This is a genomic window from Accumulibacter sp., assembly GCF_029255285.1.
Classification (GTDB): Bacteria; Pseudomonadota; Gammaproteobacteria; order Burkholderiales; family Rhodocyclaceae; genus Accumulibacter.
This window is the reverse complement of record NZ_JAPUVI010000067.1, coordinates 1-44,677: the sequence shown is the minus strand read 5'-3', so window position 1 is coordinate 44,677 and position 44,677 is coordinate 1. Positions and strand designations below refer to the sequence as shown.

The 44,677-nt window shown below is 61.8% G+C and carries 44 protein-coding genes and 1 pseudogene; 27 read left to right on the top strand and 18 right to left on the bottom strand.

Translation table 11 applies throughout. The features are described 5' to 3' along the window. Window positions 1–196: pseudogene (locus tag Q1M07_RS08535) on the top strand (hypothetical protein); the annotation flags it as partial. Between the two features lie 165 nt (window positions 197–361). Here Q1M07_RS08535 and Q1M07_RS08530 read toward each other — a convergent pair. Together Q1M07_RS08530 and Q1M07_RS08525 are read right to left on the bottom strand one after the other, a co-directional pair. Beyond that, the gene (locus tag Q1M07_RS08530; RefSeq protein WP_300452983.1) at window positions 362–1,237 is read right to left on the bottom strand and encodes a cupin domain-containing protein; all 876 of its coding nucleotides are present in this window, start codon (window positions 1,235–1,237) and stop codon (window positions 362–364) included. Continuing rightward, window positions 1,234–1,788, bottom strand: coding sequence for a sigma-70 family RNA polymerase sigma factor (locus Q1M07_RS08525; RefSeq protein WP_300452981.1), 555 nt, complete (start codon window positions 1,786–1,788; stop codon window positions 1,234–1,236). The genes Q1M07_RS08530 and Q1M07_RS08525 overlap by 4 nt, the downstream gene beginning before the upstream one ends. A 1,007-nt stretch (window positions 1,789–2,795) precedes the next feature. On the opposite strand from Q1M07_RS08525, the gene Q1M07_RS08520 reads away from it, so the two are divergent. Further along, window positions 2,796–3,215: an OsmC family protein gene (locus Q1M07_RS08520; protein ID WP_300452979.1), complete on the top strand. Its 420-nt coding sequence runs from the start codon at window positions 2,796–2,798 to the stop codon at window positions 3,213–3,215. Window positions 3,216–3,309: 94 nt separating this feature from the next. On the opposite strand, the gene coq7 is transcribed toward Q1M07_RS08520, so the two are convergent. The 3 genes from coq7 to Q1M07_RS08505 all read right to left on the bottom strand — a co-directional run bounded on the left by coq7 (window position 3,310) and on the right by Q1M07_RS08505 (window position 5,196). Next, window positions 3,310–3,930, bottom strand: coding sequence for a 2-polyprenyl-3-methyl-6-methoxy-1,4-benzoquinone monooxygenase (gene coq7 / locus Q1M07_RS08515; RefSeq protein WP_300452989.1), 621 nt, complete (start codon window positions 3,928–3,930; stop codon window positions 3,310–3,312). Window positions 3,931–4,081: 151 nt separating this feature from the next. Continuing rightward, the gene (locus tag Q1M07_RS08510) at window positions 4,082–4,657 is read right to left on the bottom strand and encodes a CNP1-like family protein (RefSeq protein ID WP_300452977.1); all 576 of its coding nucleotides are present in this window, start codon (window positions 4,655–4,657) and stop codon (window positions 4,082–4,084) included. Next, entirely contained in the window at window positions 4,654–5,196 is a 543-nt protein-coding gene (locus Q1M07_RS08505; protein WP_300452975.1) for an RNA pyrophosphohydrolase, read from the bottom strand. The genes Q1M07_RS08510 and Q1M07_RS08505 overlap by 4 nt, the downstream gene beginning before the upstream one ends. 214 nt (window positions 5,197–5,410) lie before the next feature. On the opposite strand from Q1M07_RS08505, the gene Q1M07_RS08500 reads away from it, so the two are divergent. Then, a complete protein-coding gene (locus tag Q1M07_RS08500; protein WP_300452973.1) occupies window positions 5,411–7,135 on the top strand; it encodes a proline--tRNA ligase in 1,725 nt (574 codons plus the stop codon). Further along, window positions 7,123–7,725 (top strand): lytic transglycosylase domain-containing protein, encoded by a 603-nt coding sequence (locus Q1M07_RS08495; RefSeq protein WP_300452971.1) that lies wholly within the window; start codon window positions 7,123–7,125, stop codon window positions 7,723–7,725. The genes Q1M07_RS08500 and Q1M07_RS08495 overlap by 13 nt, the downstream gene beginning before the upstream one ends. An 83-nt stretch (window positions 7,726–7,808) precedes the next feature. Here Q1M07_RS08495 and ffh read toward each other — a convergent pair whose 3' ends face one another. Further along, window positions 7,809–9,164: a signal recognition particle protein gene (ffh, locus tag Q1M07_RS08490; RefSeq protein WP_300452969.1), complete on the bottom strand. Its 1,356-nt coding sequence runs from the start codon at window positions 9,162–9,164 to the stop codon at window positions 7,809–7,811. A gap of 30 nt (window positions 9,165–9,194) precedes the next feature. Here ffh and ccsA point away from each other — a divergent pair, with 30 nt between their 5' ends. The 3 genes from ccsA (at window position 9,195) to Q1M07_RS08475 (ending at window position 12,142) form a co-directional block, all read left to right on the top strand. Next, window positions 9,195–10,034 carry a cytochrome c biogenesis protein CcsA gene (gene ccsA / locus Q1M07_RS08485; protein WP_300452987.1) on the top strand — a complete coding sequence of 280 codons (840 nt, stop codon included), beginning with the start codon at window positions 9,195–9,197 and terminating at the stop codon, window positions 10,032–10,034. A gap of 346 nt (window positions 10,035–10,380) precedes the next feature. Then, on the top strand, window positions 10,381–10,764 hold the full coding sequence (locus Q1M07_RS08480) for a VOC family protein (RefSeq protein ID WP_300452967.1): 384 nt from the start codon (window positions 10,381–10,383) through the stop codon (window positions 10,762–10,764). A gap of 214 nt (window positions 10,765–10,978) precedes the next feature. Beyond that, window positions 10,979–12,142: a hypothetical protein gene (locus Q1M07_RS08475; protein ID WP_300452965.1), complete on the top strand. Its 1,164-nt coding sequence runs from the start codon at window positions 10,979–10,981 to the stop codon at window positions 12,140–12,142. A 205-nt stretch (window positions 12,143–12,347) separates the two neighbouring features. On the opposite strand, the gene glpK is transcribed toward Q1M07_RS08475, so the two are convergent. Together glpK and Q1M07_RS08465 are read right to left on the bottom strand one after the other, a co-directional pair. Beyond that, window positions 12,348–13,856 (bottom strand): glycerol kinase GlpK, encoded by a 1,509-nt coding sequence (gene glpK / locus Q1M07_RS08470; protein ID WP_300452963.1) that lies wholly within the window; start codon window positions 13,854–13,856, stop codon window positions 12,348–12,350. Between the two features lie 59 nt (window positions 13,857–13,915). Further along, a complete protein-coding gene (locus Q1M07_RS08465) occupies window positions 13,916–14,497 on the bottom strand; it encodes a TetR/AcrR family transcriptional regulator (protein WP_300452961.1) in 582 nt (193 codons plus the stop codon). Between the two features lie 217 nt (window positions 14,498–14,714). Here Q1M07_RS08465 and Q1M07_RS08460 point away from each other — a divergent pair, with 217 nt between their 5' ends. From Q1M07_RS08460 to Q1M07_RS08430, 7 genes are all read left to right on the top strand, one after another. Then, window positions 14,715–15,464, top strand: a complete 750-nt coding sequence (locus Q1M07_RS08460) for an electron transfer flavoprotein subunit beta/FixA family protein (RefSeq protein ID WP_300452959.1) — start codon at window positions 14,715–14,717, stop codon at window positions 15,462–15,464. Between the two features lie 2 nt (window positions 15,465–15,466). After that, the gene (locus Q1M07_RS08455; RefSeq protein WP_300452957.1) at window positions 15,467–16,399 is read left to right on the top strand and encodes an electron transfer flavoprotein subunit alpha/FixB family protein; all 933 of its coding nucleotides are present in this window, start codon (window positions 15,467–15,469) and stop codon (window positions 16,397–16,399) included. Between the two features lie 18 nt (window positions 16,400–16,417). After that, a complete protein-coding gene (locus tag Q1M07_RS08450) occupies window positions 16,418–17,083 on the top strand; it encodes an energy-coupling factor ABC transporter permease (RefSeq protein WP_300452955.1) in 666 nt (221 codons plus the stop codon). Then, a complete protein-coding gene (locus tag Q1M07_RS08445) occupies window positions 17,058–18,431 on the top strand; it encodes a hypothetical protein (protein WP_300452953.1) in 1,374 nt (457 codons plus the stop codon). The genes Q1M07_RS08450 and Q1M07_RS08445 overlap by 26 nt, the downstream gene beginning before the upstream one ends. An 18-nt stretch (window positions 18,432–18,449) precedes the next feature. Beyond that, window positions 18,450–20,243, top strand: a complete 1,794-nt coding sequence (locus Q1M07_RS08440) for an acyl-CoA dehydrogenase C-terminal domain-containing protein (protein WP_300452952.1) — start codon at window positions 18,450–18,452, stop codon at window positions 20,241–20,243. Window positions 20,244–20,341: 98 nt separating this feature from the next. Next, window positions 20,342–20,746: a thioesterase family protein gene (locus Q1M07_RS08435; RefSeq protein WP_300452950.1), complete on the top strand. Its 405-nt coding sequence runs from the start codon at window positions 20,342–20,344 to the stop codon at window positions 20,744–20,746. Between the two features lie 26 nt (window positions 20,747–20,772). After that, on the top strand, window positions 20,773–22,743 hold the full coding sequence (locus tag Q1M07_RS08430) for an acetoacetate--CoA ligase (protein WP_300452948.1): 1,971 nt from the start codon (window positions 20,773–20,775) through the stop codon (window positions 22,741–22,743). Between the two features lie 4 nt (window positions 22,744–22,747). On the opposite strand, the gene ettA is transcribed toward Q1M07_RS08430, so the two are convergent. Both ettA and Q1M07_RS08420 read right to left on the bottom strand, forming a co-directional pair. Then, complete coding sequence (ettA, locus tag Q1M07_RS08425; protein ID WP_300452946.1) at window positions 22,748–24,412, bottom strand: energy-dependent translational throttle protein EttA; 1,665 nt, start codon at window positions 24,410–24,412, stop codon at window positions 22,748–22,750. Between the two features lie 103 nt (window positions 24,413–24,515). Next, a complete protein-coding gene (locus Q1M07_RS08420) occupies window positions 24,516–25,292 on the bottom strand; it encodes a ferredoxin--NADP reductase (RefSeq protein ID WP_300452944.1) in 777 nt (258 codons plus the stop codon). Between the two features lie 99 nt (window positions 25,293–25,391). Between Q1M07_RS08420 and Q1M07_RS08415 the strand changes: the two genes are divergently transcribed. From Q1M07_RS08415 to Q1M07_RS08405, 3 genes are all read left to right on the top strand, one after another. Continuing rightward, window positions 25,392–26,318, top strand: coding sequence for a LysR family transcriptional regulator (locus Q1M07_RS08415; protein ID WP_300452942.1), 927 nt, complete (start codon window positions 25,392–25,394; stop codon window positions 26,316–26,318). Then, a complete protein-coding gene (locus Q1M07_RS08410) occupies window positions 26,255–27,439 on the top strand; it encodes an HD domain-containing phosphohydrolase (RefSeq protein ID WP_366984027.1) in 1,185 nt (394 codons plus the stop codon). Before Q1M07_RS08415 ends, Q1M07_RS08410 begins: the two co-directional genes overlap by 64 nt. 141 nt (window positions 27,440–27,580) lie before the next feature. Then, window positions 27,581–27,973 (top strand): CZB domain-containing protein, encoded by a 393-nt coding sequence (locus Q1M07_RS08405; protein WP_300452941.1) that lies wholly within the window; start codon window positions 27,581–27,583, stop codon window positions 27,971–27,973. Between the two features lie 48 nt (window positions 27,974–28,021). Here Q1M07_RS08405 and Q1M07_RS08400 read toward each other — a convergent pair whose 3' ends face one another. After that, the gene (locus Q1M07_RS08400) at window positions 28,022–28,474 is read right to left on the bottom strand and encodes a cyclic nucleotide-binding domain-containing protein (RefSeq protein ID WP_300452940.1); all 453 of its coding nucleotides are present in this window, start codon (window positions 28,472–28,474) and stop codon (window positions 28,022–28,024) included. Between the two features lie 108 nt (window positions 28,475–28,582). On the opposite strand from Q1M07_RS08400, the gene tadA reads away from it, so the two are divergent. Together tadA and Q1M07_RS08390 are read left to right on the top strand one after the other, a co-directional pair. Beyond that, window positions 28,583–29,044: a tRNA adenosine(34) deaminase TadA gene (gene tadA, locus Q1M07_RS08395; RefSeq protein ID WP_300452938.1), complete on the top strand. Its 462-nt coding sequence runs from the start codon at window positions 28,583–28,585 to the stop codon at window positions 29,042–29,044. Further along, window positions 29,041–29,529, top strand: a complete 489-nt coding sequence (locus tag Q1M07_RS08390; protein ID WP_300452936.1) for a L,D-transpeptidase — start codon at window positions 29,041–29,043, stop codon at window positions 29,527–29,529. Before tadA ends, Q1M07_RS08390 begins: the two co-directional genes overlap by 4 nt. Here Q1M07_RS08390 and Q1M07_RS08385 read toward each other — a convergent pair. Both Q1M07_RS08385 and Q1M07_RS08380 read right to left on the bottom strand, forming a co-directional pair. Further along, on the bottom strand, window positions 29,499–30,281 hold the full coding sequence (locus Q1M07_RS08385; RefSeq protein WP_300452934.1) for an NRDE family protein: 783 nt from the start codon (window positions 30,279–30,281) through the stop codon (window positions 29,499–29,501). The two genes, Q1M07_RS08390 and Q1M07_RS08385, sit on opposite strands and share 31 nt — an antisense overlap. A gap of 26 nt (window positions 30,282–30,307) precedes the next feature. After that, window positions 30,308–31,324, bottom strand: coding sequence for a folate-binding protein (locus Q1M07_RS08380; RefSeq protein WP_300452932.1), 1,017 nt, complete (start codon window positions 31,322–31,324; stop codon window positions 30,308–30,310). A 178-nt stretch (window positions 31,325–31,502) separates the two neighbouring features. On the opposite strand from Q1M07_RS08380, the gene mltG reads away from it, so the two are divergent. From mltG to Q1M07_RS08350, 6 genes are read left to right on the top strand one after another with little or no spacing between them, the layout of a single operon-like run. Next, window positions 31,503–32,504: an endolytic transglycosylase MltG gene (mltG, locus tag Q1M07_RS08375; RefSeq protein ID WP_300452930.1), complete on the top strand. Its 1,002-nt coding sequence runs from the start codon at window positions 31,503–31,505 to the stop codon at window positions 32,502–32,504. Next, window positions 32,504–33,136, top strand: coding sequence for a dTMP kinase (gene tmk, locus Q1M07_RS08370; protein ID WP_300452928.1), 633 nt, complete (start codon window positions 32,504–32,506; stop codon window positions 33,134–33,136). Before mltG ends, tmk begins: the two co-directional genes overlap by 1 nt. Further along, window positions 33,133–34,176 carry a DNA polymerase III subunit delta' gene (holB, locus tag Q1M07_RS08365; RefSeq protein WP_300452926.1) on the top strand — a complete coding sequence of 348 codons (1,044 nt, stop codon included), beginning with the start codon at window positions 33,133–33,135 and terminating at the stop codon, window positions 34,174–34,176. The genes tmk and holB overlap by 4 nt, the downstream gene beginning before the upstream one ends. 6 nt (window positions 34,177–34,182) lie before the next feature. Continuing rightward, window positions 34,183–34,557: a PilZ domain-containing protein gene (locus tag Q1M07_RS08360; RefSeq protein WP_300452924.1), complete on the top strand. Its 375-nt coding sequence runs from the start codon at window positions 34,183–34,185 to the stop codon at window positions 34,555–34,557. A 10-nt stretch (window positions 34,558–34,567) separates the two neighbouring features. Continuing rightward, window positions 34,568–35,350 (top strand): TatD family hydrolase, encoded by a 783-nt coding sequence (locus Q1M07_RS08355; protein WP_300452922.1) that lies wholly within the window; start codon window positions 34,568–34,570, stop codon window positions 35,348–35,350. Beyond that, on the top strand, window positions 35,347–36,012 hold the full coding sequence (locus Q1M07_RS08350) for an ankyrin repeat domain-containing protein (protein WP_300452921.1): 666 nt from the start codon (window positions 35,347–35,349) through the stop codon (window positions 36,010–36,012). Before Q1M07_RS08355 ends, Q1M07_RS08350 begins: the two co-directional genes overlap by 4 nt. Here the strand turns inward: Q1M07_RS08350 and Q1M07_RS08345 are convergent. From Q1M07_RS08345 to paaX, 5 genes are all read right to left on the bottom strand, one after another. Beyond that, window positions 36,004–37,431 carry a 3'-5' exonuclease family protein gene (locus Q1M07_RS08345; RefSeq protein ID WP_300452920.1) on the bottom strand — a complete coding sequence of 476 codons (1,428 nt, stop codon included), beginning with the start codon at window positions 37,429–37,431 and terminating at the stop codon, window positions 36,004–36,006. The two genes, Q1M07_RS08350 and Q1M07_RS08345, sit on opposite strands and share 9 nt — an antisense overlap. Window positions 37,432–37,476: 45 nt before the next feature. Then, on the bottom strand, window positions 37,477–38,361 hold the full coding sequence (locus tag Q1M07_RS08340; protein ID WP_300452918.1) for an alpha/beta hydrolase: 885 nt from the start codon (window positions 38,359–38,361) through the stop codon (window positions 37,477–37,479). A 166-nt stretch (window positions 38,362–38,527) separates the two neighbouring features. Then, on the bottom strand, window positions 38,528–40,639 hold the full coding sequence (locus Q1M07_RS08335; RefSeq protein WP_300452916.1) for a carboxy terminal-processing peptidase: 2,112 nt from the start codon (window positions 40,637–40,639) through the stop codon (window positions 38,528–38,530). A gap of 130 nt (window positions 40,640–40,769) precedes the next feature. Next, a complete protein-coding gene (gene paaY, locus Q1M07_RS08330) occupies window positions 40,770–41,384 on the bottom strand; it encodes a phenylacetic acid degradation protein PaaY (protein WP_300452913.1) in 615 nt (204 codons plus the stop codon). Window positions 41,385–41,529: 145 nt separating this feature from the next. Further along, a complete protein-coding gene (gene paaX / locus Q1M07_RS08325) occupies window positions 41,530–42,483 on the bottom strand; it encodes a phenylacetic acid degradation operon negative regulatory protein PaaX (RefSeq protein ID WP_300452911.1) in 954 nt (317 codons plus the stop codon). Between the two features lie 696 nt (window positions 42,484–43,179). Here paaX and paaI point away from each other — a divergent pair. Together paaI and Q1M07_RS08315 are read left to right on the top strand one after the other, a co-directional pair. Next, entirely contained in the window at window positions 43,180–43,707 is a 528-nt protein-coding gene (paaI, locus tag Q1M07_RS08320) for a hydroxyphenylacetyl-CoA thioesterase PaaI (RefSeq protein WP_300452908.1), read from the top strand. A 532-nt stretch (window positions 43,708–44,239) separates the two neighbouring features. Further along, window positions 44,240–44,677, top strand: a 438-nt coding sequence (locus Q1M07_RS08315; RefSeq protein ID WP_300452906.1) for a transporter substrate-binding protein, incomplete at its 3' end; no start/stop codon positions are given.

Sequence of the window (44,677 nt, the reverse complement as noted above, 5' to 3'; positions counted from 1 at the left end):
GCAACGCCACTCCGGTCACGACATCGCCATCCTGGCGGCTCGCGATCAACTCTACCGGGCCGCTCGCCAAGCCAACCCAGCGCGTTGGAGCCGCCACACCCGTCACTGGACGCCCGCACCCGCGGCCACCCTTAACCCCGAGCGCAAACCAGAGACCCTCCCGAAAGGCACCCGAAGTATGCCATTGGCAGCATGAGTTCACGCGACAACTAGCTTGACATTCACCGGACCCAGTAGGGCGCCACCGGGAATCAATACCCCGGGATGCAGCAGGAAAATGGCGCTTTCGTTGTCGCATCATGAAAAACTTGGCTTCGGTCAGAAAAGTCGCCTCGTTTATCGAGGCTTATTCAGAGATTCCCTAACGTGGGGGCAGGGGTCGTGCTGCGCGGCCACGCACGAACAGCAGAGCGCCGTGGTCGCTGCTTACTTCGCCGTGCACGCTACCGGCCGGCGCCAGGTGAAACTCGCCGGCCTGCACCAGCAGATCGCCAAAGTACGCGTCGCCTTTCAGCATCATGCATTCCTCATCGCCATCGTGGGTGTGTCCGATGACGCGGCTCCCAGGTTCCAGACGAATGAAGCGTGAAGTCGCGTCGCCGTCTTGCCAGAGGAGTTTCTCTTGAGCCCCTACGGCGATGCTCTCCCACTTTCCCTGCATGGCGAGGACGGTGTGCACGCGTGGCCCTTGGTGCGGTAGCAGGCCACCCAGGAGTTCGCCGACGACGGCCCGGTGATGGCCACCACCAAGAGATGTGCCTCGCAGGAAGGCGAGGGCGCCGCTGGGCGACGATATGCGGCCATGCCGGCTGCCGGCAGGCGAGACGTGATAGTCGCCCGGACCTAGCTCCAGAGCTCCCAGTTGCAGGCTACCACGCAGCACGATTCCTTCCTCGAGATGGCGATGGCGATGCACCGGCAAGCTCGCTCCGGGCGCAAACTCGATCAGTACCGAAGCACCTTGCGGGCCTCGCCAGAGAATTCGGGCCCGCACCCCGGTCTTGACGCTGCGCCAAGGACTGTCGCCAGGGCGAACGGTGAGCAGGCCGGCGTGCCGGCGAACGCTCGCCTCGACACGTTGTAAGAGTGCCGTGCGTAGGTCGGCCAAGCGAGCCGCTGGGAGAGGCACGTCCGCCAGCCCTTGGCAAATGAGTTCGTTGAGTTCGCCATGGCCGCCGCCGTCTTCAGCGGCACGGAGTGTCATCCCGGGGTCGCTGTTCATGGGGTCGCTGTTCATGGGGTCACCATTCCGGAATGCGGGGCACCGGCCCCGAGAGACTCACGAAGGCGCAGTAGCGCGCGTCGAATGTGAGACTTTACGGTACCAAGCGGGAGGCTCATCTGGCTGGCGATTTCGTCATGCGACAGGCCCCGGAAGAAGGCCAGTGCGACCAGCTGTCGAGGTAAGGGATCGAGGCCTCGCAGTGCCGCGTGCAACCGGTGTTCACGCTGTATGGCCACCAGCAGATCGTGCGGATCGCCTCCCGCCGGGAGTTCCGCCAGTTCTTCCTCTTCGAGCGGCTCAGCGCAATCGCTGCGGCGTAGAGCATCGAGCGCGCGGCTACGCGCTATGGTCAAGATCCAGGCCACCGCCCGGCCACGCGTCGCATCGAAGCGTGGCGCCTGTCGCCAGACCTGCCAGAAAGCATCTTCGACGACTTCCTCGGCGGTCTGCACGTGGCGGGTAATGCGCAGTGCCAGTCCATAGACGCGCCCAGCCATCGCCTCGTAAAGTTCGCCTAAAGCCTGTTGGTCCTGGCGTACGATGCGCGCGACCAAGTCTTCCAAGTATCTGTCGTTGGCTGGCGAAGACGGCAGGGTGCTCGCGCCGCCTGCCGTGTTTGCTTGCCCAGCTTGTTGCCATTCTTCCATGGAAGCATTTTGCCTGACAGTTGGCTGATGGCCAAATTCTCTTGCCACGTGGATGCCTCCGCAAAGCCGGAGCCTCAGGTTGACGACGTAGCTGGCCCGCTCCAGGAGAGTAGGCAGGCTTCGAGTTAGGGACGGCCGCTCGCCGGAATGGGGTAATGGCATACAGGTCAGATTTCGAAAGGGCGAAGCCGGTGAGTGTTGCCATCGCAATAGCCGGCCTGGCCTCTTCGGTCAAGGCCAAGGGGACCGCTGCTGCGGCGCATGGGGCCTCATCATCTCCGTCTACGCGGCGTGGAGGACCTGGGATGCGGATCGACTGCGGCGAGCGTGCCGTGGCGCTGGTCTGCAGCGAAATCCATGAAGTTGCGTCGCGCATCGGGAGAGTTAGTGAACGCAGCGCAGCGGCGGCGGAATCTCTTGCGGCAAAAAAAAGCGCGACTCGGTGGAATCGCGCTAAATCCACACCAAAGGAGGAGGGTGGAGGAGACAAACGGAGATGACCAATTACGACAACCAATCACCAAACTGCCTAACCTGGGATCATTATGGTTCACCCAAGAGGAAAGGTCAAGTATTTTTTGTGCGTTGCGCCATTTTTTTTGGGTAGCCTCGACAGGCGAGCGTTTTTTTTGATTAAAATAATTAATGTTCATACGTTTACGTACAAATAGTGATATCGGTTACATAATAGTGAACAATGTAAAGAGCCTCCTGGCAGCCGAACCGGCGGCGGCGATGTTGCAACGCAGCACATGCTCACCGAGATGGCGCCCCGGCTTGGGGATACAATTCCCCCCAGGGGCGAGCGCACGGTCGGCAAAGCTTTCCTGGTTGGTGGTGTCTTTACGCGCTGTCAGTTTTGAGAGCAGTTGAGAAACCTCCGCCGCGTCGTGACCGTCCCCAAACAAGGCGAGGAGTAAGGAATGGAATGTAAGGTGAAATGGACTGGCGAGGGCATGTCGTTTCTCGCCGAGACGGGCAGCAATCACGCCGTGCTGATGGACGGCGCGCCCGAAGCAGGTGGGCGCAACCTGGCACCTCGCCCAATGGAACTACTTCTCGCCGGTACCGGTGGATGTACAGCCTTTGACGTTGTGCTGATCCTGAAGAAGGGACGGCACGCGGTCAGCGGCTGCGAAGTCAGTCTCCGGGCCGAACGCGCAGAAGCCGAGCCGAGGGTGTTTACGCGCATCCATTTCCACTTCCGGGTGAGCGGCAAGCAACTGCGGGCTGAGGCGGTGGCACGTGCGATCGAATTGTCGAATCAGAAGTACTGCTCGGCTTCGATCATGCTCGGTAAGACCGCCGAGATTACGCACGATTTCGAGATCGTCGAGGCTTGAGCAAAGTCGGCAGTTGTTTCCCCGACCGGTTCGCGGTCGCTGGTGGCGGCGCTGCGGGATGGCGGACTAGAGGCCTGCGCGCCGGCCCGGCATCCTATACGTGATAAGCAGCACGTGTCATCGACCGCGCGGCAAACTTCATGGCCAACCTGGCGAGCATCGGCAGGCGACGGGCCCCGAGGCGTACGGCGGTTTCGGCGTGTGAAATCTCATCCAGGCGCATCTGTTCAAGGATGGCACGCGATTTCAGATCCTGCATTGGCAGATTGCGCAAGTGATCGTCAAGGTGCGCCTCGACCTGCCTCTCGGTTTCTGCCAGAAAACCCAGGCTCCAGTGGTCTCCAAGTTTCCCGGCAAGCGCCCCGATGGATAGCGCACCCACAAACCAGAGAGGATTGAGTAGGCTAGTACGGGCACCGAGTTCGGCTAGACGACGCTCGGTCCAGGCCAAGTGCTCGGTTTCCTCGTCGGCCGCCCGTTGTAGCGCGTGCCGCAGCGCCATATCCCGGCAGGTCAACGCCTGCCCCTGGTAAAGCGCTTGGGCGCACACCTCGCCGACATGGTCGATGCGCATCAAGGCGCCGGCATGTTGGCGTTCGCGGTCCGACAGGGTGGCTTCCGGCAGCGCGCCGCCCGGCACTTCTCGGCGGCTCGACGCCGGCGCGAACAGGGTGCGCATGACCTTGTCGAATTCAAGGATGAGGCGGTCTGGAATCATTGGCTGTGGTTTAGTCGCGTTAACTCAATGCTTTGTCACGCTGAAACATCCTTTGCGACAGGAAAGCACCGCTCGTGGGCTGCGAGTGGGAGATCTGGCTATGATCCTGGGTTGTTTGTTGGAGCGGTGTCGTCCGCACAGGCTGTCGTCAGTGTTTCCTGGCCGACGGATGGCCTCCCTGGCGAAGAACTTGACGCGCTTCATCGGCGTCGCGAAGGGTAGTACCGACGACACAGAAGTACTCGGAGAAGAGCTCAGCATGATGGCGGTTCAGCGAGTTTTCACGGATTTTCTTCCATTGATCGCTGCGCGCTTTCGACCAAGTGTTGTCCGAGCGACCAAACGCGTAGATACGACTCTCGCCGGTGGCACAGCGAATGCCTTCGTAGCTTACGTTCCGTGCGCCTGACGGGCTGACGATTACCAGCGTGAAGCGCACCACACCGTCGCTGGCCACGCTCAGCGATTCAGCATCGATCAGAAACTTGTTGTCGCTCATCGCGCTGACGAAGAAGGGAACAAGATTCTCGGGCAGCGGAAAAGGCGGAAGTTGCGCTTCGATCTCAGCCCAAGGCTTCTCGTCCGAATCGCGGCTCGCACTGGCGGTCCAGCCAGCAAGCGGCAAGGCCGTGACCATAGCCAGCAGGTAGCGCAGAAACGTCTGGGTCGCAAACGGTGGCCGTTCGTTGGCTATCCGCGGCAGCAAGCCGACGACCGATCTCATTCCTTGCCAACGCTCTCGGCAAGAGTTCGCTCGCTGCTGGACGACGAGCGACGCTCACGACGGTGGTCCGAGTTCAGGAAACGCGCGAGCTCGTTCAGTGCCTGTTCATAGACCCGGCGTTTGAACTCGATCACCGCGTCCAGAGAGACCCAGTAGTTGTTCCAACGCCAAGCGTCAAACTCGGGATGATCACAGGCGCGCAGCGATACATCACTATCGCGTCCGACAAGACGAAGCAAAAACCAGATCTGTTTTTGCCCACGGTAACTGCCACGCCATTCTCGTCTTACCCAATGCGTCGGCACATCGTAACGCAACCAGTCCTTGGTCCGTCCCAGAATGGAGACATGTTCCGGTAGCAGGCCGATTTCTTCATGCAGTTCACGGTACATCGCTTGTTCGGGCGTTTCGCCCCTCTGGATGCCACCCTGAGGGAACTGCCATGAATGCTCTCGGATGCGCTTGCCCCAGAATACCTCGTTCCTGGCGTTACAAAGAATGATGCCGACGTTCGGGCGATAGCCTTCACGGTCAAGCATTTCTCAATCCTGCAATATGATTTGTTGGACACATTTTTTCACATTTCGTTAGTCTTGCAAAGCGCCGCGTGACAGCCAAGTAGCGGTTTGCGGAGGGCGGCCAGCCCGCCGCCGCCCGGCGTTTTTCCCTTGCTGTTTGCGCCAACGCCTTCCAAGAAGCATTTGGACAACGTTTCCAGTAGAATCGCTTCTCCGTCCTTGTCGACCGATTGCCATGCGAAGTTCGAGGTTTTTTCTGTCTACGCTGAAAGAAGCGCCCTCTGACGCCGAGATCGTCAGTCATCAGCTGATGCTGCGTGCCGGTATGATCAAACGCTTGGCTGGCGGCATCTACACCTGGATGCCGGTCGGCTTGCGGGTCGTGCGCAAGGTCGAGAAAATCGTCCGCGAGGAAATGGACCGGGCGGGAGCGATAGAGTTGTCGATGCCGGCGGTGCAGCCAGCCGAGCTGTGGCAGGAATCGGGGCGCTGGGAGAAGTATGGTCCAGAACTATTACGTTGCAAAGATCGTCACCAGCGCGACTTCGTCATCGGCCCAACGCACGAGGAGGTGATTACCGATGTCGTGCGCCGCGAAGTCAAGAGCTATCGGCAGCTACCCTTGCATTTCTATCAGGTGCAGGTCAAGTTCCGCGACGAGATCAGACCGCGCTTCGGTATCATGCGCGGGCGCGAATTCGTGATGAAGGACGGTTATTCGTTTCATTGCAGTTTCGAAGACTTGCAGCGCGAGTACCGCAATATGTTTGACACCTATACCCGGATCTTCACCCGCCTTGGACTGAAGTTCCGCGCCGTGGCTGCCGACACCGGATCGATAGGCGGTACCGGATCGCACGAATTTCATGTCCTGGCGGATTCTGGCGAGGATGCTCTGGCCTATTGTCCGGATTCGAGCTTTGCGGCCAACGTCGAACTAGCAGAGGCCCTGGCGCCGCCCGGCATCCGCTCGGCCGCGTCCGCCATCCTGCAGAAAGTTGCTACGCCAGGCCGTACGCGCTGCGAAGATGTGGCGGCGCTGCTCGATGTCCCGTTGACACAGACCGTCAAAGCGATCGCCATCGTCGTCGACCGGCCGCTGACGGGTTCTGGCGAGTTCGTTTTGATCCTCTTGCGAGGCGATCATAATCTTAACGAAATCAAGGCACAGAAGGTTGTCGGTGAGTTCCGCTTCGCGCGCGATGAGGAGATCGTTACGGCCCTCGGCTGTCAGCCGGGCTATATCGGTCCGGTTGGCGTCGGCAGCCTGAGGGTCGTTGCAGACCGCAGTGTGGCAGCGATGAGCGACTTTGTGTGCGGTGCCAACGAGGCGGATTTTCACCTCACCGGCGTCAACTTCGGGCGCGATGTGGAAGAGCCGGCGGTCGTCGCTGATCTGAGAAACGTCGTCGCTGGTGATCCTTCGCCCGATGGCAAGGGTCGTCTTGAGTTATGCCGCGGCATCGAGGTCGGCCACATCTTCCAGTTGCGCACCAAATATGCCGAGGCACTTAAGTGTAGTTTTCTCGACGAGAGCGGTCGGAGTCGGACGATGGAAATGGGTTGCTACGGCATTGGCGTGACCCGAATCGTCGGCGCAGCAATTGAACAGGGCCATGACGAACGTGGAATCATTTTTCCGGCGGCGATCGCCCCGTTCGAGGTCTGCATTGTTCCAATGGGCTATGCGAAAAGCGAGGCGGTGCGCGATGCTGCCGATGCCTTGTACTGCGAACTGACTCGCGCCGGTATCGACGTGCTGCTCGACGACCGCAACGAGCGGCCGGGAGTGATGTTTGCGGAAATGGAATTGATCGGCGTGCCGCACCGGGTGGTGGTCGGTGAGCGCGGGCTCGCGCAAGGCAAGCTCGAGTATCGAGGCCGCGTCGACACCGAGCCACAAATGCTGCCGGTGGCCGCGCTCGGCCGATTTCTGAAGGAGCGGCTGTGCTCCGGCTGACGGCCTTGGTCGTACTTTTCCTCCCGCTGGTGGTGCATGCGGGCGCGCAGAAGTACGAGCCGCTGTCGGCCAGTGTTCAGGCGGCGCTGTCGCGCACCGTATCCGACCGCGCACCGCCAAGAAGTTCCTTCCAGGATTCGCTGGCGGCGATCGACTGGCTCGCCGAGATGTCTCGGCGCCTTGAAAAGCGTATCCCGGATCGTGACAGTCGTCTGGAATTCCTGCGTTCGGTGCATTACGAAGCGACGCGGGCCGGTCTCGATCCTCAACTCGTGCTCGGACTGATTCAAGTCGAAAGCGGCTTCAAGAAGTACGCCGTGTCCACTGCGGGCGCACGCGGTTTCATGCAGGTGATGCCGTTCTGGGTGAAACTGGTCGGACGCAGCGACGACAATCTCTTCCACTTGCGCACCAACCTGCGCTACGGCTGCACGATTCTGCGCCATTATCTCGACATCGAGCGCGGTGACCTCTATCGCGCGCTTGGCCGCTACAACGGCAGCCTCGGTCAGCCAGGATACCCGAACATGGTGCGCGCTGCTTGGGATCAGCACTGGTACTACAGCCGCGGCAAGCTTGCGATGCGCTGAGTAGCCGTACCTGACAGGTCGCGCGAGCCGAGTTGCCAAACTCGGCTCGCCCGCGGGGCAGCGTCTTCGCGCCGAGGCGCCGCCTAGCGTAATCCCGGCAGCATTCCCCGGATGCCGCGCATCAGTTGTGCCATGCCGCCACGGGAAAACTGCTTCATCATCTTCTGGGTCTGCTCGAACTGCTTAAGCAGGCGATTGACTTCCTGTACCTGAACGCCCGCGCCCATTGCGATGCGGCGCTTACGGGTAGCCTTGAGCAACTCCGGCCGGGCGCGCTCAGCAGGAGTCATCGAGTTGATGATGCCTTCGATCCGCGCTACGGCCTTTTCCTCACCACCAGCGGGCAGTTGACCGGCGGCCTGCGAAAACTGTGCCGGCAGTTTCTCGATCATCGACGACAGGCCGCCCATCTTGCGCATCTGACTGATCTGGTCCTTGAAATCGTTGAGGTCGAAGCCCTTGCCGGATTTCAGCTTCTTCGCGAACTCGAGAGCCTTTTCCTCGTCGATACCCTTCCTAGCATCCTCGATCAGCGACAATACGTCGCCCATGCCGAGGATTCTCGACGCCATGCGTTCCGGGTGAAAGGCCTCCAGGCCATTCAGTTTTTCGCCTATCCCGGCATATTTGATTGGCCGGCCAGTAACATGACGTACCGAAAGCGCGGCGCCGCCACGGGAGTCACCGTCGAGCTTGGTGAGAATGATGCCGGTCAGCGGTAGTGCTTCGCTGAACGCCCGGGCCGTGGTAATGGCGTCCTGTCCCTGCATCGCATCAACCACAAACAGCGTTTCTATCGGTTTGATCGCCGCATGCAGATCAGCGATCTCCCTCATCATCGCCTCGTCGATGGCCAGCCGACCGGCCGTATCCACCAGCAGCACGTCGTGGTAGTGCCGCTTCGCCCAATCGACGGCCTGGCGAGCGATGTCCACCGGCCTGTCGGTCGGTAAAGACGGGAAGAAATCGGCTCCTGCCTGTCCTGCGATGGTCTTCAACTGCTCAATGGCGGCCGGTCGGTAGACGTCGCAGGAAACCAGCAGTACTTTTTTCTTTTGTGTCTCGCGAAGCATCTTGGCCAGCTTTCCGACCGTGGTCGTTTTTCCGGAACCCTGCAGTCCAGCCATGAGGACGATCGCCGGTGGCTGTACGGCCAGATTCAACCCATTGTGCGCTTCGCCCATGATCCGCGTCAGTTCGCGGTGAACGACACCGATCAGTGCCTGGCCGGGACTCAGCGAGCCGATCACCTCCTCGCCAACGGCTTTTTCCCGGACCGCGGCGATCAGTTCCTTGATCGCGGGCAAGGCGACATCTGCCTCGAGCAGGGCGAGGCGAACTTCGCGCAAGGCCTCGGCGATGTTGGTTTCGGTCAGGCGAGCCTGGCCGCGCAGTGTCTTCATGACGCGGGCAAGGCGTTGGGTCAGGTTGTCGAGCATCTGGCTTCCGGCATGGTGTAAACTTTGTTAATCGTGGATATTCTACTGCACCTTCTCCCGCACGTCGTTTCCTCACTGCTCTATGCGGCTCTGGGCTTTCATTTCTGGCAAACACGCTGGCGTGAAACCGACCGGCCGTTGGTGACTCTACCGATGCAAGAGTGGGAAAGGGCGGCCATTCTGCTTGCATTGCTAGTCCAGGGCTACGGGCTTTACGAAGGTCTGTTCAGTGCCGGGGGCATGCGTTTCTCTTTCAGTTTCGCACTCTCGCTGATGCTCTGGCTGGCGGTTCTGATCTATTGGCTGGAAAGTTTTCGCTCACGCATGGACGGCCTGCAGCCGATGGTGCTGCCACTAGCCGCGCTGAGTGCCGCCGCCCCGGCGCTGTTTCCGCAACTGCGCACCGTTGCTCATGCGGGTGCGTGGGGCTTTCAGCTCCATTTTCTGACTGCGATGCTGGCCTACAGCCTCTTCACCCTCTCGGCATTGCATGCTGTTTTCATGAGCTTTGCCGAGCGGAAACTGCATCAACGGGCGGTGACCCGGAGCCTGACTAGTCTGCCACCGATCCTGACCATGGAAGCCTTGCTTTTCCGCATGATTTCGCTGGCCTTCGCTCTGCTTACGGCAGCGCTCGTCAGTGGTGTGACGTTTTCCGAGGTGATTTTCGGCAAGGCCATGACCCTCGACCATAAGACCCTGTTTGCTTTCGCTTCGTGGGGAATTTTTGCCGCGTTGCTGGTCGGTCGCCATGCCTATGGCTGGCGGGGCCGCGTCGCGCTGCGCTGGACATTGGCCGGGTTCATGCTTCTCTTGCTAGCCTACATTGGCAGCCGCTTCGTTGCGGAAGTCCTGTTAGGCCGCCTCTAGGGTGACCGAGCCGGGATCAGGAATAGCTTTGTCTGCATGACCAACGGATCGTCGTCCGACAGCCGCGACAGCAGCCCGCCACCGCGTTTGCCATGCGGGAAGCGCGAGTGACTTCCGGCCGCCGCGGCGTGAGCCGTGTGGAACCAAGCTTTCTGGCTGTGGTCTCTGACTTCGAGACATGCTCCGGCAGACCAAGTCGCCTATTCGTCGGCTCGTAGCGGCTTTTGCGGCCCCTGTCGTGGGCTTTCTCACCAGGAGTCAAGCCGCGGACGGCGGTTGAGCGCTTGCCAACGGTCGCGATGGCATCTCCCAATCCCCCTTTGCTTGGCAAACAAGGAGCATGCGTATGGAAAATTCAGGTAATCCCGTCGGATGGTTTGAGCTTTACGTTTCCGACATGGAACGTGCGCGGACGTTTTACAGCGCTGTCTTTGGCCGGGAATTGATTGCACTGCCGGAAGTCGGCGAGGGCGGCGAGATGTATGCGTTTTCCTGGGTCGAAGGCGCGGCCGGTGCGGCTGGAGCGCTGGTTCGGCATCCGATGGTCCGTCCGGGAATGGGCGGCACGATGGTCTATTTTTCCTGCGCCGATGTGGCCGACGAGGCCGAGCGTGCCGCTCAGGCCGGTGGCCGTATCATTCGGCCGAAAATGTCCATCGGGCAGTATGGCCATATTGCCCTGGTCGAGGATACCGAGGGCAACACCATCGGCCTGCACTCGATGCGCTAACCGGCGGCCCCCCGCTCCTTCCTCGCGCTGGATTCAAACCAACCCCAATACAGCCGCCTGCCTGAGTCGGCCCTTGGCGAGACGCCAGTCCGGGGCGCATTTCGTGGCCAAGCCGGGCGATGGCGCCTGCTTGGGGGCCGCTGGTTTCCGAGCATTGGTGGCGAAGGAGCTCCATTTTGCGTTCGTGCGGGCGAATCGGCTATGATGGGGGTCGATGAACAGTTCCGCCATTCTTCGCGATTCGCACGCCGCCTGGCTGCTGGCCGCGGTGGAGTTGTTCTTCTCCCTGAGCTGGGTCGTTTACGTGATTTTTTTACCCGATCTACTGGCGCGCGGTGGCGTTGACCGACGCTATCTGCCCTGGGTTCTGGCGGCCGATCAACTGCTGTTTGCGCTCGCCGACTGGTGGATGGGGGTCGCGGTCGACCGAGCGCGTTCCGCGTTGCGCCGCATTGGACCGCCGCTGCTGCTGCTGTCGGCAATCTCGGCCGGCGCGCTGCTCCTGTTGCCCCACCTGGCGGCTACGCCGCAGCTCTTCCTCGCGATGACGAGCCTGTGGGTGGCGACTTCGTCGGCCTTGCGAGCGCCTCCCTATGTGCTGCTTTCCCATTACGCCGGACGATCGGCCATGCCACGTCTGGCCGGCATTCAACTGCTCGGCCTGGCGGCGGCGTCGGCCTCGGCGCCCTATCTGGCGATCGTCCTCAAGGGTGTCGACCCTGCGTTGCCCTTCGTCTTTAGCGCGGCGGCAGTCGCCGTGTCGGCGATGGCGCTGGTCATCGTCGAACGTGCGCAGCCCCTTGAGCCCCTGACGACAGTGCCGCACCCGGAGGCCGGCCAGACCTTTAGCCGCGCCGCGCTGTTCCTCCTGCTCATCGCACTTCTGCTCGCTTTCGGGCAGCAGGTGCATACGGCGATCAACTCGGCGTCGCAGTTCAAACGGGTGGCCGATCCGGCGCTTCTGACTTGGTTGATGCCGGTTTTCTGGATCGGTTTCAGCTTTGGTCTGCTTGCGGTCGACCGGTTTGTGCGCGCACACGGCACGCTGCACGTGCTCCGGCTCGCCTGCGTGGGCGGTGCACTGGCTCTGACGGCGACGGCATTGGCCGGCTCGCTGGCGCTGCTGATTGCCGTGCAGTTCGCTGCCGGAACGTTCTGGGGCTTCATCCTAAGTACGGCGATTGGCTTTGCCACCGAGCGCGGCTCACCGCTGCGAACCGGTCGCCATACCGGCGCGCTGATGGCGACACTGGCCGTCGCCGCGCTGTCGCGGCTGACCTTAAGCACCGCCGCCGGCACTGGCGTGTCGGTGATCGTCGAATGGTCGCCAGCGATCATGTGGGCGACCGCGGCGCTGCTCCTGTGGCGGGTTCGATAGACGCCTTGTTCTTGTCGCCTGGCCGCGTCGTCGTCGAACAAAGAACTGAACCATGATGCCGTTCGGCGCTCCTTGCCGTCTCCCCATAGCCGGATCGAGTACGGAATGTGGCGTTACTCGAGGATCGTAAAGCGGGCGACCCGGCGCGATCGGTTCAGTCGAAGCGCTGTCCGCCGGAGCAAGTGGTGAAACTCCGGCGCGCCATTCAGTCTCTTGCCCAGTCCCGACAACGGTCGACGGCGCGGCGCCAGGCGTTGAGCAGCGAAGCGCGCCGGTCATCCGGCATCATCGGGTCGAAGCGGCGTTCGGCGCTCCACAGCGACGTCAGCTCGGCTTCGTCGTGCCAGAAGCCGACAGCCAGCCCAGCGAGGTAGGCGGCGCCCAGGGCCGTGGTTTCGGTGACGCGCGGACGAACCACCGGCACGCCCAGCACGTCGGCCTGGAACTGCAGCAACAGATCGTTGGCCGCCGCGCCACCGTCGACGCGCAGTTCGCGTAACCGCTGGCCGGCATCCATTTCCATCGCGTTTAGCACCTCGGCGCTCTGAAAGGCGATCGCTTCGAGCGCTGCGCGTGCGATATGCGCTCGATTCGTGCCGCGCGTCATGCCAAGCAGCGCGCCGCGGGCATAGGCATCCCAATACGGTGCGCCGAGACCGGTGTGCGCGGGAACCAGGTGAACGCCGCCGCTGTCGGCCACCGAGGCCGCCAGCGCTTCAATTTCGTCCGAGCGAGAAATCATCCCCAGGCCGTCGCGCAGCCATTGCACCGTCGCGCCGCCCATGAATACGCTGCCCTCGAGGAGATAGGTCGTTTTTTGTCGCCGCCGCCAGCCGATCGTCGTCAGCATGCGGTGTGCGGAATCCATAGCCTGCCGTCCGGTGTTGAGCATCAGGAAACACCCGGTGCCGTAGGTGTTCTTCGCCATCCCCGGTTCGAGACAGGTCTGACCAAAGGTGGCGGCTTGCTGGTCGCCCGCGATGCCGGCCAATGGGATTGGCGCGCCGAGCAGGTGGCTGTCCAGCGTCGTGATCAGGCCGCTGCTGTCGACTATCTGCGGCAGAACGGCCGATGGGATATCGAGCAGTGCCAGGAGTTCGTCGTCCCAGCACAGGCGTCGGATGTCGAACAACAAGGTGCGCGAGGCGTTCGACGGATCGCTGACATGCACTCGCCCGCCTGAGAGTTTCCACGCCAGCCAGCTATCGACCGTCCCAAAGGCGATTTCGCCACGTTCGGCGCGCGTTCGGGCAGACGGAATATGGTCGAGAAGCCATTTCAGTTTGGTTCCCGAAAAATAGGCGTCGAGAACCAGGCCGGTGCGTTGGCGGAATAGTTCGCCCTGACCCGCCTGGGTCAGCGCATCACACAGGCCGGCGGTTCGCCGGTCCTGCCAGACGATTGCCCGATGCAGCGGTTCGCCGCTGGCACGGTCCCAGAGCAGCGTCGTCTCGCGTTGATTGGTGATGCCCACCGCGGCCACCTGGCTAGCCGCCACGCCGTTGTCACGCAGCACTGCCTGGGCAACGGCAAGTTGTGTCCGCCAGATATCAATGGGGTCGTGCTCGACCCAGCCCGGCTGTGGATAGTGCTGCGCGTACTCGCGCTGCACGACGCCGTGCGGGCTACCGTCGCGCGCGAAGAGAATCGCCCGAGAACTGGTGGTTCCCTGGTCGAGTGCAAGAATGAACTGTTGCCGACTGGTCTCGGACATGCGCTTCCTCCGTAACGAAGACAACGGGCGATCGCCGCAAGTGATGGCCAGGCTGACGGCTACGGGCTGACGATCAATTCCGCGATCCAGCGCTTGAAATCACCGACCATCGGATCGTAGCGTTCGCAGGCCATCAGGCTCTGGCCAAAAACGTAGGCGTATAACAGTAGGCTGCGGCTCTTCGCCTCGTCTTCACAAAGGCCGCGCGCGACGAACAGCCGACGCGTGCATTCGAGGCGCCAAGTATCGACCTCCTCGACCACAGCCGCCGCCTCGGCGTCTCGCCGCGCCCATTCGCGCACAGCGAGTTCGATCGAGATCCCCTTACGGTTGCGCGTCGCACCATAGACGTCGATCAGGTGCAGGAGTTGCTCGCGCTCTTGGCCTGGAGTGGCGACACTCTGTTTGTGGATGTCGCGGATGCGGCCATCCTTCCAGGTCTGCAGGACGGCGTTGACGAGGTCCTGTCGGTCCTTGAAGTGCCAGTAGAAACTGCCCTTGGTGACCCCGAAGTTCTTGGCCAGGACCTCTATGCGCATGCCTTGTACGCCCTGGTCGGCGAGCACCTCGATCGCCGCCTCGATCCAGCCGCTGCGGTCGAGCGGCGAGCGGGGCCCGGATTTTTCGCGCTTCATCGTCATCTGGTCCTTTCCTGAATCACGCGCCTGAGGCAATATTCCAAGTTCGCGTCCGGCTCGCCGACGGACCGTGTTGACAGCCACAATTCCATACGGTACCGTACGCTATCCATACGATAAAGTATGGTCTATTGTCCGGTCAGAATTCGGCATTGTCAAACGTCGGAGGCTTCAATCGCCATCGCTGGCATCTGCCGTACGGTTTTATAGGAGAATAAATTTGAAGATCCTCGTTCCAGTCAAACGGGTGGTAGATTACAACGTCAAGGTTCGCGTCAAGTCGGACGCGAGTGACGTCGATCTGGCCAACGTCAAGATGTCGATGAACCCCTTCGATGAAATCGCCGTCGAGGAGGCCGTTCGCCTCAAAGAGGGTGGTATCGCCACGGAAGTCGTTGTGATATCGGCCGGTGTCGCCAATTGTCAGGAGACCTTGCGTACGGCGATGGCGATTGGCGCCGACCGCGGCATCCTTATCCAGACCGACGTGGAGTTGCAGCCGCTGGCCGTTGCCAAACTTCTCAAGGCGGTTTGCGAGAAGGAGCAGCCGCAGATCGTCTTGTGCGGCAAGCAGGCGATCGACGACGATGCCAACCAGACAGGACAGATGCTGGCTGGCCTGATGAACTGGCCGCAAGCCACGTTCGCGTCGAAGATCGTGGTTGCTGGCCAACAGGCAACGGTGACGCGCGAGATCGACGGCGGTCTGGAAACTATAGAAGTACCATTGCCGGCGGTCTTGACCGCCGACCTGCGCCTCAACGAGCCGCGCTACGCAACGCTGCCCAACATCATGAAAGCCAAGAAGAAGCCGCTCGAGACCACGAACCCGGCGGCGCTCGGTGTCGATGTCACGCCACGGCTGAAGACGGTGAAGGTAACCGAACCACCCAAGCGGACGGCGGGCATCAAGGTAGCCGATGCGGCCGACCTGGTGATGAAACTCAAGACTGAAGCAAAGGTGATCTGACCATGGCCATTCTCGTTATCGCTGAACACGACAATACGTCGATCAAGGCCGCGACGCTCAACACGGTCACCGCGGCGACCAGGATCGGCGGCGAGATCCACCTGCTGCTTGCCGGCTGCGCTTGCGCGGCGGCCGCTGCGGCGGCGGCGCGGGTGGCTGGCGTGAGCAAGGTGCTGGTCGCCGACGCGGCCCATTACGCCGATCAATCCCCCGAAAACCTCGCCGCTCTGGTGGTGGCCAACGCATCGTCGTACGGACACATTCTTGCGCCGGCGACAACCAGCGGCAAGAACTTCATGCCGCGCGTCGCGGCGCTGCTCGATGTGGCGCAGATCTCAGAAATCTCAGCCGTCGAATCAGCCGACACTTTCGTCCGCCCGATCTATGCTGGCAATGTCGTCGCTACCATCAAGTCGACCGATCCGATCAAGGTCGTCACCGTCCGCGGAACGGCCTTCGAGGCGGCCGGCGAGGACGGCAGTGCGGCTATCGAGAGCCTGTCCGCCGGCCCGGATCTCGGTTTGAGCAAGCTGTCGGGTCGCGAGTTGACCAAGTCCGAGCGTCCCGAACTGACAGCCGCCAAAGTTATCGTATCGGGTGGCCGCGGTATGGGTAGCGGCGAGAGTTTCCACAAGCTGCTCGAACCGTTGGCCGACAAGTTGGGAGCGGCGCTCGGCGCTTCACGCGCCGCGGTCGACGCCGGGTTCGTTCCGAACGACTACCAAGTTGGTCAGACCGGGAAGATCGTCGCGCCGCAACTTTATATCGCCGTCGGCATCTCGGGAGCGATACAGCATCTGGCCGGGATGAAGGACAGCAAAATCATCGTGGCGATAAACAAGGACGCTGAAGCGCCGATCTTCCAGGTGGCCGATTACGGATTGGTTGGCGACCTCTTCGAAGTCCTCCCGGCGTTGCTGGCGGAACTCGGCTGATCAGCGCCGGCAGCCCGCATGAACTTGCCGGACGGCCTGCTGGACGGGCGCTGGGCCTTGCTCGCCTGGCTGCTGTTTGCCCCCACTGCCTGGCTTGCCATCCGGCAGGCGTCCTGGCGCGTGCTCACCGAGGGCCCGCGCTTGAATGTCTTTCTGGGCATGATCGTCGCGCTAATCCTGCTCTGGCATCTGCAGGCGGGAACAAAACCCGGTCTGTCTCTGCATCTCCTTGGCGCCACCGTATTCACTTTGTGTTTTGGTTGGGCGCTTGCCTTTATCGGCCTCTGCCTGGTTCTTCTCGGGGTGAGTCTTAACGGATCGGCCGGTTGGCAGGCCTTTGCCGTCAACGCCTTGCTCATGGCTGGGGTTGGCGTTGCGGTAAGCCACGCTTTTCATCGGCTGGTCGAGCGGGTACTGCCGCGGCATTTGTTCATCTACATCTTCTGCAACGGTTTTTTCGTCTCGGCACTGGCCGTAATGGCCGTCGGCGTTGCCTCCTGCGTGGTACTTTGGCTGGCTGGAAGCTACGCTGGTGACTATCTGGCCAACGACTACTTGCCTTATTTTCTTCTGCTCGGCTTTTCCGAGGCCTGGCTGTCGGGAATGCTGACGACGCTGTTGGCCGTCTACCGGCCGGACTTGCTGGCGGACTTCGAGGATGCCCTGTTTCTCGGCAGAAAATAGTCTCTTTGCCGGTCTCCTCGGCAGAATACGCGACGCCTCGTTGATGGCGAAGCGGGTCGATCGCCGCTTGCTCGGCGTCTTGCTGTCGCTCCTGCTGCTTGCCACGCCTGATGTCGGCACGACGGCCACCGTCGGCCAACCCGGCAAAGCACGCGGTAGCGCGCTCACCTCAACTGACAAGCAGGCGAGCGATCCCGAAATTCAGTTGCGCTTGAGCGAGCACTTGTCAATGACCGGCGAGGCCAGCGACCGTCGGCGGGATTTGTTGCGTCTTGAGCAGCGTACTTTACAGATCGTCGAGGACCGTCATCACGACTCGCAGGCGCTGAGTGACAAGATTGGCTGGCTGGAGGCCGATTCCGCCGAACTGAAGAGAATCGGCGAACGGCTCGGAGCCACCGCAGCGGCTTTGCCCGCCGCGCCGCCGGACAGGCCGGCGGCGCCAAGCGGCGCCGTCGGCGCTGCCTCGCCGCCGGCGCTCCCGCCGGCCAACACAACGCTACCGGACAGTCCGCCGATGAAGGCGGTCGCCAAACAGACGGCGTTGGCGCCAGTCTTCAATCCTGATGAGTGGGTGACTTACGCCGGACTGGCGGCGGTGGCGCTACTCGTCACGCTCCTGGTTTTCCGTCGTCACCGTGGGCCTCGGCAAGATGCGCCGGTCGAGATGACGGAGAAACCCGCGGTGGCCGCCGTCGATGCGCGCTTGTCGCCGACCCGGGAGGAAGAGGCGACCGTACCGATCGCCGTTCCGGCGCGGCCTCCGGAGCCACTGCCGGCTCGATCACCACTGCCAGCGGCACAAGAAATCAGGGGCGCGACGCCGGCCCCGGCCGATCCTGATGTCACCTCGCGACAGACAGAGGCGGCGACGGCGCTGGATCTGGCCGAGATCATGCTGTCCTTTGGTCGTGTCAGCGGGGCAGCGAAAACGCTGCAGGAATATATCGCGGCGAACCCGAAAGAGGCACTGCGACCGTGGATTCGACTGCTTCAGATCTACCAGGACAACGGCATGCGTGACGAGTTCACTGCGCTCGCGCAGACGCTGAACCGTAATTTCAACGTCGAAGTCCTCCGCTGGCAGGACGATGAGGCGGCGAGGAACCCCGAAGCACTCCCCTCCGGACAGCAGCAACGCGCCGTGACGCTGGAGGAAATTCCTCACCTCCGCGAAAGAATCATTTCGCTCTGGGGCAAGGCGGGATGTCTCGACTACCTGGAACAGTTGCTGCGCGACAATCGTGGCGGCCAGCGCAACGGCTTCAGTTTGCCAGTCGTCGAGGAGTTGCTGTTCCTGATCGACCTCGTGGCGGCCCGTGAAGCCGTCCATCAGCCCCACCCGTAGCCATAAAAGGAGAAGCAAATGAGTGAATACATCGCCCCCGTTCGCGACATGCAGTTCGTGCTCAAGGAACTCGCCGGGCTGGAACAGGTGGCCCAACTGCCGGGTTACGAAGAAGCGACACCGGATCTGGTCGACGCCGTTCTCGAAGAAGCGGCGAAGTTCGCCGAAGGAATCCTGTCGCCGCTCAACTGGCCGGGTGACCAGGAGGGAGCGCGCTGGCACGAAAAAGCCGTGACGATGCCGGCTGGATTCAAGGAAGCCTACAAGCTGTTCGCCGATAGCGGTTGGACGGCGTTGGCAGCGGAAACCGAATGGGGTGGCCAGGGCTTGCCGAAACTGGTCTCGGCCGCCGTGAGCGAAATGTGGAAGGCGGCCAACCACTCGTTTTCGCTCTGCCCGCTGCTCACGGCAGGCGCCATCGAGGCGCTGGTTCTTACCGGCAGTGAAGAGCTGAAAGCGATTTATCTCGAGAAAATGGTCAGCGGTCAGTGGACCGGAACGATGAACCTCACCGAACCGAGCGCCGGCTCCGACCTCGCTGCGGTGCGCACTCGCGCCGAGCCGCAGGCCGATGGCAGCTACCTGATTTTCGGGCAAAAAATCTTCATCACTTACGGCGAGCACGACATGGCGGAGAACATCATCCATCTGGTGCTGGCCCGCACGCCGACGGCGCCCGAAGGGGTCAAGGGAATTTCCCTGTTCGTCGTGCCGAAGTTCCTGGTTAACGACGACGGCAGCCTCGGCGCCCGCAACGACGCCTACTGCGTCTCGATCGAACACAAACTCGGCATCCACGCCAGTCCGACAGCGATCATGGCCTTCGGCGACCACAGCGGCGCGATCGGCTATTTGGTCGGTGAGGAGAATCGCGGCCTCGAATACATGTTCATCATGATGAACGCGGCTCGTTTCGGCGTCGGACTGGAAGGGGTTGCCGTCTGCGAGCGAGCCTACCAGCGGGCGCGTGACTACGCCCGCGATCGTATCCAATGTACCGACATCGGTGTGCGGGGTGGACCGAAAGTGCCGATCATCCAGCACCCCGACGTGCGCCGCATGCTGATGACCATGAAGTCGCACGCCGAGGCGGCACGCGCGCTGGCCTACGTCGTCGCCGCCGCACACGACGCGGCGATTCGTCATCCCGACGCAACAACCCGCCAGCGCAATCAGGCTTTCGTCGACTTGATGATCCCGGTGGTCAAAGGCTGGAGCACGGAGTCCGGCGTCACCATGGCGTCGATCGGTGTGCAGGTGCATGGAGGTATGGGTTACGTCGAGGAAACCGGTGCCGCGCAGCACCTGCGCGACGCGCAAATCTCGACGATTTACGAGGGCACCACCGGCATTCAAGCGAACGACCTTATTGGCCGCAAGATGGCGCGCGAAGGCGGCGCCACACTGAAGACGGTGATCGCCGCGATCCGCGCCCTCGATGCCGAACTGGCTGCGAGTACCGGCGCCCACTTGGCGGCCATTCGCCGTCGCTTGTCGGCCGCGGTCGATGCCCTGGCCGTCGCCGGCGACTGGCTGGTGGCCAATTACGGCCGGGATGTTCGTGCCGCGTCCGCGGGCGCGGTGCCGTTTCTCAAGCTGCTAGGCATTGTCGCCGGGGGCTGGCAGATGGCCCGTGCGGCGCTGATCGCGCGTGCGAATATCGATGCTGGCGACAGCGATCCTTTCTATCCGGCGAAAATCATCACGGCGCGTTTCTACGCGGATCATGTGCTCTCTGCCGCCGCCGGATTGGCGAGCAGCGTCACGGAGGGCGCCGAAGGGGTGATGGCGCTGCCTGAGGACATGTTCTGATCGGCGGCGGCGTCGACATCCGTGCCGGTGGCCATGCCGCATCCGCCACCGGTGCAGTGCAGCCAGATCGGATAACCTGCGCGAGAACAGGATTCGCTATGCAGAGCCAACGCAAACTCGTTCATACTTCGCTGATCCCGATTCGCTGGGGCGATATGGACGCTTATGGCCATGTTAACAACACGGTCTATTTTCGCTACGCCGAGCAGTGTCGTGTCGAGTATCTCGAAAAACTCGGTTTCCCACTCATCCCACACGGCTCGGCGGCGGTGATCATCAATGCCGCCTGTACCTTCCTCGTTCCGCTCAACTATCCGGGAACTGTTGAAGTCCGGATGTTCTGTGGCCACCCCGGGCGCAGCAGTGTCCAGACATATTACGAGATTCGTTTGCAGGGCGACGATACGCTTTACGCAACCGGCGATTCCAAGATCGTCTGGATGAACGTGGACAGCGGCAAATCGGTACCCATTCCGGAGAGTCTGCGTAGCGAACTGACTTAGCCGTACTTGTGGATAAGGAGGAGGGGATGGAAGCACTGTGGCGCCCGAGCGCCGAACGAATCGCTGCCGCCAGGATCAGCGCCTTCATGCTGTCGGTGAACCGCCGCTGGCAAGCCGGTTGCACCGATTACCCGAGCCTGTGGCGCTGGTCGGTAGCCCAGCCGCGCGACTTCTGGGCATCGGTCTGGGACGAATGCGGGGTCCTCGGCGAACGCGGCGCGAGCGTGCTGGAAAACGGCGACCGAATGCCCGGTGCACGCTGGTTTGCACAAGCCCGGATCAACTATGCGGAAAATCTGCTGCGTTGCCGTGACGAACGCGACGCGCTGGTCTTTTGGGGCGAAGCGCAACTCCAGCGCCGCCTCTCGTACCGTGAGCTGTACGCTCAGGTTTCGCGTTGCGCGCAGGCGCTGCGGGCGGCCGGCGTCGGCCGCGGAGACCGCGTTGCCGCTTACCTGCCGAACATGCCGGAAACCGTCATCGCCATGCTCGCCACGACGTCGCTTGGCGCGATCTGGTCGTCAGCCTCGCCCGATTTCGGCGTGCAAGGCGTTCTCGACCGTTTTGGGCAGATCGAACCGAAGGTTCTGCTTTGCGTCGACGCCTACTGGTACAACGGCCGGCCTGTCGATTGCCTGGCGAAGAACGCCGAGGTAGCCGTGCGTCTGCCATCGCTGACTCGTACCGTCGTCGTTTCGTATGTCGACGATGCCGCCGGGGCGGGGACGATCGCCCATGGCGTGAGCTGGGCCGACTTCCTTGCCCCGTATGCCGATGAGGACATCGACTTCCTGCCAGTGCCTTTCGAGCATCCGCTGTTCATCATGTTTTCGTCGGGCACCACAGGCGTTCCGAAATGCATCGTCCATTGTCACGGCGGCGCCTTGCTGCAACACCTCAAGGAGCACCAGCTGCACGGCGACCTGCGGGCCGGCGACCGGATCTTCTACTTCACGACCTGCGGCTGGATGATGTGGAACTGGCTGCTCTCCGCGCTCGCTTCGCAGGCCACGCTGCTGCTCTTTGACGGATCCCCTTTCGTTCGTACGGCCTCGGGCCAGGCCGGGACGATTCTTTTCGACTATGCCGACGCGGAGCGGATGACGCACTTCGGCACGTCGGCCAAGTTCATCGACGCGATCGCCAAGAACGGGCTGCAGCCGCGCTTAAGTCACCGGCTCGACGATCTGCGGGTGATGTTCTCGACAGGCAGTCCGCTGGCGCCGGAAAGCTTCGACTATGTCTACCGCGACATCAAGCCTGACCTCCTGCTGGCTTCGATTTCGGGCGGTACAGACATCCTGTCGTGCTTCGCGCTGGGCAATCCGATGTTGCCCGTCTACCGCGGCGAACTGCAGTGCCGTGGCCTCGGAATGGCGGTCGACGTATTCGACGAGGCGGGCCAGCCGCTCGCACCGGGCAGTGGTGGACGCGGCGAACTGGTGTGCACCGCGCCGTTTCCGGCGATGCCGGTCGGTTTCTGGAACGACCCGGAGGGAGCCAAGTACCACGCCGCCTACTTCGATCGCTTTCCCAACGTCTGGTGCCATGGTGATTTCGTCGAGCTGACCGGCAACGAAGGAATGATTATCTACGGCCGCTCGGACGCCGTTCTCAATCCCGGTGGAGTCCGTATCGGCACCGCCGAGATTTATCGCCAGGTCGAGCAATTGCCCGAGGTTGTCGAGTCGCTGGTCATCGGCCAGGACTGGGAGCACGATGTGCGCGTCGTCCTGTTCGTCAAGCTGCGCGACGGGGTCGTGCTCGACGACACGCTGATCAACCGGATCAAGCAGCAGATTCGACAGAATACGACGCCGCGTCACGTGCCGGCGCGGGTGCTGCAGGTGGCCGACATTCCGCGTACGAAAAGCGGCAAGATCGTCGAACTGGCAGTTCGCCATGTTGTCCATGGCCGACCGGTGAAGAACATCGAGGCTCTCGCCAACCCCGAGGCGCTGGAGTTCTTCCGTGATCGGATCGAACTCCGGCGCTGATCCCTCATCGGGTGATCGGCTTGTAGCGGATACGGCGCGGTTTGACCGCCTCCTCGCCGAGGCGGTGTTTCTTGTCTTCCTCGTACTCGTGATAGTTGCCGCTGAAAAAGGTCCATTGCGAGTCGCCTTCGCAGGCCAGGATGTGCGTGCAGATGCGGTCGAGAAACCAGCGGTCGTGCGAAATGACCATGACGCTGCCAGCGAACTCGAGCAGCGCGTCTTCGAGCGCACGCAGGGTTTCGACGTCGAGGTCGTTCGAGGGTTCGTCGAGCAGCAGGACGTTACCGCCGGCAATCAGCGTCTTCGCCATGTGCAGGCGCCCGCGCTCGCCGCCGGAAAGCTGGCCGACCTGCTTCTGCTGGTCGGCACCCTTGAAGTTGAATCGGGCGATGTAGGCACGCGCCGGCGTCTCGTACTTGCCAACGGTGAGGATGTCGGCACCGCCGGCAACTTCCTCGAAGACCGTCTTGCTGCCGTCTAGGCAATCGCGACTCTGGTCGACGTAGGCCAAGCGAACCGTGTCGCCGATCTCCACTTCACCCGAGTCGGCGGCTTCTTGGCCGATCAGCATGCGGAACAATGTCGACTTGCCAGCTCCGTTGGGGCCGATGATGCCGACGATCGCCCCCGGCGGCACGCTGAAACTGAGCTTGTCGATCAGCAGGCGGTCGCCGAAAGACTTGCTGACCCCTCTGAATTCGATCACCTTGCTGCCCAGGCGCTCGCCGACCGGGATGAAAATTTCCTGTGTTTCGTTGCGCTTCTGATACTCGACGCTCGACAGTTCTTCGAAGCGCGCAAGACGGGCTTTGCTCTTGGCCTGCCGTGCTTTTGGACTTTGGCGGACCCACTCGAGTTCCTGCTTCATCGTCTTGAGGCGACCTGCCTCCTGCCGACCTTCGATTTCCAAGCGCGCTTCCTTCTGCTCGAGCCAGCTCGAGTAGTTGCCCTTCCACGGAATTCCCTGACCTCGATCGAGTTCCAGAATCCATTCGGCGGCGTTGTCGAGGAAGTAGCGGTCGTGCGTGACGGCGACGACGGTACCGGGAAAGCGCACCAAAAACTGCTCGAGCCATTCGACCGTTTCGGCATCGAGGTGATTGGTCGGCTCGTCGAGGAGCAACATGTCCGGCTTCGAAAGCAACAGCTTGCACAGCGCGACGCGGCGCTTCTCGCCGCCGGAGAGCTGCGCGATCGGCGCCTCCCAGGGTGGCAGCCGCAAGGCGTCGGCAGCGAGTTCGAGCTGACTGTCGATGTCGGCCCCGGCGGTAGCGATGATCGCTTCGAGACGAGCCTGCTCCTCGGCCAAACGGTCGAAATCGGCGTCCGGCTCAGCATAGGCCGCATACACCTGTTCAAGCAACGCACGCGCCTCGAAAGCCTCGCCGAGGCCGGACTCGACCTCCTGACGAACAGTCTGTTGGGGGTCGAGGCTGGGTTCCTGGGGCAAGTAGCCGATCTTGATCCCGGGCATCGGCGTCGCTTCGCCGACGATGTCCCGGTCTACGCCAGCCATGATGCGCAGCACGGTCGACTTTCCCGACCCGTTGAGGCCGAGCAGGCCGATCTTTGCCCCCGGGAAAAATGAAAGTGATATGTCCTTGATTATCTGCCGCTTTGGTGGGACGATCTTGCCCACGCGGTGCATCGTGAAAACGTATTGAGCCATGGTTTGCCGATCAGGGGTTGAACAATAGACTACCGGGCGGCGCTGGCGGCGCCCGGCAAAAACGCAAGTCTACCCGAGACTGACAGCGCGTGGCCCGCGCCGCCTACTTATCGACGAAAGCCCGTTCGATGACGTAGTCACCCGGCGCGCCAATGTAGGGCGAAATCTCGAAGCCGCGACGGTCGAGGAGGCCGCAACAGTCCTTGATCATCGCTGGACTGCCGCAGACCATTGCCCGGTCGGTAGCGGGGTCGAGTGGCGGCAGTCCGATGTCAGCAAACAACTTGCCACTCTCGACCAGTTCCGTAATACGACCCTGGTGGGCAAAGGGTTCGCGAGTTACCGTCGGATAGTAGATCAACTGCCTGCGTACCTGCTCCCCGAAGAACTCGTGCTGTGGCAACTCCTCGCGGATGAAATCTCCATAAGCCAGATCCTTCACCCAGCGCACACCGTGGATCAGTACCACCTTCTCGAAGCGCTCGTAAGTCTCTGGATCCTGAATCAGGCTGATGAACGGCGCCAGTCCGGTGCCGGTGGCCAGGAGGTAAAGATTTTGACCCGGCCGCAAGTCGCGGAGGACCAGGGTACCGGTCGGTTTGCGGCTGACCACGATCTCGTCGCCGACCGACAAGTGTTGCAACTTCGAGGTCAGAGGGCCATTGGGCACTTTGATGCTGAAGAACTCGAGAAAGTCGTCGTGGTTGGCGCTGGCAATGCTGTAGGCGCGGGCCAACGGCCGTCCATCCTGCGGTAGGCCGACCATCACGAACTGTCCGTTGCAAAAACGCAATCCCGGATCGCGCGTGGTTCGGAAACTGAACAGCGTGTCGCTCCAGTGATGAACCGAAAGGACGCGCTGGGCGGAAAAATTGCTCATTACTTTTCTCATGACATGAATTGGACCGGCGTCATCCTATTTTGTCGTATCATATTTGTAAAACGGTTTTTTTCAATACAATATATCGATATTATCGATATGAGATACACCTTGCGCCAGCTTGCCGTGTTTGTCGCGGTCGCCCGGCACGAAAGCGTTTCGCGCGCCGCGGTCGAGCTTTCTCTGTCGCAGTCGGCGACCAGCATGGCACTCGCGGAACTGGAGCGGCAGTACGACATGCAGTTGTTCGACCGCTTCGGCAAGATGCTGCGCCTCAACGAACTTGGGCAGGTTTTGCTGCCGCAGGCGGTCGAGCTGATCGAGAGAGCGGCAGCCGTTGAGCGCATTTTCGAAGGTCGTGCCGGCTACGGAAAACTGCGCATAGGGGCGACACTGACCATCGGCAACTACCTGGCGACGCTGATCGTTGCCGACTTCCTCAAACGCCATCCGGAAAGCACACTGCAACTGACCGTTCACAACACGGCGACGATCGTCGATCAACTGGCTCGTCACGAGCTCGATCTGGGCTTGATCGAAGGCAGTTGCCGACATCCCGAACTGATCGTCGAACCCTGGGTGGAGGACGAACTGGTGGTTTTCGCTGCACCGACACATCGTTTGGCAGGCAAGGCTTCGGCAACGCTGACCGAACTCGCAGGTGAATCGTGGATCGTTCGCGAGCCAGGCTCGGGGACCCGAGAGACACTCGATCAGGCACTGCGCCATCACCATTGGCCGATGAAGATTCGGCTTGAACTCGAGCACACCGAAGCAATCAAACGCGCTGTCGAGTTCGGCGTCGGCATCGGCTGCATCTCGCGGCTGGCTTTGCGTGAGGCGTTCCGGCGCGGCAGTCTGGTAGCCATCGAAACCCCCGAGCTTGACCTGCGCCGGTACTTTCGTTTCCTCTTCCATCGGCGGAAGTTCCAGACGGCCGGTATGCGCGAATTCATCGCTCTTTGCCAGAGGATGACGTCTGGCCTTCAGCGCAGCGATCAGATCGAGTGGCCGTTTATTCCCTAGGCCTTCGGCGTCAGCTGGTGCCGAAGGCCGGTGTTCTCGGTATCTTGGTATACTGCGCGCAATTCCGGGAGCACCGCATGAACCGAATCGCGATCATTGACGACAGCGACATCAATCTGATGCTGTTGGAAAATCTGGTCGGCAAAATGGAGGGCTGCGAAGCCGTGATCTTCCAGGAGTCGCTTCATGGACTGCGATGGTGCGCCGAGAATCTGCCAGACTTGGTGATCGTTGATTACATGATGCCCGAACTCGACGGGCTTGAGTTCATCAGCCGCTTTCGCCGTGTTCCTGGTCGCGAGCAGTTGCCGGTCCTCATGATCACAGCCAACGACGACAAGGCCGTGCGCTACCAGGCGCTGCACCTCGGAGCGACGGATTTTTTGACCAAACCTGTCGACGGAATGGAGTTCTCGGCACGCGTGCGCAACATGCTGGCCCTGAATACCAGCCAGAGACATCTTGCCGACCGCGCGGCCTGGCTCGCCGACGAGGTTGCCAAGGCTACGAAAACGGTGCACGACCGAGAACACGAACTGCTACTCCGCATGTCGCGCGCCGCCGAATTTCGCGATCCGGAAACCGGCGCACACATTCAGCGCATGGCGCAGTTTTCCCATCTCATCGCGAGCCAGCTTGGCCTTCCCAAAGCACAGCAGGAACTGATACTGCAGGCGGCCCCGATGCACGATGTTGGCAAGATCGGCATTCCGGATGCCATTCTGCTGAAGAAGGACAGGCTGACGGCGGAAGAGTTTGCGGTCATGAAACGGCACGCCCGTCTTGGTTCGGAACTGCTCAGCGGCAGTGAGTCGACGGTCTTGCAAGCCGCGGCGCTGATTGCTCTTACTCACCACGAGAAGTACGATGGCTCAGGCTATCCGCAGGGCTTGTCCGGAACGGACATTCCACTGTTCGGACGGATTGTCGCGGTCGCTGATGTCTTCGATGCCCTGCTATCCGACCGCTCCTACAAGAGGGCTTGGCCACTCGATCGGGCATTGAATTTCTTGCACCAGGAAGCAGGTGCTCATTTTGACCCGGATTGCGTCAACGCCTTCCTGAGCAACCCGGACGACCTGCGGAAAATCTATACAAACGTCGATGGTACAGGGACTTGAACCCGTCGCCAAGCTGCTGCGTGCCCGCCGGCCTAATGCTGGTTTTTTTTCTGGAGCGATTGCGGCTTGGCGGCTTGCTGCCGGTAAGCAAGTAGAATCCGTGCTTGGTCAGTGGGACGCGAGCCGCTTCGGGAGAGATGGATGAACAATATTGCGGACATTGAAGAGGCCATCGGCAAGCATGCACGGTGGATGTCCGAGCTCAGGCAAGCGATTCTCGAGGCGCAGCCGGGAATTGATCTGGCAGAAACTCTGGCCGATGACCGGTGCGAATTTGGCCAGTGGCTGTACGGCCCAACTTGGTCGCCAGAAGATCTGGGAACGGAGCACTACCAAGCGGTGCGACGACTGCACGCGAGCTTCCACGCGCTGGCCGCGCAGATCGTCACACTGGCCGCGTCCGGCCGCGTCGTCGACGCCTACACGCTGCTCTATGACGACTACCTCACGATGTCTGGCCGACTGGCGATTGCCATGCGCGCTTGGCAGGAAGACTTTCGACGAATCTCCGGCGTCGACCACGGTGCCGGTTGACGCCGCCACGGCGGCGCCTCGAGTCAGGCCGCTACCCAGCGCCCCTCGTCAGCACAGCACCGCGAGATCGTCGATGCGGCGCAGACGGCGACTCAGCTCGCGTGCCAGATTCAGGACGATCAACGCGAAGGTCGGCATGTCGAACTCGTAAATCCGGAACAGATCGCCGTTCGACAAGGCCAGCGCCTCCACCGGCTCGAGCGCGCGCACGGTCGCTGAGCGCGGTTGCAGGTCGATCAGTTCCATCTCGCCGAAAACGTCCCCGACCCCGAGGACGGCGATACGCGTGCCGAGTACGTTAGCCGCCGTCGGGCAACTTTTCAGAACCTCCACCGAGCCGTGGCAGATGACGAACATGGCGTCGCCGTCGTCGCCTTCCTTGACGATCACCTCCCCGGCAGCGAAGTTGACTTCGCGCAGCAACGGAATAATCGCGGCCATCGCGCGATCGTCGACGCCGCCGAACAGCGGTTGCGCCTGCAAAAATCTGGCGGTTTTCACGGTTTGTTCCGGCTCACCCAGCATTTTGCTCCACCTGACCGATATTCTGCACCCTAGGGTCGGCAAAGAGAAGAAGCAACAGGCTCTTCGCCGGGTAAAATGCGGCCGATGGAGGACGAGTATTTCATGCGCGAAGCGATCTTGCTGGCGCAAGCCGCCGGCTGTTTGGGCGAAGTTCCCGTCGGCGCTCTGGTCGTGCGCGACGGTGAGATCATTGGCCGGGGTTTCAACTCGCCGATAGGCGAGAGCGATCCGACGGCACATGCTGAAATCGCCGCTCTGCGGGATGCGGCACGTCGTCTGGGCAACTACCGTCTGCCGGGTTGCGAGCTTTTCGTGACACTCGAGCCCTGTGCGATGTGTGCCGGAGCAGTGTTGCAGGCGCGCATCGCTCGCTTGGTCTACGGCGCGCGCGATGGCAAGACCGGTGTGCATGGCAGCGTCGTCGATCTGTTTGGTGTCCAGCGCCTCAACCACCACACCAAGGTGCGTGGCGGCGTCCTCGCCGAACCGTGCGCCCGCTTGCTGTCCGAGTTCTTTGCGGCACGGCGGCTGAAGAAGAGGGAATGAGTGTGCATATTCGGATCTCGATCAGGAACCAGACCTTGACTCTGTCGGACGATACCGGCGAAGTTCTGCGCTCGTACCGGGTATCTACGGCGGCCAACGGAGCAGGCGAGGTCACAGGCAGCCACCGCACGCCGCGCGGCCGCCATCTCGTGCGCGCCCGCATCGGATCTGGCCAGGCCGAGAACACGGTGTTCGTCGCCCGCCGGCCAACCGGCGAAATCTACAGCCAGGAACTCGGCGAACGCTTTCCACAGCGTGACTGGATCCTCACCCGGATCCTCTGGTTATCCGGCTGCGAACCCGGCCGCAACCGGCTTGGCCAGGTCGACACGATGCGCCGCTACATCTATATTCATGGTAGTCCCGACAGCACGCCGATGGGCCGCCCAGGGTCGATCGGCTGTGTTCGCATGCGCAACGCCGACATCCTGGAACTCTTCGACCTGGTGCCACCTTACACCCCAGTCGATATCAGCGAGGACTGAAAGCTCTCGTATACCTCGCCAATCGCTTGCGCGCCGACGCCGAAGCTGCGCTCCGTGAAACTCGTCCAGCCATCTCGGCGCCGGACAATGAGAGTTGCGGCGCGCGTTCCGTAGTGTTCCGATCTGACGAAAATCGCCGACAGGATGCGCTCCCAGGCGAGAGAGACGCCAGTCGCCGGCAAATGCGAATCAGCGACGACCTCCTGGTCGGCCAGAAGTTCGAAAAAAACCGACTGTCTCGGCAGGGTAGTCAGTGCTTCGGCAAACGCGGTCTTGGCGCTGGCCAGTTTCGGCCACGGGGTGTCGAGAAGGTGGTTGGAGAGGCCGTAGATTCCCGGCTTCAGCCAACGCGGTCGAGCCTCGCCGCGGTTCGAGAAATAGCCGAGGGACTCGCCGTCGCCGACGAAGAGGTTGAAACCATTGTACTCGGCAGAGCGCGTGGCAACCTTTTCGAGGTACGCGCGCGGGGTATCGCTGCCGATCAGGAAGTCGGCGACCAGGGTGCCTCGGGAACGCGCCGCCGCGAGTGGCCGGCCACCTTCACGGTAGTTGGTCAACGCGGCGAAACGCTGCTCACGATGGATTCCGAGCCAGGTGCCACCGGCTTCGAGGTCGCGCCCGGCCAAGACTTCCGGGGCTTCGGGCCAGAACCCCGCCGCTGCCGAAGGGCGAACGAAGAACTCATCACGGTTGGCGGCAACCACCAGCGGGTAATCGGGATGTGCTCGCCAGGCGAGCAGAATCAGACACATGGGGGTGCGCTCAAAGGAGAGGCGAGTCAGCCGTCGAGCACCCGCAACTCGAGCTGCGGACCACCCGGCGTCGCCAGTTCGAGGTCGCCGCACGCGGCGAAGGTCTCCTGGACGACGGCCAGCGCATCGTAACCACCAGCCGGCGCCGGAGCAGCGTTGGCGACCATGCCGCAAGGATGTGCGGGGCTGGCCGGTGAATATATCGCATTGCCCGCAGCCATCGGGCTGGCCGAGTGAACGCGGTAGAGGTGGCGTTTGACCTTGCCCAAGTACTGCGTGCGAGCGATGACTTCCTGGCCGGGATAGCAGCCCTTACGAAAACTGACGCCTCCCAGCCGTTCGAAATTCATCATCTGTGGCACGAATTCCTCCGTCGTACGTGCGCCGATCAGCGGAATTCCCGCCTGGATATCCAGCCATTGCCAGACCGTGGTGCCGACCGGGCACGCCTGTGCCCGCAGACCTTGCCAAAGGCTGGCTGCGGCCCGCCTTTCGACGACGACCTGCAGCCGCGATTCGTCGAGCCGGAGAACGATACCGCTCTCGAACGCCGCCGTTCTCAGGGCCTGGCCGGGAACCGGCAGGCCGAGCGTGAGCAGAGCGTTCGCCGCCTGTGGACCCGACAAACCGATTAGTTCGCAGCAAGAGGAGCGTTCGGCGAAGACGACTTGGCTGCGCAGGACGAACATCTGCAGCCGCTTCTGTATCGTAGTCAACAGATCGGCCGACAATTGCAGGTCATAGTCGGGGCCACTGCGAAAAACAAGAAAGCTGGCTAGCATCCTGCCCTTGGCCGAGCACCACGCCGAATGCTGTATCGCATCGTGAGCCAGATGCCTGACATCGCTGGTCAGTTGATTGTGTAGAAAGGTTTCAGCATCAGGGCCCGCCACTTCGATGAGCGCCAAATGGGTCAGCGGCGCGACGATCGTGCCGGCCCCGGCGGCCGCCCATTCGGCTGCCGGGTCACCAAAATCCGTGACCAGTTGGCCGTCGATGCGAGCTCCGCTTGCCTCCAGAAATTCCTGCCAGATCAAGTTCATCGTTTCTGATTTCCATCCAATGGTTGAGAGCGGACGTGATAGGCGCCAGCAAAGCGGCGCCCGGCCGCGAGCCGCCCACGAGAGCGGTTCGCCGCTTCGCGCCGCCGGTTTCGGCTATTATAGAGCGACTCGCCATTCCCCCGTCCCCGCCCCACAGCCCACCGGCTGTGCCGGACCGATGCGCCAACGCTTCCGAAACCTCCTCCTGCTCGCTGTTGCCGGACTTACGCTGCCTGTGGCGAGTTTCGCCTGGCTGGCGCTCTGGCCGATCAATTTGCCGCGCACGCAACTGGAGTTCACGATCGCGCCGGGCAGCGGCCTGCGCTTGGCGGCCAGCGAAATCGCCAGTGCCGGCGCCGAAGTCGAACCCTGGAAGTTGATTCTGCTCGGAAAGCTGATGCGTGTCGAGGCGTCGATCAAAGCCGGAAGCTATCTGATTGCACACGGCATCACGCCGCTCGACTTGTTGCGCAAACTGACTCGGGGTGACGTCACGCAGGCCGAGCTGGTATTCATCGAAGGCTGGACTTTCCGTCAGATGCGTGAGCGACTCGATGCTCATCCCGACCTTCGTCACGACACCGCCGGCTTGCCGGAGGCAGACATCATGCGCCTGCTCGGCAGGTCGCGGGATACCGCGGAGGGTGAGTTCTTTCCTGATACCTATCTATTTGCCAAGCGCAGCAGCGATGTCGAGTTGCTGGCCCGAGCGCACCAGGCGATGCGGCGGCATCTGGAGCATGAGTGGCAGGCGAGGGCAGAAGGACTTCCGTATCGTGACGCCTACGACGCGCTGATCATGGCGTCTATCGTCGAGAAGGAAACCGGGCGCGACGAAGATAGGGCAGAGATTGCCGGGGTATTCGTCAATCGCTTGCGGCGAGGGATGCTCTTGCAGACCGACCCGACCGTGATCTATGGTTTGGGCGAACGCTTCGACGGCAAGCTGTACAAACGCGATCTGCTGGCGGATTCCCCCTACAACACCTATGCGCGCGCTGGTTTGCCACCAACACCGATTGCCATGCCCGGTCTGGCGTCCTTGCAGGCGGCGCTGCATCCGGCACCCACCGAGGCATTGTATTTTGTCGCGCGCGGGGACGGTAGCACTCATTTTTCACGCACGCTCGACGAACATCGACGGGCTGTTGTGCGGTACCAGAAAGGCGGGAAGTCTTGATGGCTGGCGAGAGCAGGCGACGCGGCAAGTTCATTACCTTCGAAGGCATCGACGGTGCCGGCAAGAGCAGCCATCTTGCGGCGACGGCTGATTTCCTTAACGCGCGTGGCCTGCCAGTACTGACCACCCGAGAACCCGGCGGTACGCCGCTGGGAGAAAAACTGCGCGGGCTGTTGCTACACGAAGCCATGCATCTGGAAACCGAAGCGCTGCTGATGTTTGCCGCCCGCCGCGAGCACCTGGCACGCTTCATCGAGCCGGCTCTTGAACGTGGCGACTGGGTCATCTGCGACCGCTTCAGCGACGCCACCTATGCCTATCAATGCGGCGGACGCGGTCTGGCGAGCCGCAAGTTTCTTCAACTCGAGCGGTGGGTGCATGCCCGCCTCCAACCTGATTTGACACTTCTCTTGGATCTCCCGTCGTCGACGGCGGGTCGAAGAATCGCCGCACAAACGCGCGAGCTCGATCGTTTTGAACGGGAGCGCGCCGACTTTCACGAGCGTGTGCGCCAAGCCTACCTGCAGCGTGCGCGCGCTCAACCGCAGCGCATCCAGATGGTCGATGCCGATCAGCCGCCGGAAACGGTCAAGAAATTGATCGAGGATTGTATCTTAAGATACTGTTTATGAATGTTATTGAATTGCACAGCCAAGTGTGGTCGGAGCTCGTGTCGAGGCGGGCGCAACTGCCGCATGCGCTTCTGATCTCTGGTCAGCGCGGAATTGGCAAGTTCGACCTCGCCCGTTGCTTCGCCGAGTCGCTGCTCTGTGAACGAGTCACGGTGGAGGCCAGGGCCTGCGGTAGTTGCCCCGCTTGCGTCTGGCTGGCCCAGGGTAATCATCCGGACCTGCGCTTGTTGCAGCCGAGCGCGCTGGGTGAGGAGGAGGAGGGGGGCCAAGCGGTCTACTCCGAACCCGGCAAGAAGAAACCAAGCCAACAGATTACGATCGACCAGGTGCGCGCGCTCGACGACTTTCTCCATCTCGGAACCCACCGCCACGGGGCACGGTTGGTCTTGCTCAACCCAGCCGAAGCGATGAACCGCGCGACCGCGAACGCACTTCTTAAATCTCTTGAGGAACCAATCGCAAACACATTATTTATTTTGATTTCCAGCGAACCGTATCGCTTGTTGCCAACCATTCGCAGTCGCTGCCAGTCGGTCTTGGTGCGAAGGCCTTTACGAAGTCGCGCGCTGCCTTGGTTGCATGCCGCCGGAGTCCACGTGGCGGCGGAAGACTGGCTTGCGCTTGCCGGCGGTTCGCCGCGCCTGGCGCTTGAACTCGCCGGCCGTGGCGAACGTGTGCTGCTCGACGCCCTGCTCGCCCAGTTCGCGTCTTCCGATCGTCCCGACCCGCTGGCCGCCGCCGCCGTTGTCGATCGGCTGGTCAAGGCGGAGAAACGGCCAAACGCGCTAGGGCGGACGCTCGATTGGGCGCAGAAATGGCTCTTCGACCTCACCCTGGCGAGCGAGGGTTTGCCGCCGCGTTACTTTCTGGCCCAGGCACCGCTCTTGCAGCGACTGGCGCAGACGACCGATACCGGCCGCCTCTTGGCATTCGACCGAAAGGCGATACAATACCGGCGCCAGTGCGAACAACCCGTGAATAGCCGCCTGTTTCTCGAGGATTTTTTTCTGAGTTACGCGAGTCTCTTCCGAACTTCCTGAGGCGACATGCCAGAAGCCGACCACTCCAAACCCGCGGCGGCGCCACGCCCGACCGTCCTGTCGCTGAACATCAATTCGAAGTCGGCGCTGTATGCGGCGTTCATGCCGCTGCTGCGTAACGGCGGCATCTTCGTTCCGACGACCCGCCACTATGCGCTGGGCGATGAAGTCTTCATGCTTTTGTCGTTGATGGATGACCCGGCGAAGCTGCCGATCGCTGGTACGGTGGTCTGGATCACGCCGGCCGGCGCTCAGAACAACAAGGCACAGGGGATTGGCGTTCACTTCAAGAACGACGAAGCCGGCGTCGAAGCACGGCGCCGGATCGAAGGTCTCCTCGGCGGAGTGATGCAGTCGGGCCGCCCGACACATACCATTTGACGGCCTCTTGATGCTGGTCGATTCGCACTGTCACCTGGACTTTCCGGAGTTCTCCGAAACCGTGCCGCAGGTCGTCGAGTTGATGCTCGGCAACGGCGTGGGTTGCGCCGTGTGCATCGGCGTCACGCTCGAGGATTCGCCACGCGTCCTGGCGCTGGCCGAAGCTTGGCCATCGCTGTTGGCCTCGATTGGTGTCCATCCGGCGGCGACCGATGTACGCGAGCCGACGACCGCCGATCTCGTCAGGCTCGCGCAACACCCGCGGGTAATCGCGGTCGGCGAAACGGGACTCGACTATTACTGGCACAAGGACGCGCCCGAGTGGCAACGCGAGCGTTTTCGCACTCACATTCGCGCCGCCCGTCAGCTTGGCAAGCCACTAGTAGTACACACCCGCGACGCCGCGGCCGACACCTTGCGGCTACTGGTCGAGGAGAGCGCTGCGGAGGTCGGCGGCATCATGCACTGTTTCACCGAGACGTGGCAGGTCGCCGAAGCGGCGCTCGACCAGGGATTCTACATTTCCCTATCGGGCATCGTCACCTTCCGGAAGGCACTCATCGTCCGGGAAGTGGCACAGCGTGTTCCGCTCGACCGATTGCTCGTCGAGACCGACTCTCCCTATCTGGCTCCGGTTCCTTTCCGCGGAAAAACCAATCAACCAGGTTACGTGAAGTATGTCGCCGAAGAGATCGCGCGACTGCGTGGCCTGAGCTATCACGAAGTGGTTGACGCAACGACGGAGAATTTTTTTCGCCTGTTTCCCGAAGCTCTGACGAAAGTTGCCCAATGAACAAGATTCTCTCTCTGCTGTTTGCCTTGCTCGTACCCTTCGCCGCCTGGGGCGGCATTTACGAGGACATGGAGGAAGCGCTGATCTCGGCCGATACGTCGTGGGCGATCCAGTTGATCAACCGCGGCATGGACGTCAATTCGGTCGACGCGGCGGGCAATACGCTGCTGATGCAAACGGTAAATCGCGACAACAAGGAGTTCTTTGATTTCCTGCTGAAGCGCCGGGCGCGGATCAATACCCGCAATCGCAATGGCGAGACCGCGCTCAGCCTGGCGGCTTACCGGGGCAAACTGTATTTCGTCCAGCGTTTGGTAGAAAGCGGTGCCGATGTCAATCTCTATGGCTGGCCACCGCTGATCTATGCCGCTTTCAATGGCCACACAGCAGTTGCCGAGTATCTCTTGACAAAGGGCGCGGAGGTGAACGCGACGACCGAAAACGGCTCGACGGCCTTGCTCTTTGCGGCACGTTTCGGGCATATCGAGGTCGTCGAACTGCTGCTGCGCCACAAGGCCGATCCAAACGTTGTCAATGAACGAGGTGCCTCGGCGATTGACTGGGCACTCAAGACCGACAACACTGATATCGCGGAACTGCTGCACAAAGCTGGTGGGCGAGCTGCCAGCGAGTTGTCGGCGGCCCGTTCGCCATCACGTTGAAAAATTGGGCAGAGGGCGAATGCCGACCTTTCCTGCCTGCAGAGCCCGACGGATGATGCGGTAGACATCGGGGTCGAAGCGGCGGCAGCCACTGTTTCCGTCGGCCAGGATTGCTTGCAGGGCCTCTTCGCTGTTCACGGTGGCGAGGTGGCGCCAACGGTCGATCAAGTGAATATCCTCGCGCATGCCGAAGTCGTCGCGTTCGAGCAGTGCGATCGGGCCGCGGTAGGGCCATGGTTTCAGTTTGAACTTGGCCATTGCGGTCAGCAAACGCGTGCCGTGCAAGGCGGCGGCTTCCCTTCCGATACACGCACCACGACACTTTTTCTGCCGGTAGGCGGTGCACGGTTGGCCATTGGCCGTTTCTTCCAGCCCCAACTGCTGGTGACACAAGCCGTGAGCGTCGGCCAAGCGGCGCAAGGCGTGCAAAGCTTCGCGCCGATTCGCGTACAGACCGAAGACATCGTCGGCCAGCGCGAGGTCGACCTCGTCGGCAAAAATGACTTGCGGTCGGAAGTCACCTCGTTCGCCTTGCCGGAGCTGCCACGAACAGAGTTCGTCAAGCCTCTCTGGCGACCGGGGATGAGGCCCGGATTCGGCAATTGAACGATTTAGTTCAATCTCATGCAGGCGGGCGCCCAGCTCACCGGCGGCGTCGCGCCACTCGATACGTGAGATGCGGCGGATCAAGTCGGTCTCGCGAGTGGTGGCGGAAAAATGCGCCAGGACCTGTTGCCGGATATTGCCGCTCCGCCTGAGCAGCAAGGGTTTTCCGTCGCCTCCATAGAACGCGTAGGCACCCGCTGCTTCGGGCAAATCGTCGAATACGGCCGCATCGATCTGCGGTGGCAGTTCGGGACGTCCGACGATCGCTGCGGCCGCGTCGCGCATCACATCGCCGGTGAATTGCTGATGCCAGCACTGCCACAGTTCCCATAGCAGGCGCGCGTCAGCAAGAGCACGATGGCGATTGCCGTCGACCTTAAGACCATGGCGGACGACCAGCGTATCGAGGTTGTGCCGATGGTGTTCGGGAAAGAGCTTGCGCGAGAGTTTGACGGTGCATAGCGTCGGCACCCGGAACTCGAGGCCAAGCCGCTTGAACTCGCAACGCAGGAAACCGTAGTCGAAGCGGGCGTTGTGGGCGATCAACAAGCGTCCCCGCAGTTTCTCCAGCAAGACCGGTGCGAGTTGACGAAATGTCGGTGCGTCGCCAAGCATGGCATCGTCGATGCCCGTGAGCCGGGTGATGAAAGCGGAGATCGAAGTCTCAGGATTGACCAGGACGCTCCATTCGCGTACTCCGTTGGCGTCTACTTCGATCAGCCCGACTTCGATGATCCGGTCGTTGGCCAAATTGGCTCCGCTGGTTTCGAGATCGACGAAAACCAGCGGTTCGGCGACGAAAACAGCGTTCATCGATCTCGATCAATGGCGCCGCGGCGGATCTGCCGTCGGCGCTGTTCAGCGCTCCGCACGTCGCGCGACGGCGGCAATCGCGTCCGCGAACTCCTCGGTCAGGGCCAGAGGAAGGTCATGTCCGAGCCCCTCGATGACGCGGATCTCGGCGCCGGGAATGTGGGCCGCGACGTCGTAACCACAGGCGACGGGAATCAAGGGATCGTCAGCGCCATGCAGGACCAGCGTTGGCGCCGTAATCGTCTGGAGCAGTTCGCGGCGATGATCGCTGGCGAGAAAAGCCGCCAGTTGTCGTGCCACGCCGCGCGGGTGGTAGCCACGCTCGTGTTCGGCATTGAACGAGTCCAGCAGGCGCTGCGGGCAACTCGGATAGCTCGGACTGGCGACCGCTAAGAAACGCCTAATCGCATCCTCGATCAGGCTTTCCTTGTCGCGTTTCTCAGGCAGTGGAGCAAACAGGGCGCGCGAAGCTTCAGGCGTCGGCGGTGGTAGGTCGGGATGGCCACTGGTGGTCATCAGGCAGGTCAGCGACAACACACGCTGTGGGTACAGCGCGGAAAGGATCTGGGCGATCGCGCCGCCCATCGAAGCACCGACCACATGTGCTCGCTCTATGGCCAATGCGTCGAGCAGGCCAATACAGTCGGCCGCCATGTCTTGTAGCGTGTAAGGTGCGTCGACCGGCCGCCCGGTACGCAGCGCCTTGCCGATGTCCGGCACACCGAGTTCGTCGAGCTTGGTTGACAAACCGCAGTCGCGGTTGTCGAAACGGATCACGCGAAATCCACGGTCGACCAACGCCGTACAGAGTTCGATGTTCCAGCGACCCAGTTGTGCGCCGAGTCCCATGATCAGCAGAATCGCCGGCGCGGACGCGTCGCCGAAGATCTCGTATTCGATTTGCAGCTTGTTGGCAGTAACCTGTGGCATAGAAAGGCAAGATAGAAGTTGGAAGTGGAAGTTTAGTGACCGGCCGTGCCGCTTGGCAAATCTACCACCGAATTGGCCTGAGGAGCGTGGGAAACTGTATTCTATTATTACGCATAATTTGTATTATGTAAACTACTGGAAACAGAAGCTGAGGGGCAACTCCTTCTCAACGTGTCCGGGTTGCGGCCGGGTTGGCCAGTGGCAACACCTGCGCCGCCAACCGGCTATCTGCTTTGAGCAGGCCGATCTCGTCGCCGAGAATGTGGGCACTTTCGATCAGCAGTACATCTTTTGCCTTCTTGCGCTCTTTCTCTTCGGCCAGATCGACACTCAACGAACGTTCGCTGGCAAGCAAGCCATCGTCCTGGCGGGCGGATTTCCGGAGCGCGGCGTCGTTCTTGCCGGCACGCAACTTCTGCCTCGCCTCCAGCCTGTCCCGTTCGGTACGACGGTCCGCTTCATTGAGCGAAATCTCGTTCAGTTGGCGCTGAGCGTTGAACTCGGCAACGTCTTCGAGCAAATACTGGAAGTCTTTGCTCTTTGCTGCGCGCGCCTCGTGCCTGGCGCGCAGAACCGGCAGGAGCGCGCTCACCCGTCCAGCGGGTACAAACTCCGCTGCCTTGATCTGCGTCCAGGGCAGCGCGTTTTCGGAACTCGACTCACCGAACTCGTCGGGGTCGCTGGTACTCGGAAAGACAATGTCCGGCACGACGCCGCGCAATTGGGTGGTACCGCCATTGATGCGGAAGAACTGGGCAATGGTCATTTTCAGTTCACCCAGTGGCGCCTTCTCGTCCTTCGCCACCTGGTTGAGATCGACGACGCTCTGCACCGTCCCCTTACCATAACTCGTTTCGCCGAGGACCAAACCGCGACCGTAGTCCTGAATCGCCGCCGCGACGATCTCCGATGCCGACGCCGAGCGACGATTGATCAGCACCGCCAGTGGGCCGCTCCACGCGACGCCGCTGTACCTGTCGTACTCGACCCGCACCTGCCCCTGCGCGTTGCGTTGCTGGACGACCGGGCCGCGATCGATGAACAAGCCTGTCAAGTCGACGGCTTCGCCCAGCGAGCCACCGCCATTGTCACGCAAATCGAGGAGAACACCATCTACCTTCTCCTTCTTCAACTCGGCCAGCAGACGCGAGACATCGCGGGTGGCGCTCTTGTAGTCCGGATCACCTTTGCGGCGGGCGTCGAAGTCTTCGTAGAAAGTCGGTAGCGAAATGACACCGATGCGGCGCTTTGCTGTGCCATCCCGCGTCTCGATGATCGACTTGCTGGCTGCTTGAGCGGCGATATTGATCTTTGCGCGGGTCAGAGAGATCAAGGTCGGCTTGCCGTCGGGGCCAGTATTGGCCGGCAAGACGGAGAGTACGACCGTGGTGTTCTTTTCCCCGCGGATCAGTGCGACGACATCGTCAAGGCGCCAGCCGAGTACATCGGTGAGTGGTGCCCGGATTCCCTGACCGACCCCGACGATCCGGTCGCCGACCTTGAGCTTCCCCGACACGGCAGCCGGCCCACCGGGAACGAGTTCACGCACCGTCGTATACTCGTCGCGCTCCTGCAGCACGGCACCAATGCCGACCAACGAAAGTCGCATCGAGATACCGAAATCTTCGGCCGCGCGCACGCCGAGGTAGCTGGTGTGCGGGTCCATGGCCGTCGAATAGGCGTTCATGAAGGTCTGGAAAACGTCCTCGCTTTTGATCTTGGTGTTGCGAGCCAGATACTGCTCGTAGCGCTTGTCCAGGGTCGTGCGGATGGCCTCCTCGTCCTTGCCGGCCAGCTTGAGCCGTAACCAGTCGTTCTTCACGCGCTTGCGCCACAGATCACGAATTTCCTCTTCATTTCTTGCCCAGGACGCCTTCTTGCGAGAGTACGGGTAGCTTTCCTTCAGGCTGAAGTCGGGTCTTTGCTTCAGCAACTCGCGGGCGTAAGCGATCCGCTCCGCGAGCCGCTGCCGCTGCAGGTTGAACATGGCAAACGGAACGCTCAGGTCCTGCCGGAGAATCGCGTCATCCAGCCGGCTGCGGGCACCGGCAAAGCGGTCGATGTCGGACCGGACAAAGAAGATCTTCTCGCCATCCAGTGATTCCAGGTAGTTGCTAAAAATCTTCTCCGACATCGCGTCGTCCAGTGGTGCCGCCCTGTAGTGGTAGCGCGAAAGTATCTGCGCCGACCAAAGCGCCGACTGCGCTTGCGATGGCAACGGCTCGACCGTTTGCAGCTCGTACGCCCAAGCCTGGATGGCGAGCAGCCAGGCAAGCAAGAGCGGCAGTAAGTTTCTTGCCCTCCACCTCCTACGGGATTTTAGACCACGAGCCGCCGGCCGCTGCTCCAGGGGCTCTGGCTGATCACGCGCACTGCCGAGCTGGGTGCTCAGTCGTTTGGTCATCGGCTTAGGACTGCTTCTTAAGTTCGATCAGCGGCAACACACCGGGTAGATCGAAACGTTTACGATTTGGTTCCACGGCGGACAGTGGAGCCGTTTCGACCAGAGTCGCCAGCGAGCGCCGGGTAAGCTCCTGATAGGTCAGCGTTCCTTCCTTCTTCCAGGCAATCTCCTGCTCGCTCAGGGAGCGGATGACCTTGGCCGGCACGCCGGCGACCAGCGAGCAGGGAGGTATTTCGAGTCCGGCTTTGACGAATGCACAGGCCGCGACGATGGACGATTCGCCCAGCACGGCATTGTCCATGATCACGGCGTTCATTCCGACCAGTGCGTTACGACCGATACGGCAGCCATGCAACACCGCGCCGTGACCGATATGGCCATCCTCCTCGATTACCGTGTCCGTACCAGGGAAGCCGTGCATGACGCAAGTATCCTGCACATTGACCCCGCGCTCGAGAATCAGACGACCGAAGTCACCGCGCAGGCTGGCGCAAGGTCCGACATAGCACCCCGGTCCGACGATAACGTCGCCGATCAGAACCGCCGACGGATGAACGTAGGCGGCCGGATCAATGACCGGGACAATACCGTCGATGGCGTAAACATGTGGGCGGCTCATGCTGAAACTCCTTGCGGGGCAGATGTCGTGTCGTGTCTGAAAAGTGGCCTGCCGCAGCGACCGATTCTGTCATTCTACGGAAAGCGCCGTGGCGGAAGACAGTTTTTATGTCCACCGGCAGACTCGGTTGCTTGCCAGGACGCTGCTACAGCGCGGTCAGCGGGTCGTCAGGCTGAAAGCGGGTGCGGAACGTCGGGTCTGGCGATGGGCAAGTTCCGTCAGCGGTACATAGAAAACGGTCGAGATAGCGCTCGGAAGGCGGCATCAGGCGTCGATAGAGCGCCTTACACAGTAGACGCGCGCTTTCGCCCGGCCAGCCGTCGGGCAGCAAGGCCTCGGGCAACTCGGGGTCGCGCAGCAGGAGGCGGCGATAATCGTGAATCAGCAACAGGCGGATCAGAAAAGCGTCTTCCTCGTCTACGGCGACTTGCTGTCCGCCGCGCAACTGCTCCAGCACCGGAGTGTACACGGCGACGAATTCGTCGTACGCACCCGCCAGCTCGCGCAGATCCCAGGCCCGCGACACGAAGTCGGCATTGCCGGCCGCCATCCCGGCGAGATTCACATCGGCCGCCAGGAGGGGCAACAAATCTGCCAAGACGCCGCCCAGGCCCTCGGCCATCAGGGCGTCGATCACGGCCGACCAATCCGCTCCCGGATGGACAAAGCACGCCTCATCGAGAGCGCCGAAGCCTTGCCAGAAAAGCGCGCGTCGAAGCGCGTTGCGGTCCTGCGGGGCGAGCGGAGCCAGGACGAGAATCAATCGCCAGCGATGATCCCAGCGCGGTGCATGAGCAGCATAGATCTGCCTCGCCGCATCCTCGCAGCGACGCTTCCCGGAAGGCGTCAACAAATAGTCGCTACGCCGGCCGAGAGTTTCCGAGAACAACCACTCATCCTTGGCAAGGCGAAAAACCGAAGTGCGCACCAAGCGCTCGCTAATGCCCAGGGGCTGCAGCAGGCGAATCAGACTACCCAGCCACACACGGCCACCGCGCGGCAGGATCAAATCGCCAAACAACGAAATGATCAAGGAAGCGGCATGTACCCGCTTCTGGCTGCTGAAGCTCTCGATGCGCGCACGCGTGGGTGGACTCATGGGCAAGCAGTTCGCCACTCGTTGTCCAGCGAGACGATGTGCCCGTTCACTGCCTACTGTTGCCGACTCGGTGCGCCGCAGGGAGACAGCCCATCAGCCGCGGGTCCAAGCGCGCATTGCCGCGCTCGCCGCCCGAGGCGACGGGCGTTCTGTGCCCACGGCCCGGGATTCAACCGCGAGGCGAAGCGACGGCCACCCGGCCGGTTTCTGATACTTGCACCACCGACCACACCTACTCCCTGTTTAGTCTCTCTCTTCCGCCAGCGGAGGATCGCTCGGCTACCCCGCGCCCCACGGTCGTCCCACAGCGCCGGGTCCGCCGGCTTGGCAGGAGGATCCTACCGCTTACGGCCACGTCGCCATTTCCTTCCCTTCCGCTGTCGCCAGGCGGCCGTCCCTTTCTGGCGGCCTATTTTACTACCGGCCACGGGTCGGCGATACGGATCGTGTCCCGTCGGGTAGCAACGGAAGCAACACTCCTGCCACCGGCGATACAGTGGCTTTCTTGATACGCCTGTTGACAGCAACGGCCATCGTTTGTAATGCTTTTCGGGCGTTGCCAAGGCTTGTAGACTCGTAGCTGCGCACTATTTGCACCGCGAGCACCGTCCCGGTCCGGGTCTATCGGCCCCGACACTGGAGCTACGTCCGCCCTCCTCCCTTAACTTGCGCCAGATTTTTCCGAAAAGAGCTTTTATGCCTGAAACGACCCCTATTGCTTCCGATGACGCCGCTGCGCTCCAGCTTGCCGAACTAACGGCACAGGCGATGTACAGTCGCGACGCGGCGATCAAACTGATCGGCGTGCGCCTGGTCAGCGTCCGTCCCGGTCACTCGCTGATGACCATGATCGTTCGACCGGACATGGTCAATGGACACCATATCTGCCATGGCGGCTACCTGTTCACTCTGGCCGACACGGCGTTCGCCTATGCCTGTAACAGCTACAACCGCAACACGGTTGCCTCGGCGTGCCACATCGACTTTCTGACGCCAGCCCGCGAAGGCGAATTGCTCGAGGCTGAATGCGTCGAACGATCGCTCGCCGGCCGTACCGGTGTCTATGACACGACCATCCGCAATAGTGAGCGCAAGGTGATTGCGCTCTTCCGCGGCAAGTCGTATCGCATTTCTGGGGAAGTCATCGCCGGCCTGGAAGCCGAGGAGAAACGACCCGCCTCGGCCAGCCCACCGGAAAGCGAGGTCGAGGGCAATCCGCAGTGATGAGTAGCCGCGCCGGACGTTCACTCCGGCGCGGGCGCTGGCCGGATGTCGCGCTCGCTCCGTCCAGCGCGCACCCTTGACCCTCTTCAGGACGGCCACCCGAACGCCCTTTGCCTTCGCCTCGTCGAACGTCGGCCGGCATCCGCCCTCCCCCCAACTCGTTGCCGACGCGCCGACGCCGCTCATTGCCATTCCTGCCGCTCGACATTAGACCTCGCTGAAAGTCGAGTGCGCACCCCGCAGCGGCACTGGCATGCACCGTGTCGCCGGCACCCGCGGCCACGCTCGGGCGGGCACCCGAACGCTGCCTGGAAACAGTGCCTTCAGCTTGCCTGATCCTGGTGCGATACATTGGTGCTCGCCCCACCTTGGTGCGGAGAAGGCCAGGAGAGCCCGTGAATAGCCGGCTGCAGATCGATCAAGGAGCGGCGGCCGGCGCATTTTCCCAACCTCTTCGTGTTTGGCACGCCGCTTGCTTTGTTCTCCTCGGAGAAGATTTCTTCCCGCTTCCTAACCCTCCAGGAGACAACAAATGGTACGTCGCAATTTCATGAAGACGCTCTCGGCGGTGGCCGTAACGGCGGCTTTCGGCCTCAACTCGCTGAGCGCCCTGGCCGCCGAGACGATCAAGGTCGGTGTTCTGCATTCGCTTTCCGGCACCATGGCGATTTCCGAGACGGCGCTCAAGGAGACCGTCCTGATGGCGATCGACGAGATCAACAGCAAGGGCGGAGTGCTCGGCAAGAAACTCGAGCCGGTGGTCGTCGACCCGGCCTCCAACTGGCCGCTGTTCGCCGAAAAGGCGCGCCAGCTTCTCAGCAAGGACAAGGTCGCGGTGACTTTCGGCTGCTGGACCTCGGTGTCGCGCAAGTCGGTTCTGCCGGTCTACAAGGAACTCAACGGCCTGCTCTTCTACCCGGTGCAGTACGAAGGCGAGGAACTCGAGTACAACGTCTTCTACACCGGCGCG

Bases quoted from the DNA above. Each gene is read 5' to 3' on its own strand.
- Q1M07_RS08530 (WP_300452983.1), bottom strand. From the start codon at position 1,237: ATGAACAGCGACCCCATGAACAGCGACCCCGGGATGACACTCCGTGCC.
- Q1M07_RS08520 (WP_300452979.1), top strand. From the start codon at position 2,796: ATGGAATGTAAGGTGAAATGGACTGGCGAGGGCATGTCGTTTCTCGCC.
- Q1M07_RS08510 (WP_300452977.1), bottom strand. From the start codon at position 4,657: ATGAGATCGGTCGTCGGCTTGCTGCCGCGGATAGCCAACGAACGGCCA.
- Q1M07_RS08505 (WP_300452975.1), bottom strand. From the start codon at position 5,196: ATGCTTGACCGTGAAGGCTATCGCCCGAACGTCGGCATCATTCTTTGT.
- Q1M07_RS08500 (WP_300452973.1), top strand. From the start codon at position 5,411: ATGCGAAGTTCGAGGTTTTTTCTGTCTACGCTGAAAGAAGCGCCCTCT.
- ffh (WP_300452969.1), bottom strand. From the start codon at position 9,164: ATGCTCGACAACCTGACCCAACGCCTTGCCCGCGTCATGAAGACACTG.
- Q1M07_RS08480 (WP_300452967.1), top strand. From the start codon at position 10,381: ATGGAAAATTCAGGTAATCCCGTCGGATGGTTTGAGCTTTACGTTTCC.
- Q1M07_RS08475 (WP_300452965.1), top strand. From the start codon at position 10,979: ATGAACAGTTCCGCCATTCTTCGCGATTCGCACGCCGCCTGGCTGCTG.
- glpK (WP_300452963.1), bottom strand. From the start codon at position 13,856: ATGTCCGAGACCAGTCGGCAACAGTTCATTCTTGCACTCGACCAGGGA.
- Q1M07_RS08465 (WP_300452961.1), bottom strand. From the start codon at position 14,497: ATGACGATGAAGCGCGAAAAATCCGGGCCCCGCTCGCCGCTCGACCGC.
- Q1M07_RS08455 (WP_300452957.1), top strand. From the start codon at position 15,467: ATGGCCATTCTCGTTATCGCTGAACACGACAATACGTCGATCAAGGCC.
- Q1M07_RS08450 (WP_300452955.1), top strand. From the start codon at position 16,418: ATGAACTTGCCGGACGGCCTGCTGGACGGGCGCTGGGCCTTGCTCGCC.
- Q1M07_RS08445 (WP_300452953.1), top strand. From the start codon at position 17,058: ATGCCCTGTTTCTCGGCAGAAAATAGTCTCTTTGCCGGTCTCCTCGGC.
- Q1M07_RS08440 (WP_300452952.1), top strand. From the start codon at position 18,450: ATGAGTGAATACATCGCCCCCGTTCGCGACATGCAGTTCGTGCTCAAG.
- Q1M07_RS08435 (WP_300452950.1), top strand. From the start codon at position 20,342: ATGCAGAGCCAACGCAAACTCGTTCATACTTCGCTGATCCCGATTCGC.
- Q1M07_RS08430 (WP_300452948.1), top strand. From the start codon at position 20,773: ATGGAAGCACTGTGGCGCCCGAGCGCCGAACGAATCGCTGCCGCCAGG.
- ettA (WP_300452946.1), bottom strand. From the start codon at position 24,412: ATGGCTCAATACGTTTTCACGATGCACCGCGTGGGCAAGATCGTCCCA.
- Q1M07_RS08420 (WP_300452944.1), bottom strand. From the start codon at position 25,292: ATGAGCAATTTTTCCGCCCAGCGCGTCCTTTCGGTTCATCACTGGAGC.
- Q1M07_RS08415 (WP_300452942.1), top strand. From the start codon at position 25,392: ATGAGATACACCTTGCGCCAGCTTGCCGTGTTTGTCGCGGTCGCCCGG.
- Q1M07_RS08405 (WP_300452941.1), top strand. From the start codon at position 27,581: ATGAACAATATTGCGGACATTGAAGAGGCCATCGGCAAGCATGCACGG.
- tadA (WP_300452938.1), top strand. From the start codon at position 28,583: ATGGAGGACGAGTATTTCATGCGCGAAGCGATCTTGCTGGCGCAAGCC.
- Q1M07_RS08390 (WP_300452936.1), top strand. From the start codon at position 29,041: ATGAGTGTGCATATTCGGATCTCGATCAGGAACCAGACCTTGACTCTG.
- Q1M07_RS08385 (WP_300452934.1), bottom strand. From the start codon at position 30,281: ATGTGTCTGATTCTGCTCGCCTGGCGAGCACATCCCGATTACCCGCTG.
- Q1M07_RS08380 (WP_300452932.1), bottom strand. From the start codon at position 31,324: ATGAACTTGATCTGGCAGGAATTTCTGGAGGCAAGCGGAGCTCGCATC.
- mltG (WP_300452930.1), top strand. From the start codon at position 31,503: ATGCGCCAACGCTTCCGAAACCTCCTCCTGCTCGCTGTTGCCGGACTT.
- tmk (WP_300452928.1), top strand. From the start codon at position 32,504: ATGGCTGGCGAGAGCAGGCGACGCGGCAAGTTCATTACCTTCGAAGGC.
- holB (WP_300452926.1), top strand. From the start codon at position 33,133: ATGAATGTTATTGAATTGCACAGCCAAGTGTGGTCGGAGCTCGTGTCG.
- Q1M07_RS08360 (WP_300452924.1), top strand. From the start codon at position 34,183: ATGCCAGAAGCCGACCACTCCAAACCCGCGGCGGCGCCACGCCCGACC.
- Q1M07_RS08355 (WP_300452922.1), top strand. From the start codon at position 34,568: ATGCTGGTCGATTCGCACTGTCACCTGGACTTTCCGGAGTTCTCCGAA.
- Q1M07_RS08350 (WP_300452921.1), top strand. From the start codon at position 35,347: ATGAACAAGATTCTCTCTCTGCTGTTTGCCTTGCTCGTACCCTTCGCC.
- Q1M07_RS08345 (WP_300452920.1), bottom strand. From the start codon at position 37,431: ATGAACGCTGTTTTCGTCGCCGAACCGCTGGTTTTCGTCGATCTCGAA.
- Q1M07_RS08340 (WP_300452918.1), bottom strand. From the start codon at position 38,361: ATGCCACAGGTTACTGCCAACAAGCTGCAAATCGAATACGAGATCTTC.
- paaY (WP_300452913.1), bottom strand. From the start codon at position 41,384: ATGAGCCGCCCACATGTTTACGCCATCGACGGTATTGTCCCGGTCATT.
- paaX (WP_300452911.1), bottom strand. From the start codon at position 42,483: ATGAGTCCACCCACGCGTGCGCGCATCGAGAGCTTCAGCAGCCAGAAG.
- paaI (WP_300452908.1), top strand. From the start codon at position 43,180: ATGCCTGAAACGACCCCTATTGCTTCCGATGACGCCGCTGCGCTCCAG.